The sequence below is a fragment of the Nocardia sp. NPDC051052 genome, assembly GCF_044456045.1.
In the GTDB taxonomy this organism is placed as follows: domain Bacteria; phylum Actinomycetota; class Actinomycetes; order Mycobacteriales; family Mycobacteriaceae; genus Nocardia.
On sequence record NZ_JBITFL010000008.1, the window covers coordinates 1 to 54,858 of the forward strand.

The window sequence follows — 54,858 nt, forward strand, 5'->3', positions numbered from 1 at the left end:
GGGCGTTTCGGTTGCGATCACCCCGGGACAAGCCTCTACCGTTACTCATGAACGTCCTCCTGCCGCGATGGGACAACAAGCCCGACTAGCGCATCGGGAGGACGTTCGCTCGTCCAGACCGAGACGCAGAACGTCTTTCTATGCCGCTGCGCGGGCGTCCAATGCGGACGGTCTGTGGCCAACAGCCGATCTCGCGAACGTCTGCTACTGCCGAATTGAGGGCGTTCGTCCGACGGTCTCAGTCTGTGCTGGAGACTTCGGCGGAACGGGTGGCCTGGCGGACCAACGGGTGCAGGTGCCCCCACCGCCTGCTGGCTGGCGCTCCCGGGTCGCTCACAACCCCGAGCAGCACGGTCTCAGCTTGGTCCAGATTATCGATCTGAAATCGAGACGCATCCGCTGGTGCCTGGTGAGCAGGACACTGCCGACGGACCTCGACGTGGCCCAAACTGGCTCACGGCTGCTGCCCGGCGAACGCCCGGTCCCGAACGAACTGGTGACGTTGCGTCGCCGAAACCTGGTTCGCGTTCCCGTAACTGCACTCGCCTGGATATAACTGGTCTACTCCGATTTTCCTCGGAGAAGGGCGATCTAGCCTCTCGTGGCCCTTCTGAATCTACCCGACTGCCCAGTTTGAACGGGACATATTCGGCGAATCAAGCCTCCGAATCCACTGTTGCCCAACGCGCTAGCGTTGTAGCGTCCTGCTATGGACGCGTTAGGCGTCGCGGAATACGCGGCTTTAGGTGGGGTCGCAGCGCTCGCGGCAGCAGTATTCGAGCTGTTCGACTACTCCCGCAGGGTGGGACGGTGGCCTTGGCGGAGCAACGACGACACTACCGCAGCCCAGAGCTCGCATCCCACGCTTACATTCTGGCTGTGCAGCAACGTCATTCTGCGAATAACGGCTGCGATGATGGTCGTCGGACTCCAGGCCGGTGTTGGCTGGCTGTCCGGCCTGGGCGCTGCGGTCGTTATTGGGGCGGGGAGTACCTTCGCCCTCAGCGGCGTATCGGGCACAAAGAATTTGGGTCACGTCGAGGTCGACGTACCCGAGCAGAACACGCCACAACAGGCAGTTCCTACGCCGCGGATAGCTTCCGACCCAGCTCTCCCTGCTCTAGCCGAGGAGGACCGGTGAACTCAATCATCGAGACGTGGCAACGCCCCGCTGGGCGAAGTGTGAACCGACGCGCGACATTTCTGGACCGAGTAGCCGCTGCGATGTCAAACAGGAGCCTGCCTGTCGCCGAAACCAGCTTCGACGACAAACCGATGGTTGGGCCGGTAGTGACAGACATCGAGAGTCCTTCTCCGCCAGCCTCGCCCGAACCGCCGGAGTCCAATTTCGACTCAAGCTGCGCAACAAGGCCAAACACTGAGGAGCCGGGTCAGCCGCTCTTGATCAAGGACGTCATCCCGCCTCCTCGGCAAGGGCCCGGATTTGCCGCCAAACAGCCCCGCAGAGCACGTCAAAACACCCGGTCCTTGCCTCGGATACCACTGCCAGACCCCACGGAACTGTTGTCACGATCGATGCTTTCCCTCGTGCCTGCGGTGGTTCGTATAGTGATGCGCATGATCCGAAACATCACTCGTTGATGCGAATTCATGCCGCACCGAACAACCCGGTCTGATCCCGATTCTTCACCGAGGCTGAGATGCCGTATATCAGTCTCAGTTCCGAGCTTGCGCAGATCGCTGACAAACCAGCCTTCCCCATGCCTGGCGCGATGGTCGTGGTGAACGCACTCAATTGCCGCGCGGTGCGCGCGCTGGGTTCCGATCATCGAGTGATCGCGCGCACCGTGGAGGATGGCTACCGACCTACGCCAACGACGGCGGTCATCCCGTCGAGCTGAATGTGCCGCAAAACATGGTGCGCAACAACCGCTTTCAATTCCTGGTGCTCTACACCGCCGGTCCTGACGCCCGTGCCGCGGCGGTCGCGGACGTCGCCGTCGCCGTCCGCGACGGCGCCCTGCCGGTCGGTGAGGAGCACGGCCTGCCCCTGATCCGCTTTCCCTTGCACCGCGTCGCGGATGCCCACCGGGCAGTCGAGGGCGGCGTGGTCGGCAAGGTCTTGGTCGACATCCCGTCGCCACCGCCTCCCGGTCTGCTCGTCACGTAGGTCGGGGCCCCGCACCCAGGCCGACGCTCTGCCGCTGCACGTGGCCGCGCCCGAAGAGAAAGGAGGACCGTCACGAAATCGGCAAGGGGCAGTTCAGCGACCGCCCGCTTGACAAGCAGCGAACTGGCACACCCGCACGCGTGCAGGAAGCCTTCCCGCAGAACGTTTTTGACGAGGAAACCGCACTCGCGTAGCCCCCTGAATCGGGGGCAAGAGGTGGGTCTCGATGAGCGATAGCATCGATGCCTACGCAATACACGAATCAATCGATAGTGCGCCCGGGGGGAGTGCTCGATGCCAGAAAAGATTCAGGGCCCTCGGCTCTGCCGCGGAACCGATTCGCGAATCGCGGATTCGGTCGCCGACGGCAAACCCGGTAGCCGGCACGGACCGTATCGGCGCGTGCAGGGATAGGGGTCACAGACGGTGAGCGGGTTCGAGGTCCAGATCAGTCAGCTACGGGAAGCGGCCAAGGCGGCAGGATCTGCTGCGGGACAGGCTATTACGGTAAACCCCGGTACCGGCTTGGATGCGATCGCGACAGCATTGCCAGGCGGGAATGCGGCAAAGAACGCGCCCACTCTGGCATCGACGTTCAATGAGCGCGCCAAGGGGTGGGCAGGCGAGATCGGCCAGTGGGACGAATCGATCACGTCGGCCGCGAAGATCTACTCCGAGAACGAGGTCGAGGCGAAAAAGGCTTTCGGGAAATGACTATCGGCTACGACGACGTCCGTAAGTGGGACGCTGGGGCGCTCGATACGTCGGCCACCAACCTGCGCGATCGGCGGGACAAACTCATCGGGCTGCAGGACGAGCTCGACGACGCCAGGCGATTGCCCGAATGGCACGGCCCCGCGAGCGAGCGTGCACGCAGTTCGCTGGGAAACACGCGGAACAACGCCGAGATCCTGATCGCGGAGCTGTCCGCCGTCGAACGCGCGCTACAGGATGTGTCGGACGACGTGTCCGCACTGAAAACGCGAGTCGCCAACAACGACGCCCTCGCCGACACCTACCAGTTCGGCATCGCCGCCAACGGCGCGATCGTGGACAACAAACCTCCCGACCCCCCACCGAAGTCGCGCACCGAGGCCGAAGACCGTGGCGAGACCCGGCGGCACCGCGAAACCATCAGGCAGCAGCTCGAGCAGGAAACCAAGGCGATACTCACCACGGCGACCAACATCGACGCCGCTCTCGCCGGGGTGATGCAACTCGCGCAGGACCGCAAGATCAGCGACCACGGAGCGACCACCCTGGACGGCGCCAGGAAGGGCGGGGAGATCGACGCCCAGGTGGCCGAGATGGAGCAGGCGCTGCGCGACGCCGGACTGCTGACCGGGCCGCCGGTGTCCGGCTACTACCGGCAATGGCTGGAAAATGCCGTGCGCCGGGGCGTTTCGCTCGACACCATCAAGCAGATCATCGCCGAACATCACATCACGCCCGAGGACTTCAAGATCCTCGACAGAATGGAAGAGATCCGCGAGGACGAGGACGGCGACGGGATCTTCAAGTCGTACTTCCTGATGCCGACCGACTTCAGCGGGGACGACGCCGCCAAAGCGGTGCGGATGACCTACATCCTGAACGCGGGCACCGACTACGGCACCGATGGCGAAAAGACCGACTTCCCACCGACTCCGTACGGATCCGCGGAACTGCGGCGGATCACCGACCGCCAACGGGAGAATTCCTGGAGCTACGACGACGATGTTGGGTTTGTGCATGGCAACGGTGGGCGGTTGGCGACCACTCCGAACGGCATGATGATGGGCTTGGGCGGGAACTTCATCCAGGACGCGTACAGCCAACACGGCGGAACGACCTGGGGCGACACGTTCATGCTGAACATCGACGACCCGAAAGATCCCGCGCAGCAAATTCGAGAGGTGGCGAGGTCGGGCTACGCGTGGTACGAGAACGACAACGGCCCCTACCGGGGGAATCTGGACATCGACCGGCTGCTGCACCACGAGGAGCGCCACTCCCGGCAATGGGCGGACGAAGGCTACACAGGCTTCCTCGCCTCCTACGCGTGGGAGCAGCTCACCGGCGGCAACGAGACCGAGGAAGACGCGGGACTTTCCGATGGCGGATACTAGGCGGCTGCGCGTCGCCTGCGCCGCACTACTTCTGGCGGTAGTGACCGCGGCGTGCGACACCAAGGCGCAGTTCGCGCCGTCGCTGCCACCGGCGGCCGGGTTCCGCGTCGATGACGGCGTCCTGAAACTGTGGACAGGCACCGTGTGCGATGGGGTCACCGGTCTGACGTTGATCTTCGACTCCGGCACTCAGCAGAGCACGGAGCAGGTGTGGACGGCGCCGCGGCCGGGGGTGCCGGTAGAGCGCATGGATCTGCTGCGGACGACCGGGCGATCCGTCCCCGACACCGGTGGATCTTTGCAGGTCCAGAAACCGCTGCCAGCGGACTACGACTGGACCAAAGCGGGCTCGCTCAACTTCTCCGTCGACGGCCCGAAGGCGTACGGTGCGAGGGTCGACGTCGCCCAGGTCCTGCGCGAGTCGGCCCGGCACCCCTCCGGAAGCTACCTGTTCGGCCAGCGCGGCTGGATGGACGCGTCGGACGTGCAACGCGAGAACCAGAAGTCGTTCCTGACCATCTGCACCCCCGACCCGAAATGATTGCGGCACAACCCAGCCCGCGGAGCCGAACATGGACACACCGGATACCACTACCCGGACAAGCGCCCCGCGGATAGCGCTCCGGTACCTCCTGCTCAGCGCGTTTGCCTGCACCACCGCGCTGATCGTGCTGCTCGTCGGCGAGGCGATGCTCAGTGCCACCGGATTGCTCTTCGATCCGCACGGCTACGGAATGTTCGCCGGAATCCTGTTCGCGGCGATCTTGACCCCGCTCGCCCTGATGCTGTGGCTGCTGTACCGATCACTACGCCGACGCGGCAATTGACCAGCGGCGCAAGGACAGCGCCGTGCGCGTTCTGCGCATTCACCGCGCCCCGATGCGGTGGAGCGCGGAGGCGCGATTTCCGTGCAGTCGACTAACCGCCGGGCCGATTCAGGCACCATCGGGGACCGGTAGGAACAGCGCCTCGAAAGGCGGATCGCCAAGCGCGACGGTGCTGTGCCCGAGCCCGTCGGTATCTGCTGCCAGCACCAGGTCTCCCGGGCCGAACACCCGTTTCTCACCGCTGCCGGTGGTTACCTCGATCGCGCCACGCACCATCACCACCCACTGTCGACGCGGCGCGGGGTGTGGCGCACTGTCGAATCCCTCGCTGCGCACGAAAAGCGCTTCCGCAGTGCTCAATTCGCTGATTGCCATCGGCGGTACGCCCGCCGCGACCGTTCGCGCTGTGAGCGCCAACTCCTCGTCGACGAACTTTGAATTCCCGTCCGGAGTGCTCTCGATTCGGGTGTACCGCACAATCTCTCGTTGACTCACGGCGATAACTCTGCAGCAGCCATGCCGCCCCGGGCGATTCCCTCGGGAGGAATAGACAACCCTGTCGCGCAGCGTCTCCGCGTGGGTCACGCCTGCTGTTCCCCGAGATCGGCCAGAAACGCACCGCCCTCGAAGATGAGCCGACCCGCCCCCGAAGGTCAACTCGCTGAAGGCATCTCAGGCCGCCGGCCAGTCACCGCCCATGCCCTGGGCGATGAGCGGTTAATCCGGTTGCCGACAGGAGGGACACTTCCGGTATGGAGATCCGCACCGAACGCCTGGTACTTCGCCGTGCCGTCCCGAACGACGCCGAGTCGATGTTCTGCTACTTGGGTGATCCGACGCTGACGACCTACTTGGCTCATCCGCCCCTCACTCTGGGGCAGACCCGAAAACGCCTCGCACGGGCGACCGCGCCGGTTGATGGTCCACGATTTGATCTCCTGCTGGCCATGACTCACCCAGACGGCACAGTTATCGGAGAGGTTCACGCGTGGAACGTGACCGAGGACGGGCTGCCCACATCGCAAGAACCGGGTGAGGTGTGGCTCGCATACGCCGTTCATCCCGCTCACCAGGGCAACGGCTATGCCACCGAAGCCGTGCGCGGGCTATTGCCGTATCTCAGATCGCGGGAAATCGCGCGAGTCTTCGCCAACATGTTCGAGGTGAACGCCGCGTCGAGGAACCTGCTGGATCGTCTCGGGTTCGAAGAACACCTGCGGTTCCCGGCCGAATTGGACAGTACCGGCAAGGGTTTGGCATCGATACGGATGGTGTTGGAGCTCGGCCTGGCGAAGTGTTGATGGACAGTTGGTTCCCCCGCCCGCCGGGCCTGCGAACCGATCGCCGCCGTCACGCTGCCGATGCTGGCGCGCTTCGCCATGCGGCCAAGCTGACTCGCGGAAGATCAACGGGCGGAGGTTATCTCGGCCACACGAACGCACGCGCATGCCGATGTCAGCGCGTTGATCAACGAGTCGATGCAGCGGTGGGATGGCTTGATCTGCGTTTGCGCGTTCATGCCATCCGCGTGGCCTGCTGATCAGGTTTGCCTTGCTCGGTCAAGGGGATGCGGTCGACTGCAACGACAGTGACGGCCACGTCGAGGTCGGCCTGCAGTGCGGTCAGCACTGCGGGCGGATCAAACGCGGCGTCGGGCTCGAGGACAACGAGAGCGCGAAATTGGTTGGTATCGGCGAAGGCTGAGGCGAGACGCACGCCGGGTTGCTGGTAGAGCAGATCTTCCACCTGGGCTGGAAAGACGTTGGCGATAATGTCGCGGCGACGGCCCAGGATGTGCAAATCGTCGTTGTCGTCGATAAAGCCGACATCTCCGGTGCTGATCCAGCCATCGGCGATGATCGCGTCGAGGTCGGGCCGCCGCCAATAGCCGCTGGCGATGTGGGGGCCAGTGACCGCGATATCGCAGGGCTCGCCGTGGTCGCCGGGGGTTCCGTCGGGGCGGGTGAACCGTACGCGGGCATCGGGCAATATCGGTCCGGCGGTGTCGAGTCGATCGGGTGTGTATTGCTCGGGGCCGAGCATGGAGACCAGTCCGGTTTCGCTACTGCCGTAGGCGTGGCAGAGGATCGGGCCCAGCCGCTCCAGAGCTACTCGGCGGGCGGTCGCGGGGGCGGCAGCGCCGAGGTGCAGAAGTCGACGCAGGCTCGATATGTCATAGCGGGACAGCTCTGGGTGGGTGGCCAAGGCGAACAGTTGCGGTTCGACCAGGAACATATTGGTGATGTGGTGGCGGGTGATCGCGGTGAGAACGAGGTCGGGATCGAACACCGGGGAAGGGGCCAGCAGGACGACCATTCCGTCGTCGGCCAGCGCGGCGTCTACGAGATTCTGGGCGAGGTAGGCCAGGGGCGTTGCCACGAGCAGCCGTGGTTGCGGATCGCTTGACGCGGCGATGACGGTTTGCTGATCGGTGTAGGTGTGGCAGCTCGCTTTCGGGCGACCGGTGGTCCCGCCGCTGAGTACCACCGAGCACACGTCGTCGCCGGAGGCCGGGCAACCGATGGCGGTGGCGGGCATATTGCGGGCCATGGCGAGCAGATCGACGCATCCGGGTGCCTCGCCGAGCGTGTAAGCGCCGGTTTGTCCCGAATTCGGCGCGCTCACCAGGACATTCGGCGCCAGGCCGGCGATAAGTTCATCGTCCGTGTGAGCTGGCACGATCGCGGCACAACCGCCGATGAGCTGGGTCGCCAACCGGACCGCGAGGACTTCAGGACTGTTCTGCGCCCGGATCACCACCAGGCAACCGAGGTCGACTCCGATCTCCCGTAACGCCGCCCCCAAGCGATAGACCAGCTCAGCCAGTTCGGCCCCAGTCACGCAGCGCTCGCCATGGACCACGACGACGTCGTCTCGACGCCCGGCACACGAATCGACCACACGCTCAACCGCAAACGTCCCTTTGCCCACCGATCGCTCCTGTTCGAGACGATGTCCATCGACAATTCCGACCGCTGGAAACTATTCCGCACTACTCCGGGCGGACCGGGCAGGCGCGCGTTGAGCATGTATTCCTGCTTGGATTCACCGGGTCGCAAGCGCTTTCGTTATGTGACTCGCTGTATGGCGTTGTTGTGCAAATCGGCGATGGTCGGGTAGCCGTCGAGGGCCATGAGCAGATCGGCCTCGGCGAGGATTGCGCGCAGGTGGTGGACGAGGGCGTCCTCGCCGCCGAGGGCCAGGGCGTAGAGGTAGGTGCGGCCGATCCCGACTGCGGTCGCGCCGAGTGCCAGCGCCTTGACGACGTCGGTGCCGCTGCGCACACCGGAGTCGAACAGCACCGGCACATCTCCGGCTGCGGCTACGACGGCGGGCAGCACGTCGAGGGTGGGGACGCCGCCGTTGGCTTGGCGGCCACCGTGATTGGAGCAGTAGATGCCGTCCACACCGAGGTCGATGGCGTGGCGGGCGTCGTCGGGATGGTTGATGCCCTTCACCAGGATCGGCAGGTCGGTGGACTCGCGGATCCAGGTGAAGTCGTCCCAGGTCAGCGAGTGACCGAAGATGCGTTCCCATTCGGCGACCGCGGCGGGTATGTCGTCTTCGGGTGCGGTGGCGAGGCGTTTGCGGAAGTGCTCGTCGGTGAAGAAGTTGGCCATGCAGTAGCCGTGTGCCTGGGGAAAGTTCGCGTGGTTCAGATCGTGGGGCCGCCAGCCGGTAACCCAGGAGTCGAGGGTGACGACGAGGCCTCGGTATCCGGCCTTTTCGGCCCGTTGGATGAAGCTGATCGCCAGGTCACGGTCTTTGGGGGTGTAGAGCTGGAACAGCCCCGGGGTGTCGCCCATCGCGGGGGCGATGTTTTCGAGCGGGTCCTGCGACAGCGTCGACTGGATCACCGGCACTCCAGTGCTGGCGGCGGCGCGGGCCACGGCGAGGTCGCCGTGGAAGTCCTGTGTGCAGATGCCCATGACCCCGACCGGCGGCAGGAAGATCGGTGTCGGCAACCGCATTCCGAACAGGTCGATCGATAGATCGCGTTCGGCGCGGCCGTTGCACATGCGCGGGACGATGCCCCATTTCTCGAATGCCGCGATATTGGCGCGTTGGGTGTGTCCGTTACCGCTGCCACTGGCCACATACGACAGCAACCAGTCCGGCATCGCCTCGGCGCCCTTGCGTTCGATGCTCTCGGCGTCGAGCGGATACCGCGGCAGCGTTCCCTTGGTTCCCGCCTGATAGATCTCGGCGGAGAAATCGGCGAACTGTTTCGTCATCGCTTGCAACCCTTCGTGGTTTGGGGTGGCAATCAGTGGAATACCGTGCTCGGTTCGTCGGTGATCTGCACCTGGATCAGGTGCGGGCCGGGTGTGCCGAAGGCCTGTTCGAGGGCATCGGCGAGATCGCTGGGGGTGCCCACCGTGCGTGCCGGAACGCCGTAACCGGTGGCGATGGCCACGAAGTCGATGCCCGGCAGATCCAGGCCCGGCAGTCGTTGCGCGCCCAGCAAGGTTCCGTAGTCCTTCAAGACTCGGTACGCGCCGTTGTGCACGATCAGGTAGGTGATGTCGAGGTGGTGCTGGGCGGCGCTCCACAGGCCGGAGATGCTGTAGTTGGCCGAGCCGTCCCCGATCATGGCGACCACCGGCCGATCCGGTCGGGCCAAGGCGACCCCGACGGCGGCGGGCAGGCCGTAGCCCAGGGCACTGGCCGCGGCGCAGAAGAAGCTGTCCGGCCGGGTGATCGGCATCGTGTCCCACCACGCCCCCAGCGAGGGTGTCTCGTAGACCCAGGCCGTGTCGTCGGGGTGGTTGTCGGCGAGGACCTGGAGGAACTGGGCCTCGCTGACCGTACCGGTGCCGGTATCCGAAAGGTCTACGCGGGCAGGGCGTTTCATTGGCGCGGGCAGCGGTCGCGTGGTCCTCACCCAGTCGGCGAGCCGGGCCAGCGCCTCGGCGGGGTCGCCGACGATGGCCGATCCGAGCGGTGCGCGTGCCGCCTGATCGGGGTCGGGTGTCACGAGGACGAGGTCGGTTCCCTCGCGCAGATACCGGCCCGGTTCCCACGCGTGATACGGCAGCACCGCGCCGCCCACCCAAACGACAAAATCATAGGGCGCCAACTGATCTCGGACCTGCGCCACCGTCGCACCCAAAGTGCCCTGATAACAGGGGTGGTCGGTGGGGAAGGAGATGCGCGGGTATTCGTAGGTACCGAATTTGACCGGCAGCCCGGCTTTTTCGGCCAGCGCGATCGCGACGTCCCAGCCGCCGTAGGCGTCCACGTCCGGTCCGAGAACCAGCACCGGGTTCTCGGCCTGGTCGAGTCGCTGGGCCAGCTCCCGCAGGGCCGCGCGTTCGGCCACGGGCCATCCGGCGATGTGGCGTCCCAACAGGTACGGCAGGTTGTCGGTGTCGGCCTGCTCGTCCCAATCCGACAGCGGCACAGACACATATACCGGCCCGGTCGGCGCAGTCGTGGCGAGGCCGATCGCGCGTGCCAGCACGGCCGGAACCGCCTGGGGCGAGGGCGCCTCGAAGCTCCACTTGACCAGCGGCCGCGGCAGGGTGGTCGCGTCGTGGTTGGTGAGCATGCCCTGCAGCGTGATCAACGGGCGGAACTGCTGGCCGCTGATCAGGATCAGCGGGGTGCCTGCCTGCCAGGAGTTCACCAGGTTGCCCATCGCCTGGCCCACACCGGCGGCGGAATGGAGACTGACCAGCGCCGGTGTGCCGGTGGCTTGGGCGTATCCGTCGGCCATCGCCAGTCCCGCGCCCTCCTGCAGGGCGAGGATGTAGCGGAAATCCTCCGGAAACCCTTGCAGGAACGGCAGCTCGTTCGAGCCCGGATTACCGAAGAACGTGGTGACACCCAGCGAACGCAGGACCTCGTAGGAGGCGTCTCGTACCGTCGTCATGCCGCATTCCTTCCTCAGCGTATCTGGCGTTCCAGGGCGAAGACGAATGATTCGTAGTGACCGCCGATGCCGTATTCGAGACCGACCTCGCAGGTGCGGTTGTTGCACAGGTAGGCGTCGAATTGCTGGTCGGCCAGTTCGGCGGCCTCATCGTGGGTGGCGGCCTCGGTGAGTTGCATGATCAGAGGCGCTCGGGAGCTCCGACCGTCGCTGCACGCCTGCCACCGGAACTTCTCTCCCTACGCGAGAGGAAGGCATGTGCAGTCCGTCACTATGCGGGGTCAATCGAGCGGGATGCTCAGCTTGTGGTGAAAGACGTTGTCGGGGTCGTACTTTCGCTTGACATCCCGCAGTCTGGGCAGGTGCTGACCGTAGTAGCTGTCGAACAGGTCGCGGCCGTGGTCGGCTTCCTCGAGATCGTCATCACCGATGTAACCACCGCTGGTGTAGGGGTAGAAGATCTCGTACGCCGTATGCATCCACGCGTCGCGGTCCTCGCCGATCTTCACCATGGTGGTGATGTCACCGGCGTCTTCGAGCATGACCCAGCTGGACATGCCCATCAGCCACCGACAGCCGCGATTCTTGACGGCGGTGGCGTCGACCGGGAGACCGGAATTCGGGTCGAGCGCGAGGATCTGAACACGGACACAGTCGACGGGCTGGGCGACGGCGTGCGCAGCCAAGGCGTCGATGAACTCCTCGGTAAACGGTTCGGGTACAAACCCGGCCTTGATCTTCATCCGCCGCAGGTGTTCGCGGCGTTCGCGCCGGATATCGGACAGATCGGGGTAGAACGGCGCCGACGTATCCTCCAGGCCCTGCTGGCGCATGGTCTCCAGGTAGTCCATCGGCTCCATGACGTATTCTGTTGCGGGTGGCAGCTTTTCGCGCATGTCGGCGATGAATGCGTCGCGTTCGGCGGGTGTCTCACTGGCCAGACAGCCGAGAATCTCGAGGTTTCCCCTCCAGATCACGACCATCGGGTTGACCTTCAGCGGCGCGTTGAGGCAGTAGCCCTGCATGGCCGTGAAGATCGGCGCGAATGTGGCGGCTTCGGTCATCCGATATTTGATCGAGAAGTTCGCCGGTGCCGCTGGCGCCTTGCTCAGCCGCAGGGTCAATCGGGTTATCACACCGAACGAGCCGGTGCCGCTGCCGCGGATCGCCCAGAACAAGTCCGAATGCGTGTGCTCGTCGGCGATCACCACGGTGCCGTCGGCGAGGACCATTTCGACCTGCACCAGGCGATCGGTGAGGTTGCCGAAGGTGCGCCCATAATGCCCGTAACCGCCGCACTGGACTTGCCCAGCAACACCCACGGCGACGCAATAACCGCCGGGCACCATGAGACCGGCTTGGTTCCAAGCTTCCCGGGTGAGGTCACCGAACAGCGTGCCACCACCAATCGTCGCGGTCAGTCGATCGGAGTCGATAGTGATGTCCTTCATTTCGACCATGTCGATCACCACCGCACGTCCGCCTTTTCCGCCCAGGCTCCCGCCCTCGAACGAATGCCCACCGGAGCGGATCGCCAACTGCGCGACCCCCGCCTCCCGGGCGCATCGAATGATGCCCTGGACATCCTCGGCGCTGCGCGGGGCGAGAACGCCGACGGGCTGCGGTTGCGCGAGATAATTCCAGGTCGCGGTAGCGTCTCCGAATGTCGGATCGCCGGGGAACGAGGTTTCCAGCGACGGAAGACGATCGTTTACCAAAGCCTTGAAGCCGACCATGCGAGCTTCGCCTCTCGGTTCCCGCTGCACACAATCGCAGCGTCAACAATGTTTGCCAAAGAATAACTCTTGTGTGGTAACGCATTGCGCAAGACGGCCACGACGTCATTCGCCGGATCGACAGTAGGGCTAGCTGCGCGGTCGAACTACCGGGCCTTGATCTGCCCGGCATCGACTTCGCCGAGATCGCCACCGGCTACGGCATCTCGGCGTGCACCGTCGGTACCCCCAGCGACCTCGCCGACGCGCTCGAACAAGCCTTCGGCACAACCGGCCCGCACCTGATCCGGGTCCCGAGTTCGGCCTGTTCGGCGGCCGTGAGTTCGATTCGATTGCCAGGCGGAATTCGACGTATCGGTTGCCCACGGCCTGTCGTACACCGGCTGCATATGTTCTGTCACAACATCTTTCGGAGGGAAGCGCCCAGAAACCCGCAACATCAAAGGGCCTCCCACTCCGACCGTCCAGCCGCGCGGCCCCAGCTGGCTAGCTTCAGGTGAAGTATCCGCTATGCCGCATGGCGCGCGGTTCGACGCAACCACGCGGTGGCCCCGGAAGATCAGCGGGCCGAGATCACCTCGGCGCGCTGCACGCACCATATTGCCGAGTTGAGGGCGTTCAAGGTGGCAGGTTCTTCGGCGTTACGCATGGTTGCCGATGGGGCGCCTGATCGCTGAGACGAGACCTACTGCGAAGCAAGAACATTCGCGACTACGGGGCGGTAGTGCCGAGTGACTTCACTCATAGCGGCAAGCCGTAGCCGCCGCCCCGGGTCAGACCCGCCATGCCGACCTCGTCCATTTTCGACACTACGTCAATTTTATCTATCGGAGTGTAGATTGTGCGGCATGACTGATCGACCCGCATGGTGCACACCGATCTCGCCCAACCCCGGCTAGCGACCGTTGCAGTGCGCAGATTTTTGACCTGTAGTTCAAGATAGGAATCTCATGGATCTCGAATTGACCGGCAAGACCGCCGTCGTTACCGGCGCCGGCCGTGGCATCGGGCTTGCGATTGCGCAGGCACTGACCGACGAGGGCGTCCTCGTAGTCGGAGGTGCTCGAACGATCACACCGGAACTCGAAAAGGCCACCGTCGCAGCGGTGTCCGCCGATCTTGCCACACCGGAGGGCGTGACCGCCCTGATGGACGCGGCGCTCGCCGAACTGGGCGGGATCGACATCCTGATCAACAATGTCGGCAGCGTGGACGCGGACAGAATCGATCTCGGCGGATTTCTCGATATCACCGACGACCTATGGCGGCACACGCTCGACCGCAATCTGTTCAGCGCGATCTGGGCCAGCCGGGCCGCACTGCCGAGCCTGCTGGAGCGACGCGGCGCGATCGTCACCATCTCCTCGATCAACGCCCGCTGGCCGTCGAGCGGGCCGGTCGGCTACAGCGAGGCGAAGGCAGCACTGACCGCGTTCGGCAAGCGACTCAGTGAGGAGTTCGGGCCGCGTGGCGTGCGCGTCAACACCGTCTCCCCGGGTGTGGTCGGCACCCGGGTGTGGCGGGATCCGAAGCATTTGGGCGGCCAGCTCGCCGCGGCCAACGGCGCCACCCACGAGGACTTCCTGGCGGCCCTGCCCCAGCAGATCGCCATGGCCTCCGACCGAATCACCGAGCCCGAGGAGGTGGCCGCCCTGGTCACCTTCCTGGTCTCCGGCAAGGCCACCAACATCATCGGCGCGGACTACATCATCGACGGCGGGACGGTGAAGACCATCTGAGCCGATTCGGCGGATCGCCCGCAGTGAAGTGTGCGGCGATCCGCCCGTCCGGTTTGTCCCGCGCGGCTTCGCCTGGTGCCCGATTGTCAACCGAATTCGAGCACGTAGCCGTTGGCCGCCAACCGCCTCACGAACGTCTTTCCATGCCGCTGGGCGCGCGTTGGTCGGTGGTCCGAACTGGGTTGGCTGGCAGAACTTTCTACGGTGTGCGAATGTCTTGATGGGTCGCGCTGAGCCGCATTTGGATCTGCTCTTCGACGACCTCGTAGCCCAACCGCTGGTAGATGCCGTTGCTCGTGGGATTCGACCTCTCGGTGAACAGGAGGACCTCACGGTTTCCTGCCTCCAACGCGACTTGCGACACGTGGTGCGTCACCGCGGCCGCGTAGCCATGTCCGCGATGTTCCGGTGGGGTTGCCACCAGTCCGACCCGCACGATGCCGGCAACACTGCGCGAGAGCGAGGCGACCGATACCGGCTGTCCGTCGACCTCCCACAACCAGAAGCCGTTGTAGGACAGCCGCTCACCGACCTCATCGAACGGCACCGAGGTGTCCTCATATGCGAATACCTTGGTGAAATCCTCGAGCACCTCCCGGTCGGAATGCTGAGCAAGCCGGGCCCGCCCGGCTGTCGTGCGGGGCGCCACCAGCCCACTCAACCGGTAGAGAAGCTGGTGGTCAACGGCTTCGGATCCGCGCTGCGCGGCCTCGGCGAAGGCCCGCACGACATCGACCGGGCCGTTGACGTAATCGACTTTTCGACCCTCGTTGTTCAGTACCGCGACCAGCTCGGCCGCATCGGCAGCGGCAAGTCCGAACAAGCCCAGTGGGGCCGGCCGGGAATGCAGAATCGCTGCGCCAACCTGACCGTCGCGCGATAACCAGCCGAACAGCGGCGGATTCGGATGCCTTGGCGCATTACCAGCGGCAATGGTCGCGCTCACGGTCAACGCGACATTGTGTTCGGCAGGACGGGACCGCAGAAAATCTCCAGCTGCCCCCAGATACTGCTCAACATCTTCGGTGAATCTCCAGCCCATGCACCTATGCTGCCGAAACGAGCCATGAGGCGCATCCCAATTGATTGCGAGTCTCCCACGCCGGCAACCGATGGCAGCCTCGAGCGAAGCTGGTTCCCAGCTGCGGCGACAAATGAGTGGTATCTGCTTTGGTGTCCGAGATAGTTTGTGACCCATGCGGATTCGCGAACTCACCCCTGCTGACTGGCCGCAGGTCTGGCCCATCGTTCGTGACATCGTAAGGGCTGGTGAGACGTTCGCCTACGACCCGGTGATGACCGAGCAACAGGCCCACGACATGTGGGTGCTGCGACCGCCCGCGATCACTGTCGTAGCCGTAACCGATGATCGGGTGACGGGTACCGCCAACGCGTATGCCAATCGGCCGGGACCCGGCGCACACGTGTCGACCGCCAGCTTCATGGTCTCCGCAGCGGAGCGTGGCAAGGGCGTCGGTACTGCCCTGTGCCGGTTCGTAATGGAGTGGGCCAAGGAACACGACTTCGTCGGCATGCAGTTCAATGCTGTTGCGGAATCCAATCATCGGGCCGTTGACCTCTACATGCGCCTGGGGTTCGAAATCATAGGAACCGTGCCCGGAGCGTTTCACCACTCCACGCTCGGCCGAGTCGGTCTGCACGTCATGTACTGCGAATTCTGAGTCCGCGAAGCGGGCAGCGGACGGGTGCGTCCGGCCAGCCCGGTCCGATCAGATAACAACGCACTGGCATACCGAGGAGGAGGATTAGTAGGGCAAGACAGTGTCCTTGGCCATCGCACCCACCCTTCGCTCCCCGCGTAAACCGGCTCCGCCCGGTCGGCGCCGCGGCGATTCCCGCGTCGCGCGGCAGGCATTGCCATCGCGGCGTTGGTACTCGCCGGAGCGAGCACTGTCGCAATCGACATGATGGGGGCGAGCCCACAGGCATTCGCCGTGGTCCGCAACGACGACGGGTCGGTCACGGTGTCGATCTCGGACATGCGTGCGATCGATGCGACCAACGCGAAGCTGTCCGACATGGGCATTCGGGCGAAGGTCTTGCCCATGGGAAAAGACTGCCCAGAACTGGACGAGAGCACCGTACTGCCCGCCGCACAGCAAATCGCCTCGCATTTCACACTGCCCGAAAGCCATCCCGACGGATCAGTCACGTTGCAGCCCAGCGCCGCCCCGCCGGGGTACCTCATGCTGCTGGGCCTCGCGGGGATGCCGGGCGGGAAAGGCATCGGACTGTCGTTCACCGCTCCAGTACGCGCTCCAGGGCCGCATTGCCTGTATCTGCCAGGAACCTTGGAACCGATCCGCTGATCACCACCACCGCTTTCCTTTGCTATGAACATAGACATTGATGGCTCACCGGGGCCGCCCGATGACCTGGTCTGTTCCGGCGCGGTTGATGTTGGAACGCAATCGATCTCGAGTTTCTAGAGCTTGAGCATGGGACCATAGGTAACGGTCGGCACCCGCCCGGCCAGGAGGAGGCGACGCCCCATGTCCGACGAGCAAATCACCCCTGAGAACACCGAATTGGGCGAGAACCCCGCGACCGAGATCGAGATCAAGCCCGAGGAGCCCGAGGAGGTGGCCATGCTGAGCCTCCGATACGTGGATGGAGTGCCCACGCTCGTCGTCAGCGGTGGAACGGTTGCGCCAGCAGCGATTATCGCCGTGGACAGCTCCGGCACCCCGGTGGCGCTGTACACGGGTGGCCCGGTGGCGGCGACTCAGCGATCAGGCACCCTCCTGATAAAACAAACCATTCCCGTCTGACCATCGCTTACCCGCTGGTGAAGCATGCGCCTGCTTCGCCGGATGACGGTGTCGACTCAACGTCCGCCCTTGCCGCTTCTCGCGTTACACAGGGTGGTCGAGGGGGTTGGTGGAGATGCGGGTGGACATTCCGCTGCGGAGGGCGGCGGCGGGGGAGGTGTGGGGCTTGCGGGCGGCTTGGGACTGGAAGCAGGTGAGGAACTCTTGGGGGAGGTCGAGTCGGGGGTGGTGTTGCAGGACGGTGGTTCGGAATTCTGGTGGGAGTGCGGTGGCGCCCCGGCCCGAGATGTCTACGGCGGTGCCGTGTTCCAGTAGGTGGCCTTCGGGGTCGATTGTCACGTCGACGCTGTCCGCCATGTGGGCGATGATCACCTCGGAGACGCGCTTCCGTCGCGCCACCGGCCAACCGGCGGCGGCGCCGAAGACCCAGGCGAGGTGGCCGCCGGAGATCTCGAACGAGAGGCTGGCGTTGTCGAACTCCTCGACCAGGCCGAGGTCGTGCAATAGTGCCGCGACGTAGAGCAGTTCGGCGTCGAAGGGGATGCCTTGAAGCTCCGCGTGGCCTGCGGACCACAGATACGAGCGGACCGAGTGGTTGAACAGGGCCGGCGTGCAGTAGGCGGCCGCTACCTCGGTGGCCGCGCGGCAGCTCGCGGAGTCCGGGATCACGATGTCTTCGAGCTTCACAGGGTTATTGTGCCAGCAGGGTGGGCCGGAGTCTCTGCACAGGATCTCCACGTTTGATGCCAGGGACCTGCACAAGCGCTGTCTAGGTTTGCCTGCACCGGGGTGTCCGGGACGCTCGCCGCCGCGGCGAGCCGACGAGTGTGGAGGTCGGTATGCAGGGTGTGGACGAATTTTCTAGATGGGCAACCGAATTCGAGGCGAGGAAGGTCGCCCGGGCCGCCGCGGGAGATCCGGAGTGGGGGCGGGGTGCGAAGCTGGACCTGGCGGTGGTTCGTAGTGTGCAGCGGTTCCAGGTCGGGGAGAGCGGGGACGGGGCGAACCTGATCGCCAAGGCCGAGGCCGCGGGGGATCCGACGTACACCGCCGCCGTGCGGCTGTTCGTCGCCGAGGAGATCAATCACGCGCGGATGCTGGGGTTGCTGCTGGAGGCCGGTGGATCAGCGACCATTCGCGCGCACTGGAGTGACACGGTCTTTGTGCGGCTGCGGCGTGCGCTCGGGTTGCGGCTGGAATTGATGGTGCTGATGGTGGCCGAGGTGGTCGCGCTGCGGTATTACCGTGCGCTGCGTGACGGCACCGACGACCCGTTGACCGCCCAGGTCGCCGGGTTGATCCTGAACGACGAATTGCGGCACGTGCCGTTCCACTGTCACCGGCTGCGGGTCGCGTTCGCGAAGAGCTCCGCCCGGGCCCGGCTGATTCCGGTGTTGCTGTGGTGGATTGTGCTGGTCGGGGCCACGATGGTGATCGCAGCGGACCATGGGCCCGCGTTGCGTCGACTGGGTGTCAGCCGGGCCGGGTTCGTCCTCGATGTGATCGCCTTGTTCAAAGGGATCGTCCCGACCGCCGTTTCGGGGCGCCCGCTGGCGCGCACCGACGGTGAGCCGGTGCCGTTGCGGGCGGCACTCGGCCTAGCGAAGCACTAGCCTGCTATACACCCAGCGAGATGCGCCGCCGCGCACCGGTTTTGGTTCGGCGTCCCGGCTTGTTCTGGCAGGGTGTCAGATGTGACCGAGATCAGCGATAGGGGCAAGCTGAGGTACCTGGTCGAAATCTCCGAGTTCGACCGGGGCAGCCCGCTGTGGTGGCAGGTGACCAATACCGGTGGCGCCGCGCAGGTGGCGGCGGCATTGGTCGAGATGGCGGTGCGCTTGGAGCTCGAATTGCCGTACCACCCGAGCGAGGTCCGCTGCTGGTACCGGTACGAAGTGAGCTGGCCCGACGGCGCGATCCTGGAAGGCTTCGAGGGCGCGGTCGAACCCCTCCGCATTCCCGATGATCTCCGCGCGCTGGCCCGATCGGTGATCTCGGTGACCGTTCGCGATCGCCGACGCCGCACCGAGTAGGCGCTCGCGCAGCGACTACGGTGCCGCGGCCGGGGTCAGGCAGCTGGCCGGTGGGTCGACCAGGATGCAGAGGGCCGGGCCGCGGGTGGGGCGGTAGTCGGCGGGGACGCCGCCGTCGTTGATGAGTTGTGCGTAGGTGCCGACGCCGTCGGTGGGGCGGCGGGTGAGGCCGGGGTCGGTGCGCACGTCGACCGTGTAGAGGCCGAATCGTGGTGTGTAGCTGCCCCATTCGTAGTTGTCGGTGAGGCTCCAGTAGTTGTAGCCCATGACGTTCATGCCGTCGGCCTTGGCGCGCTGGATCCAGTAGACGGTGTCGCGCAGATGATCGCTGCGGGAGTAGCCGTCGGCGCGGGGTCGGCCGTTGTCGGTGGGCATGCCGTTCTCGACGATGTAGAGCGGCTTGCCTGGGAATCGGCGCGAATAGTGCTGCAGCGCATAGTAGATGCCCTCGGTGCGCACGGGCAGATCCCAGATGTTCATGCCGGGCAGGTTCGGCGCGGACGATCCGAGGGCCCTGGTGATGGAGCTGAGCACTGACTGCGCCGGATCGTAGGCGAAGTAGTAGTCGATGCCGACGTAATCGAGCCTGCCGCCGATGCGATCGAGGTAGCCCCCGTTGACCTGATCCTCCGAGCCCGCGACGTAACCGACATTGCTGGTCACCTGTGCGCCGGGCTGGGTTTGGTGAATGTAGTCGTAGATGGCGTTGTGCGACTGCGCGATCCGTTCCAGCATGTCGCCGGGATTGGCGCCGGCCAGGCGGACCTCCTGCGAGATATAGGCGGCCGGCTCGTTCACGGTGACCCACAGCGGATTACGCGAGGCATAACGATCGACCACCGTGCGCATGTTGTCCAGCCAGTCGCCGACCATGCCCGGATTGCGCCAGCCGCCGCGGTCGACCGCCCAGCCCGGATACACCCAATGGTCGAGGGTGATCATCGGACGCATCCCCGCCTGCTCGATCTTCGCGATCACGGCATCGTAGAAACGGAAGGCGTTCTCGTCCCACCCGCCCGGCGTCGGCTCCACCCGGGCCCATTCGATCCCGATCCGGAACACGCGCGCGCCGAGTCCGGCGGCCAAATCGATGTCCGAGGCGTAGCGATCGTAGAAGTCGACCGAATCCCGCAGGCCCTCGTAGTCGGGGTGTGCCGGGAGGTAGCGCGTCCAATTGCTGTCGGGCGCATGGCCTTCGGATTGGAACCCGGAGGACGCGACGCCCCAGAGGAAACCCCCGTCCAGCCCTGCGGCGACCGGCTGATTCGGCGGAGCCGCGGTCGCGTTCGTACATAGCAGCATCGTCGACGCAGCGGCGGCGAGCATGGCCAAGGCATAGCTACGGAACCGGAATCGCATCACCTCAGGGTAACTGGACGCGCGCCGCCGACGGAGGGATCGCGCGATAGTCGGAGTTCGGCTCCGCGAGTCGCCGCCCGTGGTGCGCAAATGTGGCAGGGCCGCAGCCGGTTTCGCGTGTCAAAGGTTCTGGTACTTTGGATGGAGATGCCGAAAACCCGCCAGACGTCGCCCGAGTTCGACTTCGATACGACCAAGCGTGGCTGGATGGGCCATGGGACGCACGTTGCCGTGCACCGACATCGGCAGGGACAGTTCCTGTATCCGTCCACCGGTGTGCTCGCCACCACCACCGAACTCGGCACGTGGGTGGCGCCCGCCGACCGCCTCACCTGGACACCTCCCGGTTTCGAGCACAGTCACCGCGCGTACGGGGAAACCGAGGTGCGTGTGCTGGAGGTGCCGCGCGAATTGTGTGACGGCTTGCCGGGCAGGCCGACCGTGTTCGCCGTGACGCCGCTACTGCGAGAGGTGCTGGTAGCGCTCACCACCGATCGCCCGTTCCAGCCCGGGGCCAGGGAGCGGCTGTGCCGGGTGGTGCTCGACGAACTCACCGACATCCCCGAGCAGTTCGTCTATCTTCCTGAGCCGCGCGATGATCGGCTACGTGCCGCCACCGCCCTGTTGCACGCCGACCCGGCCACGTCGGCGACGCTGGCCGAGCTGGGGCGCGCGGTCGGTGCGGGCGAGCGCACGCTCAGCCGGCTGTTCCAAGCCGAACTCGGGATGAGCTTCCATCAGTGGCGGACTTTGTTGCGCGTCCAGCACGCCTTGGTGCATCTGCTCGACGGCCGGCCGGTGACGAGTACGGCGCTGGCGTGTGGCTGGTCCAATCCGACCAGCTTCATCGAAGCCTTCACCGCGATCGTCGGCCAGACGCCCGGCCGCTACCAGAGCGACCTCCGGCGGGCACGCTAGAGCTTGGCGGGTTTCCGGTGTCACGCGGCGGGATGCCGGTGGTAAGCCTAGACGCGCGTGCATACCGTGGTGGTATTCCCGGTTTACGGGAATTGCCACCATCTTTCAGGGAGTCACCCAACAATGTCCGAAGTGCGCGAGAACACCACTGTAGTAATCATCGGCGCGGGCGTCGCCGGACTTACCCTCGGTAATTTCCTGCTGCGCAGTGGAATTGATTGCATCATTGTCGAAAGGCGGGACCGCGAGTATGTCGAGCAGCGGCAGCGCGCCGGGGTAATCGATACCCGGGCGGTACGCATGTTCCGTGAATGGGGTATCGAAGACAGGGTGCTTGGCGGTGACCCTGTCGCGCCAGTACTGAATTTCCGGATCGACGGCGAAACACGCCCGCTGGAGTTCGTCTCCGACGATCAAAACGATGGCCGGTTCTGCCCGCAGCAGGTACTTGTGCGCAACCTCATCGACGTTTTCGTCAGCGATGGCGGAGATCTGCGTTTCGAGGCCGAGGTTTCCCTGGAAAACGTTGTCGGCGATGCACATCCGTTCGTACGGTATCGCGACAGCGCGGGCGCTACGAGGGTGCTCGGCTGCGAGTTCGTCGCAGGCTGTGACGGTGACCGCGGTGTGAGCAGGGCGGCCATCCCCGGCGCGAGTCTTACTCGGTACTCCCACGAGTACGGGTACGCGTGGCTGACCATCCTGGCGGATGTTTCCGCCAACCACCAGTCGATGATGGCGCTACACCCTCGTGGATTTGCCGGGCAGTTCGCTCGCGGGCCGCACGCGAGTCGATTCTATTTGCAGTGCCCGCTCGACACTTCCGCGTCGCAGTGGACGGACGAGCGCATTTGGGAAGAGCTCGAGATTCGTTTCGGTGAACCCGTGGTGAATACGGGCCGGATCGTCAGCACGCAACTGGTGCCGCTGCGGAGTGTACAGCCCGATGAGCTACGGTCGGCTGTACCTGCTCGGGGACGCCGCACACATCGTGCCACCGATGAGTGCGAAAGGAATGCACCTGGCCATGTATGACGCCGAGGTATTCGCGAAGGCCGTAATCCATTATCAGACCGGGGATTCGAGCCTGCTCGACAGTTACTCGGCGACGTGCCTTCGTCATGTATGGAACTACCAGGCATTCGCGGCGTGGTGGACCGAATTGGTGCACAACGCGGGCGACGATTCGTATCAAGGTGCGTTCCGGCGGCAGACCGCCAGGGCGGACATGGAGCGCCTGTTCGAGTCCGGCGAGGCGAACCGCCTGTTCGGCGGGTTCATCACCGGGCTGAATTGAGCGGGGTCACCCGATCGGCGAATCGTATGATTCGCGCCGTGGTGACTATTGATGAGGTGATGGAGTCGTTCTGGGGTGACTCCGACTACGGGGCCTATCTGGTGCGGGAATGGGGGCTGCCCGCGCCGATCGTGTTGCTCGACGGGGACGGGCACTACTGGGTCGGGCTGGATTATCGCGAGTGTGGGCCGGCGGGGGAACCGTCCGTGGCGGTGTTCGATACGGATCGGGAGAGTTCGGTGATTCTGGCTGCGGACTTCGAGACGTTTCTGCGGGGACTTACCGCGGCTGAGCCCTTCGAGTGATGACGCAGCAGACTGGTGGGTAATGAAACTGCCTGAGCTTCCTGATCTGCCGGTTCGCGGCGCGCTCGATCGTATTGTCGAGACGTTGGCGGCGCGTGAGACCGCGGTGCTGGTCGCGCCGCCGGGGACCGGGAAGACGACGTTGGTGCCGTTGGCGTTGGCGGCGGGGACCGCGGGGCGGGTGCTGGTGGCGGAACCTCGGCGGTTGGCGGCTCGCGCGGCGGCGGCGCGGATGGCCGCTCTGCTGGGGGAATCGGTGGGGGAGACCGTCGGATATTCGGTGCGTGGGGATCGGCGGGTCGGGAAGGGAACCCGGATCGAGGTCGTCACTTCGGGGTTGCTGGTGCGACGCCTGCAGGGCGATCCCGAGTTGGCGGGGGTGGATGTGGTGGTGCTCGACGAGTGTCATGAGCGCCATCTCGACGCGGATCTGCTGTTGGCGTTGCTGCTCGATGCCCGGGCCGGGTTGCGGCCCGATCTGCGGGTGCTTGCGATGTCTGCGACTGTGGCGGCGGAACGGCTTGCGGCGCTGTTGGACGACGCGCCGGTGGTGCGGGTGCAGGGGCGGGCGTATCCGGTGGAGACGACGTATCTTCCGTCGCTGCCGAGGGAGCGGGTCGAGGCGCAGGTGGCGCGTGCCACCCGGGCCGCGCTCGCCGGGACCGAGGGTGACGTGCTCGTCTTTCTACCCGGCGCGGCCGAAATTCGCCGGACGGCAACGTTACTGGCCGACATGAACGACGTGGACGTGCTGCCGTTGCATGGCAGGCTCTCCGCGACGGCGCAGGACACAGCGTTGCGGGCCGGGGCGCGACGGCGAGTGGTGTTGTCCACGGCGGTAGCGGAATCCAGTTTGACCGTGCCCGGCGTGCGGGCGGTGGTGGATTCGGGATTGGCGCGGGTGCCGCGCATCGATCGAGGGCGCGGATTGTCCGGGCTTGCGACAGTTCGAGTTTCGGCGGCGGTGGCCGAACAACGCGCCGGGCGTGCGGGGCGGGAAGCTCCCGGGCGGGTGTGGCGCTGCTGGCCGGAGCATGAGAACGGCACGCTGCCCGCTTATCCCGAGCCGGAGATTCGGACGGCGGACTTGACGCGGTTGGCGTTGGAGCTGGCCTGCTGGGGCACGGCTGATGGTCACGGCCTCGCCTGGTGGGACGCCCCGCCGCCCGGTGGGTTGGCAGCGGGCCGGGATGTGTTGCGCGCGTTGGGGGCCGTGGACGGCGACGGTGCGGTGACCGACCGTGGGCGGCGCATCGCGCGGATCGGCCTGCACCCGCGGTTGGCGCGGGCGTTGCTCGACGGGGCCGCGGTCGTGGGCGCGCGGGCGGCCGCGGAAGTGGTCACCGTCCTCGACGACGACACCCTCACGGCCGGAGTCGATCTGGTGGCCGGTCTGCGGGCGCTGCGCCGCGAGCGACCGGGGCGCTGGCAGCGGGAGGTCGAGCGGCTGGCCCGCCTGGTGGACCCGTCGGACGGCGTCGATGATCCGGCTTTCGTTGTCGCACTGGCGCATCCGGAGCGGCTGGCGCGACGGCGCGGTCCGGGCTCGGCGAGCTATCTCATGGTCGGCGGCACCGCGGTGACGTTGCCGCCCGGCTCCGGAATGGGTGACGCGGAGTGGCTGGCGGTTGGCGTGGCGACGCGCGATCCTGGTCGTTCCGACGGCTGGATTCGGTTGGCCGCGGTCGCCGACGAACAGTTGGCCCGCCGTGCCGCGTCGAGCCTGCTGACGACCGTCGACGAGGTCGATTGGATCGACGGCAATGTGGTCGCCCGGCGGGTAACAAGGCTCGGGGCGATCGTGCTGTCGGAGAAGCAGATTCGCGACCCCGATCGCGAATTGCTCGGCGCCGCGGTTCGTCGTGGACTGCGCGCGACCGGTCTCGGCGTGCTGCGCTGGAGCTCCGACGCGATCGCCTTACGTCAGCGCCTCGAATTCCTGCACCGCACCCTCGGAACCCCTTGGCCCGCAGTCGATGACGAATCGCTGCTCGCCGCCGCCGACACCTGGCTCGGTCCTGAATTGGCTACCGCCCGCACCCGCGCCCACCTCGAACGCATCGACGCCGGCCAGGCACTGCGCCGCCTACTGCCCTGGCCGGCGGCCACCCGCCTGGACGAACTCGCGCCCGAACGCCTGGCGGTCCCCTCCGGCAGTCGCCCTCGCCTCGACTACTCGACCGACCCGCCGGTGCTCGCGGTCAAGGTGCAGGAAGTCTTCGGCTGGACCGACACCCCACGCCTGGCCGACGGCCGCGTCCCGATCGTGCTGCACCTGCTCTCACCCGCGCAACGCCCGGTCGCGGTCACCGCGGACCTGACCTCCTTCTGGCGCACCGGCTGGCCTCAGGTTCGCGCGGACCTGCGCGGCCGCTACCCCAAACACGCCTGGCCCGAGGACCCCACCACCGTGCCGGCGCACCGCGGCACCGCGCGCAACGCGGGCCGCGGCTAGCCGGGGTCCACCGCGAGCATCCCGAACCGGCTGACGTTCGCGTGGTTGTGCCCGTCGGGACTGGTGATCACGACCTCGGTCGGATTGGTCAGCGCGATGCAACAGAAGTTGTCCCGGTCGTGCTGAATACTGATCGACAACAGGCGCTGACCAGCAGCCTGCTGCCACTCCTCCATGCACTCGTACAGCCCCCGCATGGACGGATTTTCGAAGTAGACGAGATTGCGCTTGTTCGCGTCCGACATGAGTCCGGTCTCCATTCGTGCGTGGGGGAGTCCGCAACGCCCCGTGCCTCCATCGTAGAACGCGGCGAATATCGCTCTAGCGCAATATATTCCGGGCGCGGTAGGACTGCGACGGCAGCGAACATGCCCACCCCGGCAGCGCGCCGACGGACTGATGAACCAATGAGATTTAGGCCACGTTCGACCGAATTCGGCTTGCAACTCTCCCCCTGACCGGAGAGTACGGTTACGACGCCGCCAACTGGCCTACGCCGAAGAGTTCACCCAGCTGTTGGCGCGGACTCAGCCGCCTACCTTGCCGGACATGTCGTACTCCTGATAGATCTGCGCGGCGTTCTCCGGCGTCACTCGCGTGGTCGACAGCACCTGCTTTTTCTCCACCGACTGGTTGTGCAGCAGCTTCACCAGGGTGTCGACCGCCTGCTCGGCGCCGGTCGGATACACGAAAGTGGTCAGCAGCTGGCCGTTTTGCACGGCGCGGATGCCGCCGGTGGGGATGGCCAGACCGTCGATGCCGATGATCTGGATGGCCCCGGCCTTGCCCGCACCCTGGATGGCGAGTTGGGCGCCGAGCGCCATGTCGTCGTTGTGCGCGTAGACGAGGTCGACCTTGTCACCCTTGGACAGCCATTGCTGCATGACCGTGGTGGCGTTGGCCTTCAGCCATTTGGCTTCCTGCTCGTCGATGATGGTGAGGTTGTGGCCGGCGATCGCGTCCCGGAAACCCTTGTCGCGGTCGACCTGTGGCTGGTCGGACAGGATGCCGCGCAGTTCGACGACATTGCCGCCGTTGGGTAGCGCGGCCACTGCGGCCTCCCCGGCGAGCTTGCCGATGACGTAGTTGTCGCCGCCGATGAACGCGCTGTAGCAGTCGGTGCTGACGGTGCGATCCAGGATGATCACCGGGATCTTGGCGTCGCAGGCCTGCTGCACGGCGGCGGTGAGCGGAGCTGGTTCGTTGGGCGAGACGATGAGCGCGTTGACCTTCTGCTGAATGAAGTTCTGCACCTGGCTCACCTGTGTCGCGCTGTCCTGGTGCGCGTCGGTGATGGGCAGCAGTTTGAGGTCGGAATGCTGCTTGGCGAAGTACTGCAGCTGCAGGTTGAGCTGCGCCCGGTAGGGCTCGGCGTTGTTCGACTGCGAGTAGCCGACGACGAACTGGCCGCCGTCGGAGGGGCTCGGCGGGCTGGACGCGCAGGCGGTGGCGGCAACGGCCGTCGTGCACAACGCGATCGCCATGAGAACCGAGCGACGAGTGGGTGGCATTTTCACTCCTGGAACAGAGGTGGGTGGTGGGGTTCCGGCTCGATGGGCCTCGGGTCGGGAAACGGCATCGGGTGCCGTCGCTTACTCGCGGGTGACGATCTCCGGTCGACGGGGTAGCCACCGCGCCAGTGGTCCGCTGAGGCCGCGGAAGAAGCCGGGCCGCTGCAGCACCACGGCGATCACGACGATCAAGCCCTTGATGATCAGCTGGAGGTTGTCGCTGACCGCGTTCAAACCGAGCACATTGTCGAGCAGGGTGAGGATGAGCGCTCCGACGAAAGTGCCGGTGATGGTGCCCTTTCCGCCCGCCAGGCTGGCACCGCCGATGACCGCGGCGGCGATGGCGTCCAGCTCGTATCCGGCGCCCGCCAGTGGGTCGCCCGATGCGCGGTAGGCGGCATCGATCGGTCCGGCGAATCCGGCGAGCATGCCGGACAGGGTGAACACCGCGATCACGACCAGTGTCACGTTGACGCCGGAAAGCCGTGCGGCAGTTGGATTTCCGCCGACCGCGTAGATGTGGCGGCCGAAGGTTGTCTTGGACAGCACGAGCTGGGCAATGACGCAGACGCCGACCAAAGCCAGTACCGGATAAGGGATTCCGGACGTGCCGAACAATGGCAGCCAGGTTCCTTTGAACAGCGTGTGGCCTGGCGTCCCGAGCAGCGCGAAATCGGACGAGGTGGGGGTGAGGTGCCCGTTCTCGTCGTACACGGCGGTGCCGACGGCGACATTGCCGGAGATCTGCCGATCGATCCCGCGGACTATCGACAGCATCGCCAGCGTCATGACGAACGACTGGATCCGAAGCACGGTGGTGCCCAACCCATTACACAATCCGAAGAACGCGCCGACCAGCGCACAGGCCGGGATGATCAGCCACGGGTCGAGGTTGTGATCGACCAGCAGCATCGCGGCGGTCATCGAGCCGATGCCGAGGATCGATCCTACCGACAGGTCGATGCCCGCGGTGATGATCACGAGGGTGACCCCGACCGCGAGGATGCCGCGCGAGGAGAACGCGGTGATGGCGTTGGTGATGTTGGTCTGGTTCCAGAAGTACTGACCCTTGGTGCTGATCCCGATGACGATGACCAGCAGCAAGCCGATATATCCCTGGGCCGCACCGAGATACGGCGTCAGCCGGGTCAGCCGTAACCATCCTCGCGACGCGAGGGAACCCTGATTATCGGAGGGGAGTGGGTCGGTCATGCTCGGTCCTCTCGCCGGGTGCGGATGGCGGGCGCCCTGGCCATCGCCGCCGCGAGAATCGCTTCCTGGTCGAACGGTGCGCTCCGCGCGGGATCCCGGTGGAACTCCCCGGTGAGGCGTCCCTCGCAGAGCACCAGGATGCGGTCGCACATGCCGATCAGCTCGAGCAGTTCGGAGGACACCGCGAGGATCGCCGTGCCCTGCCGGGCGAGCTGGTCCATCAGGGCGTGCACCTCGGCCTTCGCGCCGACGTCGATGCCGCGGGTCGGCTCGTCCATGAGCAGCACCGACGGGTGGGTGAGCAGGCATTTGGCCAGCACGACCTTCTGCTGGTTGCCGCCGGACAGGGTGGCGACGGTGGTGGCCAGCGACGGCGTCTTCACCTTCAACTCAGCCACTTTCGCCGCGACCGCGGCGCGCTCGCGTTTGCCGTCGACCGTGCGCCACGGGCGCAGGTAGCGGTTCAGCGCGGCCAGCGACGCGTTGAAGCGCACGCTGTTGGCGAGCATCAGGCTCTGCGCCTTGCGGTCCTCGGCGACGAGGGCGATGCCGTTGGCGATGGCGCGGCGCGGACCGCGCGGCCGGTAGCGGCGACCCGCCAGTTCGATCGTCGCGTCGACGCCGGTGCCCGCGCCGTAGATGGCTTCGAGGACCTCGCTGCGACCGGCCCCCATAAGGCCTGCCAGCCCGACGATCTCGCCCTCGGCCACGTCGAACGAGACGTCGTGCAGTGGCACGGCATCGCTGCCCGCCGTCGGCGTGGTCGTCAGATTTCGCACGGTCAGGCGCACCTGTCCGCCGACGCGCTGGCCGGCCTCGCGCGGGAACAGCTCGCCGAGCGGGCGGCCGACCATCAGCTGAATGAGCTCGGCCCGGTGCGTGGCGTGCATCGATCGCTGCCCGACGTAGGCGCCGTCGCGCAAAACCGTGACCGTGTCGGCGATTTCCTCCAGCTCCTCGAGCCGGTGCGAGATGTAGACGACGCCGACATCGTGTTCGGTCAGGGTGCGGATGACGGTGAACAGCCGCGCCACCTCCGATTCGGTGAGCGCGGAGGTCGGCTCGTCCATGACCAGCACCTTCAGGTCATGGTTGAGCGCCTTGGCGACCTCGATGAGCTGTTGCTCGGCGAGGCGGCACTGCCGAACCAGCCTGCGCGGCTTCAACTCCAGGCCGACCCGGGCGAGCAGGCGGCGGGTCTGCGCGTCCATTTCGGTGCGGTCCAGCGTGCCGCGCATCGTGCGTCGTTCCTGGCCGAGGAAGACGTTGTCGGCGATGGACAGCTCGGGCACCAGGTTGAGCTCCTGGTGGATCATCGCGATGCCGTGCCGGGTGGCGTCTTTGGGGGAGCGCAAATGCACCGGGCTGCCGTCGATTTCGATGCTGCCCGCGTCGGGGGCGAAGACCCCCGCGAGGACGTTCATCAGGGTCGACTTACCCGCGCCGTTCTCGCCGAGCAGCGCGAGCACCTCGCCGCCGCGCAGCGTCAGTTGCACACCGCGCAGTGCCTTCACGCCGGGGAATTCCTTGACGATGCCGCGCATCGCGAGGAGCGGCGGGCGAGCGTCGGTGCTGGTCATGGGATTCCGCGTCGTCCGATGCGTGTCAACTGACCCCTCCCCCTCATCGACCGGTGGGTGTCGCCGCGAACGGTGACCGCTCCACTCAGTGTGACATCGGTCTCAGAAATCGATCTCTGCTACCGTAATTTTCGACGCGGCGAGCCGTCAAGGTCATTGGCTGCCAGCAAAATCCGGGGGGACGGTCGAGCGTCCCTGGGGCTGACCGTGCCGGCCGTAACCGGACTGTCACCGGTGTGTCATACCTGGGCGAGAGCGCCGCTGGGGGAGTGGTAAAGGGAGTATTCTGAGAACTCTAACGTGAGTGTGGCAGTTAGGAATTCATCGAAGGGGGGATCGAAGTCTTGTCATGTTTTGGTGAGATGACAATTCGGCCGGGTGTGTTGTCCTATCGCGGCGGAGTGTCCGCGGCGGCGATGCATGCACACCATTCGGTTCAGGTGCTGGTTGCCCGGCGCGGTGAGTTCATCGTGTCCGATACCGCCGGTGCGGAAGTCGCGTGCCGATCGGTGGTGATTCCGGCTGATGTCGACCATGCCGTGCTGCAGGGTGTGGAGGAAGGCGAAATGGTCCATCTCGCCGCCGAATCCGAGGACGGCATCGAGGTGAGCCGGACGGTGCTGCGGCCGAGATCTGCCGGGGCGTGGGCGGAGGCGGGGGATGCGCTGATGTCCGGGCTCGGCGACGGCGAGTGGTGGGCGGACGGATTGCCGTATGTGTGTTCGACCGTCCGGCCGATGCGACATCCCGCCCTCTCTTCGGCCTTGTGCCTGTTGCCCGAGCTCATCGTGGCGGGCCCGGTTCGGTTGCGGGAGGTTGCCTGCGCCGTCGGACTTTCCGAGAGCAGGCTTTCTCATCTGTTCTCGGAGGAGATAGGGCTGGCGTTCCGGCCGTATGTGCGGTGGTTGCGGATGAGTCGAGCGATCGACGAAATCGCGCTCGGGCGCAACCTCGCCGACTCCGCGCATGCGGCAGGGTTCTTCGATGGGGCGCACTTCACTCGCGTGTGCAACAAGACATTCGGCATGTCTCCGGCCGTTTTGATCAAAGAGATGGCATTCACGGTCGATTCGTAGCCGGTTTGTCCAAGCAGCAGCGGGAACAACGCCGGATCATGAGGGTGCGGCGTGATCCAGTGATTTCGGCTTCGACGCCAAGTCGCGGTCCCAGTGTTTATTTTGTTGATTCTGCTGACGGAGCCGCCGAATTTCGCGGCTGTCGAGGCGTGGTCCGGTGATCGGTACTCATGAGGAGATCATCGAGCCCGCAGGGGAGGACGAATGACCGACGGTTACACCGCAAACGAACTACGCGACCTGCTCGAGGGTGGCGCTTTGGTATCCGGCTCGATCAGCGATCGCGCCGCGATTCATGTGCTGCATGGTGTCGGCTTGATCGGACAGCGATTCCTCAACCGCTACATCAGCATCGAGTCCGTCGACTTCGGTGGCGAGCAAGTGGACGCCGCGTTCATCCGCGATTGGTCCGCCCTGGCGCACCCGGCGGACGACTTTCCCTTCCTCAGTGTCAGCGAACAACGCGGTCTCGAACTGGCCGCCTGCATCGCGATGAGCGCGATGTGCCGATCCACCGCCGATGATGTCGACGTCGAAGCCCCGCTGAAGATCCACGTGTGCAACCGGTGGCTGGGATAGTGCTCAGGCGGTCGCGGCGTCGAGCAAGGCCGCCGCGGCGGTCCGGCCGTGCGCGGCGCAGGCGGGGTCGTTGAACACCATCGAGCGGCTGGCGACCCCGTCGGCGAGAATCGCGAGTTGCTCGCCGAGCACGACGGGGTGTACCGCACCGAGTTGCCGCACCTGGTCGATGACGCGCTCGGTGAACCGCTGTTTCTGCTGACGCGTGTAGGCGTGGACCGCGCTGTCCGGATCGGGGAACTCGGCGGCGGCATCGATGAACGGGCAACCGCGCAGGGGTCCATCGCCGGAGTCCGGCACGGTGAACAACTCCAGCAGTCGCTGTCTGGGCGACAGATCCTGCCGATCGAGCACGCCCTCCATCGTGCGTCCGGTCTCGACGAGGTGGCGAAGGTACGCGACCACCAGCTGATCTTTGGTTGGAAAGTGCAGGTAGAGAGTGCGTTTGGAGACCGGGGCCCGCGAGGCCACCTGTTCCATGCCGGTGGCGGTGATGCCCTGCGCCTCGAACAACGAGGTGGCCGCCGCCAGGATGCGCTCCGGTGCCCCGCGCCCGCGACGACGGGCGATCTCTCGTTCCTCGATCACGGCTTAAGTATACGGCACCGTTTACCTCTCGCTGGTTCTCGGCTATGGTTCCTCAGGTAAACACAACCGTTTACTTAACGAGACTGCATGGACGTGAGGCGATGATCACCGACTACCAGCCCGAATACGCCGAACACCTGATCCGCGGACGACGTGCTACCCGCGCGTTTCGTCCCGACCCGGTGCCCGAAGACACGCTGCGGGCCGTCTTTTCTCTGGCCGGCGCGGCTCCGTCCAACTCCAATACCCAGCCCTGGCACGTCGAAGTGGTCAGCGGCGCGGCCCGCGATCGCCTCGGCGAGGCGCTGGTGGCCGCCCACACCCAGCACCACCTCTCCCTCGACTTCCCCTACAGCGACGATCTCTATCGCGGCACCTACCAGCGACGACGTGAACACGCGGGCGAACGGCTGTACTCGGCCGTCGGGATCGCTCGCGACGACCACGCCGCACGGGACGCCTACAACGCCGAGAGCCTGCGCTTCTACGGCGCCCCGCACGTCGCGCTGCTGTTCACCGCAGCCAACGCGGAGGTACGGATGGCCGCCGACGTGGGCATCTACGCGCAAACGCTGATGCTGGCGCTGACCGCGTACGGCATCGCCAGCTGCCCGCAGGGACTGCTGAGCTTCTACGCCGACACCATCCGCGCCGAACTGGGCATTCAGGACCGAAAGATCCTGCTCGGCATCTCTTTCGGCTACGCGGACCACTCCGCCGCGGCCAATACCGTCACGGTGCCGCGTGCCGACCTCGGCGAGACCACTCGATTCCACTCATAACCGCCCCGGCTTCGCGGTAGTCGCTGTGCGCGCCGGGTCCCTCGTCGTCTCGGTGCTGTGCGCCGCACCGAGACGACGTCATGTCAGGGCGTGTCAGTTCGGTGACAGAGCGGTGTAAGCCGAGATGGCGACAGTAGTCCCGTGAACAGCACAGCATTCGCCGGTTCCGGTCTACGGAACGCATACGGAGACGAGACGCTCTTCGATGGCATCGATCTCGGTGCCTACCCGATGCTGCGCGCGGAATGGCTCGACCGATTCGCCCGCGTGCGGCGGTATCTGCGCGGCGATCACGCCTTCGCCCAGCTGATCCGCTTCGCTCTGGTCGGCGGCGCCAGCAATATCGCCTACGTGCTGCTGTTCATGGCGATGAGCGGGGTCGGCTCGCTCGTCGCCAACGCCGCGGGCTCGATCGTCAGCACGGTGATCGCGAACGAACTGCATCGCCAGCTCACCTTCCGCGCGGCCGGCCGGGTCGGTTGGTTCACCGCGCAATGGGAAGGCGGCGGGCTCGCCTTGATCGGCCTGTTGATCAGCACGGCAGCGCTGGGCGGTCTCGCGTTCTGGGCGCCCGGACTCGGCGAGATCGCCCAGGCGGGCGCCGTGCTCGCCATCATGGCGGCGGTCGGCGGTATGCGCTTCGTGGCACTGCGCGGCTTCGTCTTCTGAAAAGATCATCGAGACACTCGACTGGGAGGTTTTGATGGCCAGTAAATTCACCGAGCTCGCGATCGACTGCGCCGATCCCGTCGGCCTCGCCCAATTCTGGTGCGCGGTCCTCGATTACGAGGTGCGAGACGAAGAAGAAGGACTCGTCACCATCGGCTCCCCATCCATGCCGGAAGGCAGTGACCGCCCCGGCCCGGTGCCGCCCCTCTTGACCTTCGCCCGCGTGCCCGAAGGCAAAACCGTCAAGAACAGAGTCCACCTGGACATCAACCCGACCGACCGAGAGCAAGACGAAGAAGTCCGCCGCCTCCTCGAACTCGGTGCCCGACATACCGATATCGGCCAAGGTGAACATAGCTGGGTCGTCCTCGCCGACCCAGAAGGCAACGAATTCTGCGTCCTCGCAACCCGCCGCCCCTGATCCGGCCACCTTCGAATTCGGTTACCCGCGTTGAATGTTCGGCAATATCCGGCTTGTAGCATCGTCGAGATCGAAGTATCTCCGGGTTTGCTATAGAGGATGTATGACCCGCACTACGCCGCCGCGCCCGGTCGATCCCGTGGCCGTCTTCCCCGAGCTGGCAGCTCTGGCCCGCACCGCGACTCGCCTGCACCCGCGTCCGGGAACGCCGTCACCGCACGACAGTTCGATCGGCGGGCCACTGCTGTGGCCGGCGGACGAGCCGTGGCCGCATTGTTCCGGTGACGACCACGACCCATTGATGTTCCCTGCGGTGTCGTTGCTGGACGCAACGCTGCAGCGGCGGATACGCGTGGCAAGTAAGCACAGGGCGTACACGGATGAGGAGCGCGCGATCCTCGCCGGAATCGAGGAGCTCGACGAGCCCGAAGAGCCGATCGCGATGCTGCCGGTCGCCCAGTTGTACCTCCGCGACGTGCCTGGTTTGCGACCGCCCGAAGGGGCGGACCTGCTGCAAGTGTTGTGGTGCCCCTTCGAACACGATGATGTGATGCCGAAGACCGCACTGTTCTGGCGGTCCGCCGCGGCGGTCACCGACCCGCTGCTCGACCCGCCGGAACCGGCGTCGGTGGCCAGCTCGGATTACGTACCCGCACCGTGCGTGCTCGACCCGGAGCAGGTGATCGAATATCCGAGCTCGCTGGAGGTCGAGGACATGCTGCGCCAACGACTGCACCAGTGGACCATGGCCCAGCTGCCCAGCTGCCCGGCGTCGAGTTCGGCGGTCTCGGTGACGACGATCAGCCGTACCGCTCCCTGAGTATCGCGCCAGGCTGGAAGGTCGGCGGCTGGATCAACTGGGGTTTGCACGATCCGTTCCCGAACCCCTGCCCCACCTGCGGCACCCCAACCGAGCCTCTACTGACAATCGCCAGCACCGAGTGGCACCCCGACATCACCCATTGGATCCCAGTCGAAGACCAGCCCACCCTCTCGAACACCCCAACCCAGATCCGTATCGCCGACTTGAACCGCCAGATCATCCGAGTCTGCCCCGCATCCCCCAACCACCCCCACATACAGATGATGCAGTGAACCCACGGTGTGTCGCGTTGGCTAACTCTGCGGGGGAGTGAGGGCGATTCGGCCGAAAACCTCGCCGGCTTCTATTTTTTGGTGGGCGAGGACGGCCTGGTCGAGGGGAAGTACCTCGTGTACAACCGCTTTCAGGTCGCCGTGGTCGGCGGCGGTGAAGAGGGCGGTGGTTGCGGCGGCTCGGTCGGGTAGGGAGATGGTGTCGGCGCTGAAGGTGGCGAAGGACATGGACTTCTGGAAGGCCGCGATCATCGGGGTGGCGAAGTCGGCGGGTGGGACGCCTGCCATTACGCCGACGGCCACCATGCGACCGTTCGGCGCGAGTTTGGTGAAGAACGACGGCAGGTCCGCGCCTGCGACGATATCGATGATGACGTCGTAGCTAGCGGGAGCGTCCATGTCGCCTTGGCCTAGCCGGTCGAGTACGTGCGTCGCGCCGAGTGTGCGGAGGCGATCGCCACGTTCGGCCGACGAGGTGGTGACCGCGACGGCGCCGGCACCGTCGCGGGCGGCGAGTTGGACTGCCATGACGCCGATGCCGCCGGCCGCGCCGCGCACCAGCACCGACTCGCCGGGAGCGAAATGGGCGTGGCGCAAAGCGAAGTGGGCCACCATGGCGGAACTGCCGAGGGTTACCGCGTCGACGGACGACAGGCCCGCTGGCACGGGGACGAGCGTCGCGGCCGTGGCGATGGCGTGCTCCGCGTAGCCGCCGTGCTCGCCGGTGAACCCCCACACGCGCTGGCCGACCCACGCGGCGTCGACATCGTCGCCTACCGCGGCGACCGTGCCGGCCACCTCGCTGCCGAGGATGCGCCCGGCCGTGGATCCGTAGGCGGCCAGTGCGCCGCTTCGGATCAGGGCGTCGAGGCCGCCGACGCCGATCGCCTCGGTCGTGATCAGCACCTCTCCGGCGCCCGGCCGTGGGACGGGCAGGTCGACGATCGTGAGGGCCTCTGGACCGCCGAACGTGTGAACCATTACTGCTTTCACTGGTGTCTCCGTGTTCTTTTCGATCGGAACCAACCAGCGGACCGTAACGGACGCCTCCGTCCGTTTAGCTAAAGTGAGAGTGGTGACCGCCCATTTGTCTCACCCCCTGCGTTCGGACGCCCGGGACAACCGCGAACGCATCCTCGACGCGGCCCGCGCGGTGTTCGTCGCCGAGGGCCTCGACGTGCCGATCCGGGAGATCGCTCGTCGCGCCGGCGTCGGGCCCGCCACCCTCTACCGTCATTTCCCGACCAAGGAGTCGCTGGTCGCCGAGGCGTTCACCGATCAGATGATGGCCTGCCGGTCCATCGTGGACGAAGGGCTCGCCGATCCGGATGCCTGGCACGGCTTCTGCCGCGCGGTCGAGAATCTGTGTGAGCTGCTGGCCCGCGACCACGGCTTCAGCGCGGCCTTCATGTCCGCTTTCCCGCACGCGATGGACTTCGCCGCGATCCGCACCTCCTCGCTGACCGGCGCCGCCGAACTCATCCGCCGCGCCAAGGACGCCGGCCGCCTGCGCCCCGAGATCGTCCTGGACGACCTCCTCTTGATGATCATGGCCAACAACGGCATTCAGGCGAGCACACCGGCGGCGCGCATCGCGGCGTCCCGGCGTTTCGCCGCGCTCATGATCCAAGCGTTCCAAGCCTCGCCGGAGTCCGCGCCGCTGCCGCCGGTACCACGATTGCTTCCGTTACCGCCCCGGTGATCGCGTCGCGTCGGCGAGTTCCGGGTATTCGGGCAGCGCCCACGCACCGCCACGGTCCTCTTTCGACCGCCGCGCGACGAGCTCGGGGATGTGCAGCGAGCAGGCCAAGGTCGTGAGGGTGTGGAAGGCGTCGATGCCGAGTTGGTGCGTCGGCATGCCGAGCCGCAGCAGGCGCGGTTTCACGGTGGCCTGGATCTCGTCGACGAACGGCCGCAGCGTGCTGTCGTAGTTCGTCAGGGCGCCGGACAGGTCATGCGGGCGCCGGTTGATCTCACCCGCCAGGACGTACGCGCCGGCCAGCGCGCCGGAAACGCCCATGCCGCTGTAGGGGGATGCGCAGTGCGCGGCATCGCCGACCAGGACAACGCGGTCCTTGGACCAGGTGTCCGTGCGTACTTGCAGCACCTCCTGGGAGTAGAAGCTCTTGGTCGTTGCCATGCCGTCGAGGAACCGATCGGTCTGCCAGCCCGCGTCGCGGAACTTGTCGGTCCAGAACTGCTTCTGGCGTTCGACCGGCTCGCGGTGGATGGCCGAGGCCTCCTCGGAGGTTTCCCGCAGCACGAAATACACCTGGGTCTCGGCCGGATTGTGGCTGCGGCGCATGATCATTCGGCCGCGCGGGGCGTGGTAGGTGTCGCGGATGTTGCCGTCGGAGGCGATGCGCGGAATGAACCAGTAGGCCATGTGGATGCCCACCGGCCAGTACGGGTCGAGGGAACCGTACGGCAGGATGGCTCGACGGATTCGCGAACCTTGCCCGTCCGCGCCGACCAGCAGGTCGAATTCGCCGGAGGTGCCGTCGGAGAAGTGGGTGAGAACTCGGTCGGCGTCCTGCTGGAAGCTGTCCACGCTCGTGCCGAAGACGTAGTTCACGTCGCTGCTCGCCGCGTCGTGCAGGAGGCGCACCAGGTCGCCGCGCATGATCTCGTACTCCGAGGTCAGCGTCTGCCGTCCTTGGCCGGAGGTGTTGGCCATGATCGTCCCGCGCGCCTTGCCGCGCGCATCCACGAATGAGACGCCCGCCTCGTCGACGAGGTTGCTCCGGACGACCTCGAGCAGGCCCATCCGCTCGATGGCGTCGACGCCCTGGCCGCGCAGGTCGACCTGCGCGCCGGTGGCGCGGAGCGCGGGAAAACGTTCGACGACGGTGACCTGGTGACCGCCTCTGGCGAGCCAGAACGCCAGCGCCTGTCCGGCGATCCCGCCGCCGCAGATGAGGACTCTCAACGATGCTGTTGAGTCGATTGCCATGTCTTCCACCTTTTCTATCGGTGATAGGTTCGTCTTTTACATGATTGCCTATCGCTGATAGATTGTCAATGTGGCCAAGCTGAACCGGGACAATGTGATCGCCGAGGCGCTCGATCTGCTGGACGAGGTCGGCCTGGATGCCGTCAGCACGCGGCAGCTGGCGAGGCGACTGAACGTCGAGCAGCCGTCGCTCTACTACCACTTCCGCAAGAAGGAGGATCTGCTCGCCGCGATGGCCGAGGCGGCGATGATTCCCCATGCGACCGAACCACTACCGACGCCCGCCGATGACTGGCGTGAGTGGTTCCTGGAGAACATGCGCAGTTTCCGGCGAACGCTGCTGATGCGTCGCGACGGGGCACGGCTGCACGCCGGGACTCGGCCCAGGTCGGCCGACCTGGATCGGATCGCGCAGAAGATGGCGTTTCTGATCGCATCCGGTGTGCCGGAGCGGGACGCGCAGATGGCGATGCTGGCTGCGGGGCGCTACACGGTCGGCGCCGTGCTCGAGGAACAGGCGGACGCGGAACTCGGTCACGGCGCGGACGACCTGCCGGAGCTGGATCCTGAGTCGGCGTTCGAGGCGGGGCTGGCGCTCATCGTGGCCGGTTTGGCCCGAAAGGTGTAGCGCGCGTGGTCAGTTGGTGAACGCGCCGGAGCGTGCGGCGAGCGCGGCGCCGGCGGCCGCTTGATCGGGGAGTCGCGGGTCGGGTGGGGTGCGCAGCAGAACCAGCTGGTGATAGATCGGTGCGGTAGCGGCGATCAGCAGGGCACGCGCGTCGACGCCGGGCGGGAGCTCGCCGCGCTGGATCGCTCGCTGAATGACGATCTCGCTCTGCGTATATCGGTCTTCCCATAATCGCCGCAGCGCCCGGGCGGCCTCCTCGGAGCGGAACGAGACCGCGATCAGCGCCGCGGCGAAGGACGGTTCCTCGGTCAGCGAATCCTGGATCTCCTGGTTGAGCGCGGCCAGATCGCCGCGCAGGGAACCGGTGTCGCGGGGGTGCCAGTCGATATCGCTCGCCGCGTCGAAGACGTCGGTGATCAGGCCGCCGACATCGTGCCAGCGGCGATACACCGTGGTGCGGTGCACGCCCGCGCGGGCGGCGACCGTATCGACGGTGAGTGCGTCGTACCCGTGCTCGGTCAGCTCCGCGCGGACCGCGTCCAGGACTTGGTCGCGGATGCGGGCGGTTCGGCCACCGGGGCGGGGCGTCGGGCCAGGTGAAACGGGTGAGGAACTCATTCTCGGCATTCCGGTTGCTCGAAGGGGGCAAGCTGTGACACTATGCTAATGCAACAACCGTCGCACTAGTGAGGTAGGTCGATGCTCAACCGAAGTGTTCACCCGGTCCTGTGGTCCCCGATGACCATGTCCTCCTCGAATGCTTCGGAGTGTGCATATGCCAACCCAGATCACCGCGCTCGCGGTCAGCAAGTCCTACAACGGCAGGCGTGTGCTCGATGAGGTGACGTGTTCGCTCGCCGCGGGCGAGCGCACCGGCATCGTCGGCGAAAACGGATCCGGCAAGACCACCCTGCTCCGGCTGCTCGCCGGGCGGGAACAGCCCGATCACGGCGAGATCGTCGTCCAGGCCGACGGCGGCGTCGGCTACCTCACTCAGGACGAACAACTCCCGCCGCACATGACCGTCCAGCAGGTCATCGACCGGGCGCTGCGCGAACTACGCGCGATCGAACTGCGGCTGCGCCGCCTCGAGGACGCGATGGCCGCGGGCGATGAGTCGGGCCTGGCCGAATACGGCGAGCTGACAACCACTTTCGAGTTTCGTGGTGGCTACGACGCCGACGCTCGGGTGGAACGGGCGCTGCACGGCCTCGGCTTGGGTCTGGTGGACCGCGACCGCACGGTCGACGGGCTGTCCGGCGGCGAGCAGGTCCGGCTGCGCCTGGCCGCGGTGCTGGCGGCGGGCACCGAGGTGCTGTTGCTGGACGAGCCGACCAACCATCTCGACGACGACGCCCTGACCTGGTTGGAAGACCACCTGCGTGCCCGTCGCGGCACGACGGTGACGGTCTCGCACGACCGGGTTTTCCTCGAGCGGGTCGCGACCAGTCTGCTCGAGGTCGACGCGGACCGGCAGCGAGTTATCCGCTACGGCAACGGTTATGCGGGATTCCTGACCGAGAAGGCGGCGGCGCGGCAGCGGTGGGCGCAGGCGCACGCGCAATGGCAAGCCGACGCCGATCGGCTGCGCGAGGTCGCCGCCACCACCGCCCGCGATGTCGCGCCGGGCCGGGCGATGAAGGACAACAACAAGATGGCCTACGACCGGGCCGGGGGACGGGTGCAGCAGTCGCTGGCCAGCCGGGTCCGCAATGCCGAGGAACGGCTGCGTCGGCTGCTCGCCGACCCGGTGCCACCGCCGCCGGAACCGCTGCGGTTCGCTGCTACGATGCGGGCCGGGCGGGCGCGGGGCAGCGTGCTCGACGCCACCGACATCGCGGTCGAGGGCAGGCTCGATCGGACGAGTGTCACGCTCAATACGGGCGACCGCTTGCTGATCACCGGCCAGAACGGTGCGGGTAAATCGACGTTGCTGCGCGTGCTGGCAGGCACGCTCGCTCTGGACAGCGGCTACGTAACACGCAGTGGCACAGTCGGTTACCTCGCGCAGGAGCCGCGGCCGGCCGGCCAAGGCGAGACGTTGCTTGCCGCCTTCGCCCGCGGTCGCGGGGGAGCAGCCGCCGAGCACGCCGAACGATTGTCCGCGCTCGGCCTGTTCAGCCGTGCCCAGTTCACGACGCGCGTCGAGAACCTGTCCACCGGGCAGCGGCAGCGACTTGCCTTGGCGCGGTTGGTTACCGAGCCCGTCGATGTGCTGTTGCTCGACGAGCCCACCAACCACCTGTCGCCCGGTCTGGTCGAAGAGCTGGAAACCGCGCTGGCCGAATACCGCGGCGCTCTCGTCATTGTCAGCCATGATCGCCGGCTGCGTGCCCGCTGGCGGGGCGCTCGCCTCGACCTGCGCGCGTCGGCGACCGTCTGATACCCGAAAAACCAACGCAACGAAGGAGATTCGCTGTGCCCAAGGATTCCGTTCCCGCCGACCCGACCGTGCTGCACCCCATGGCCGGCCAGCCGCGCGTAGTGCAGTTGAAGCCGCTGATCACCTCGCCCCTGATCGAGGTGGGGGAGTACTCCTACTACGACGACCCGGACGACCCGACCGCGTTCGAAACCCGAAACGTGCTGTACCACTATGGCCCCGAGAAGCTGGTCATCGGAAAGTTCTGCGCGCTCGGCACCGGAACGCGGTTCATCATGAACGGCGCCAACCATCGCATGGACGGCCCGTCGACCTTCCCGTTCCCCACCATGGGCGGCTCGTGGTCGAACCACTTCGACCTGCTCACCGGCCTGCCCAGCCGGGGCGACACCGTCGTCGGCAACGACGTCTGGTTCGGCAACGGTGTGACGGTGATGCCCGGCGTGCGGATTGGTCACGGCGCGATCATCAGCACCGGTTCCGTCGTCACCGGCGACGTGCCCGATTACGGCATCGTCGGCGGTAATCCGGCCCGTCTGATCCGAACCCGCTACGACGACAAGGACATTGCCCGGCTACTGGCAGTGGCCTGGTGGGACTGGCCCGTCGAACACCTCACCGAACACATACGGACGATCATGTCGGGCACCATCGCCGACCTCGAAGCCGCCGCCGACCTGAAATGAGCGACACCGCAATGCCTTTACGTCGTACCCACATCGCGATGGCCGGCATTCCCATCGTCAGCCACGTCCTGCCGAGTCTCGCGCTCATCCGTGAACTGGTGGCGCGTGGCCATCGCGTGACCTACGCCAACGACCCGGTGGTCGGCGACCTGATCACCGCGGCCGGCGCGGAATTGGTTCCGTGTACCGCCATTTTGCCGGTGGCCGACAACAACTGGCCCGCCGATCCTGTCGAGACCATGAATCTATTCCTGGACAACGCGATTCAATCACTCCCGCAGCTGCGCGCCGCCTACGATCACGACCCCGCCGACCTCTATCTCTACGACGTCGGCGCTTATGCCGGGCGGGCACTCGCCGAGGCGCAGAGCCGCCCGATCGTCCAGCTGTCGCCAACCTTCGTGGCCTGGAAGGGCTATGACCAGGAGGTGGCAGCGCAGATTCGGCAGCTGCCCGGGGCTGACGCCTACCGGGAGAAGTTCGCGCGGTGGCTCATCGAGAGCAACGCGGCCACCCGGGAGGTGGACGCGTTCTCCGGCATGCCCGACCGTGCTCTGGCCTTGATACCCAAGGCGATGCAACCGCACGCCGACCAAACCGACTCCGGCACAGTGACATTCGTCGGTCCGTGCTTCGGCACTCGCGAATCAGAGGAAGGATGGACGCGCCCGGCGGATGCGGAGAACGTCTTGCTGATCTCCCTCGGCTCGGCCTACACCCGCCAGCTGGAGTTCTACCGCCAGTGCCTGCGCGCCTTCGGTGATCTGCCCGGCTGGCACGTCGTGCTGCAGATCGGAAAGTACACCGACCCAACCGAACTCGGCGACATCCCGGCCAATGTCGAAGTGCACTCCTGGGTTCCGCAGCGGGCGATTCTGGAGCAGGCGGACGCCTTCGTCACCCACGCGGGCATGGGCGGCTGCGGCGAAGGGCTGCTGGCAGGCGTCCCGATGATCGCGGTGCCGCAGGGCGCCGAGCAGTTCATGAACGCGGACCGGCTCGTCGAGTTGGGTGTGGCTCGCCGCATCGACACTCAGAACGCGACAGCTCAGAACCTGAGAAAGGCCCTGCAGGAATTGATCGCGGATCCAGCGGTGGCCCGCTGCTCGGCACAACTGTGCGCGGACACAGCGGCCGAGGGCGGCACCACGCGAGCCGCCGACCTGATCGAGAACATGCTGAGCTGAGCATTACCGGGTCCGGCAATCGCGACCTAAATCGATATCTGCCGTTGAATATCGAGCAGCTGCCAGCATCCACCCGTCCGCCGTTCCGCAGCACGAGTATCGAATACTCGAAGTTTCCGGAACGGACTACCTGGTTGCCGGCCGTTACTGGGGGCTGTCGTGATGGTCGACGAGCTGAGTGAGCAACTCGGCCAGCTGTTTGCGTTGCGTCGCGGTGAGCGGGGACAGCAATTCGCGTTGCAGGCCGGCCAATACGGTATCGAGTTCGCGCAGCCGCGCGGTGCCGGATGTGGTCAGTGTGATGACGTTGCGCCGATGGTCGTCGAGGTCGGGCACTCGGTGGGCATAGCCGTCGCGCTCGAGCTCGTTGAGTACCGCGACCATGTCGCTGCGGTAAATGCCGGTGCGCCTGCTCATTTCGGCCTGGCTGGCCGGTCCCGCGTCGGCCAGCGTGGCCAGGACCGCGTAGTGCCACTTGCGCGCGCCGATCCGCGCCAGACCTTCGGACACCAGTCGATCGCCATGAGTCGCCGCCTGACTCAACAACCGGCTGGGCAGTGCGCGCAATCGCGGTGACGTCGTGGTCATGCGGGAAGCATACCTACTTGCGTTAGTGCGACTAACGATCTACCGTCGTTTGTGTCATAACTGTTTATCTCACTAACGATGTGACATCAGCCCAAGGAAGGAAGACCCACTATTTCCACCGACACCAGGACACTGCAGATTCCCACCGCGGACGGCCAGGCCGACGCTTTCGCCGCCTGCCCCGACGACGGCGAGCGGCACCCGGGAGTGCTGCTGTACATGGACGTCTTCGGCGTGCGACCCGTGCTCGAGCAACGGGCCCGCGAACTGGCCGAGCACGGCTACTACGTGCTCGTCCCCAACCTCCTCTACCGGGACGGCCCGGCACCTCTGGTCGAGCTTCCCGAGCACATCACCCACGAGATTCGGCCCGCGGTCGCGGCCCAGTTGATCCCGCTGGTCATGGCGCACACCGCCGAACGCGTCCTGCGCGATGCCGACGCCTACCTCGAATTCCTCGCGGCTCAGCCCGAGGTCGGCACCGGACCGGTCGCCGTGATCGGCTACTGCCTCGGCGGCGTCTTGGCGATGCGCACCGCGGCCGCCTACCCCGACCGCGTGGCCGCCGTCGCCGGATTCCACCCCGGCGCCCTGGTCACCGACGCACCCGACAGCCCACACCACCTCATCCCCGAACTTCCCGCGCACACCCACCTCGGCCTCGCCGAAAACGACATGCCGTCCGAGTCGGTCGACGAGCTCAACCGAGCCCTTGATGCTGCGGGATTCGACAACGCCGCCGAGATCTACCCCGACACCGTGCACGGCTTCACCATGTCCGATACCGACGCCTTCGATCCCGCGGCGCTGCAACGTCACTGGGACCGCCTGCTTCCCCTTCTCGGCCGAGCCCTGGTGAACCGCTGAGCCCTGGGTACGCTTGCCCACTGTGACCTGGACTGTTGCGGATCGAGAGCTGGTTTCGTGGCTCGGCACGCCCGACACCGATGTCGGGTGGTGCGGGTACGAGATCGACGCGCGGCCCGACGCGGCGTGGCTGTTGCACGCGATGTACGAGCACGAGTCGGGCGCAACGGAACTCACCTACGACGAGCGGTGGCAGCGGCGACTGGCGGCCGGACTCGCGCAACCGACGGCCATCAACGGCGTCAACCTCGACGCCAAGGCGTCAGTGCCCGGCAACGACCTGGGCCGATCCGAGCATCCCGGTCCGGGCTGGCGGAGGTTGCGCTGGACCGAACTCGCGGCTCGGGTGGGTGAGCCGGTCGTCGAAGAGGGGAAGTATCCCAGCTTCAGCAGCCTGTCCGGCGCACGCCCGGGCGGGAGCTGGCGGGTGAGCATTCGCCCGCCCGCCGAGGGTTCCCTCGACCGGGAGTCGTGGCTGGCGATGATCGAGGTGCTGACCGCGTGGTCTCCTGGCGGCGTGGACACGCCATGCATCGCCTATTTCGGCCCTGGCGCCAGCGGCGAGTTCGACTCCGGCGTCACCGTCTCGGGCCCGCTAGGCGACGCCGCGGACCTGTACGACCACCCGAGCGGCCACGGCTCGCCCTCCAACATGTGGGCCGCCGACCGATCCTGGATCACCTGGTCCGATTGGGACCTCTGCGGAACGAAGGTGGCAGGCCCCACCGAGCTGACCGAGGCACTGCGAGCCGCACCAGACCTCGAAGCGGTGCGTCTGCCCTGGTGCTGACACCGTCATCGGATTTTCGCGAATCCCCCACGCCGAGTCGGATCCGCGGTGTATCTTGGCTGTTCGAGGCCCCCGAACTGTTTTGGTTCGGGGGCCATCGCCATTTGAGCGGTCAGTCCCACGCGTAGAAGACGATCCGCCGGGTGCTGGTGCCGGCCAGGATGCCGGTGGGGTCGCGGAGTTCGGCGACCCCCGCGTTCTGCTCGGTGTGGCTGGCGAAGAACGGTGCGTTGTCGGGGCGGACGGTGAGTGGGTGCTGTCGCCACCGCGTTTCACCGTCGCAGGTCACCGGCGAGTTGATCACCGACCCGGTGGCCGTCGGCTGGCCGGGCTTGACCGCGGTGAGATGAATGGTCAGGGTCCATCCCTTTTGTCCCTTTGGGCATTGCACATCGATGTAGGCGTTGGCTTGTCCGGCGGACACATAACTGTCGTCGTGGAGCCAGACCGCGCCGGTCGGCGCGGCGGGCATCGGCATTGCCCCGAGGAAGCCGGCTACCAATAGCGCGGTCACAAAAGTCATCGAGCCCTCCAGCGTCACCGTGCGACAAGCGCCGCGTCGCGCCTCAATTGTCAGGCAAGACAACCAATTTCATGACGACGCCCGTTTCCCCAGTTGGCCCTTCCTTGTTGGGACCGTCGCGGTGCCGGGTCCTGGTGGCGGCCGAGACGTTTCCCCAGTCCGTCGGGCGGGTGCGCCGGATCGTGGACCGAGTCACCCGTCAACCTTCCCGGACCGGGTTTCGAAACTGCCGATCTGCGTGCAACACTAGGTTTGCCTTGCCGAACTGTGGTTAGGCTGGGTTTGGTTCGACTGGGAGTGGATGTGAGAGAACAGGCGTTTGCTTCCGGCGCACCTTCGGTCGCCGCTCAATTGTTCGGCAGCGGCTTGATCGGGGTGCGTGAGGGGCTCGAAACCGGAATCGTGGTCATGATTTTGGTGGCCTTTCTGGTGAAGTCGCAGCGCCGCGAGTCGTTGAAGTGGGTCGCGGTGGGGGTGGGTGCTGCCGTCGCCATGGTCGTCGCGATCTTCGTCGGCATCCGCTACGGCACCTCCACGGTCACCGGCATCGCCGCGGAGCTGATCGCCGGGCTCGCGTCGCTGGCCGCGGTGGTGATCGTGACGTGGATGGTGTTGTGGATGCGGACGGCGTCCCGGTCCATCTCCGGAGATCTGAAGGTGGGCCTGTCGCACGCGCTCGATGTCGGTCCGGTCGCGGTGGTGTCGCTGGCCTTTCTCGCGGTCGGCCGGGAGGGCGTGGAGACCGCGCTGTTGATGGTCGGATACGCCGAGAACACCGCGGGCAGTCAATGGCCCTTGATCGGTTTGCTGCTAGGGATTGCCGTCGCCGCCGTGCTGACCGTGCTGATGTACCTGGGCGCCGTCCGGATCAATTTCGCCACCTTCTTCAAATACACCGGTGTGCTGTTGATCGTGGTCGCCGCCGGGATTCTCGCCTACGGCATCCGGGCGTTGCAGACCGCGGACTGGCTGCCGGGATTGGCCCGCAACGCCTTCGACATTTCGTCGTGGTTCTCGATGTCGAGTTGGTACGGCACGGTCGCGCAGGGCATCTTCAACTTCCGCGCCGACCCGACCGTGCTCCAGGTACTCGCCTGGCTCCTCTACGTCGTCGTGGTGTTGTTCCTGTTCCTGCGCCCGGTGTCCGCCGCGAGAGCGCACCAGCCGACTCGTTCCACGACAGATACCGCGGCCAAGCCGTGACAACGAAAGGTCCACTCTCCGTGCGTTTCTCCATATTCCCGATCGCGGTCGCGGTGGCAGTTCCCGCGTTGTTGGTGTCGTGCACCAGCAAGACCGACACCGCGGCGGCAGGCGATATCGCGGTCACCGCCGACGACTCCACCTGCGCGGTGGCCAAGGATTCGGCCGACACCGGCACCGTGACCTTCCGGATCGCCAACAACGGGACCAAGGTCACCGAGTTCTACGTCTACGGCACCGGCGAACGCGTCATCGGTGAGATCGAGAACATCGGCCCCGGCCTCACTCGTCAATTGATCGTGTCGGTACCCGAGCCGGGCAAGTACCAGACCGCGTGCAAGCCGGGCATGGTCGGCGACGGAATCCGGCACGATTTCACCGTGACCGGCGAGGCGCAAAAGCGTGACGAGACCGGCAAACTCGCCGACGCGGCCGACGGCTACAAGCGCTACCTGCAGAGTCAGCTGACCGCGCTGCAGGAGACCACGAAATCGTTTGTCGCCGCGATCAAAGCCGGCGATATCGAGTCGGCCAAGAAGCAGTACCCGGTGACCCGCACCTATTACGAGCGCATCGAACCGGTCGCCGAGAGCTTCCCCAACGATCTGGACCCGCGTTTGGATCTGCGTGAAGCCGATGTCGCCGCGGGCGACAAATGGACCGGATTCCACCGGCTGGAGAAGGATCTGTGGAGGCAGGGTCTGCAGCCCGACACCAACCAGCTTGCCGACCAGCTTCTTTCCGATATCGGCGAACTCGTCGCCGGGGTGAACGCGGCGGGCTACGCCGTCGATCCGGTCCAGGTCGCCGGCGGTGCGCAGGGTCTGCTCGACGAAATCGCGCGCACGAAGATCACCGGCGAGGAAGACACGTTCTCGCACACCGATCTCTGGGATTTCCAGGCCAACGTCGACGGTTCGCAGGCGGCGATCGCGAGCCTGCGCCCGATCCTCGACGAGCGCAACCCCGAGCTCGGCGCCCAGATCGACCGGCGCTTCGCCGAACTCGACAGCGAGCTGGCCAAGTACCGGCAGGGCGACGGGCATGTCAGTTACGAGACGGTCAACAACGATCAGCGCGCCGCACTCGCGCGCCAGATCGACGCGCTGTCCGCGGTCGTGAGTCAGGTGCAGGGCGTTGTCGCGGGATCGTGAGACCGCGGGTCGCGGCGGCATCTCGCGCCGCGGCCTGATCGGATCAGCGGGTATCGGCGTCGCGGCGGCCGGGGCCGGGGTGCTGGCCGGGCGGATGTCGAGTCCGGCCTCGGCGGCCACCGCCTCCGGCTCGGTGCCGTTCCGCGGTACCAACCAGGCAGGCATCGTCACCGCCGCGCAGGACCGGCTGCATTTCGCGGTGTTCGACGTGCACACGCAATCGCGCGCCGAGCTGATCGATCTGCTGAAGACCTGGACGCTGATGGCGGAGCGGATGACCTCCGGGCGCGAGGCCGCGCACAACGGCGCCATCGGTGCCGGCGCGTACAAACCGCCGACCGATACCGGTGAGGCGCTCGATCTGTCGCCCTCGCGGCTCACGCTGACGATCGGGTTCGGTCCGTCGCTGTTCACCACCGCCGACGGCGTCGACCGGTTCGGGATCGCGGCGCGTAAACCGAAGGCGCTCACCGATCTGCCGAAGTTCACCGGCGACGCCCTCGAACCGGCGCGCAGTGGCGGCGAGATCGCCATCCAGGCCTGCGCGGATGACCCGCAGGTCGCGGTGCACGCGATCCGCAACCTCGCGCGCGTCGGTTTCGGCGCGGTGTCGGTGCGCTGGTCGCAGCTCGGTTTCGGTCGTACCTCCTCGACCTCCACCAGTCAGACGACGGCGCGAAACCTGCTGGGGTTCAAGGACGGAACGCGAAACATCAAGGCCGAGGATCACGACACCGTCAACAAATTCGTCTGGGTCGATCGCGGCGACGACCAAGCATGGATGGCAGGCGGCTCGTATCTGGTGACCCGCCGGATCCGCATGCTGATCGAGCCATGGGATCGCACCACCTTGCACGAGCAGGAACGGGTGATCGGCCGCACCAAGGGCACCGGGGCGCCCATGGGCGGCGCGGACGAGTTCGATGAACTCGATCTGCAGTCGGCGGGACCGTCCGGGCCGCTCGTCGATGCCAACGCCCACGTTCGCTTGGCCTCGGCCGAAGAACTCGGCGGCATCCAAATCCTGCGCCGCGGCTACAACTTCACCGACGGCTCCGACGGTTTCGGCCACCTCGACGCCGGACTGTTCTTCATTGCCTACTGCCGCAACCCGCAAACCCAGTTCGTGCCGATGCAGGAAAAGCTCGCCCGCAACGACGCCCTCAACGAATACATCAAGCACGTCGGTTCAGCGGTGTTCGCGGTCCCGCCGGGGCTCGGCGCCGACGACTACTGGGGATCGACGTTGTTCACAGCCTGACCTCCAGCCCCGGCCCTTGACGTTGTTGTCAGGTGATAGGGCAGAGGGCGGTGTCGACGAGCTGGTTGATGTGCTGGGTGGGTTCGGGGGTGTTGGGGACCTGGTTGGTGATGATGGTGACGGAGCGGCCGTCGGTGGTTGCGCCGCCGCGGGTTTCGAAGCCGTCGATGTCGCCGCCGTGGCCCCAGCTGTCTTTGCCGCACGGGAGTCGGTGGTAGAGCAGGCCTAGGCCGTAGGCCGCGTCGGAGTCTGGAACGCCAAGGGGGACCGTGGTTTTCATCGCTGCCAGCTCGGCGGGTGGCAGCAGGGTTCCGTCCAGGAGAGCGGTGAAGAAACGATTGAGGTCCGCGCCGCTCGAGACCATCGCTCCCGCCGCGCCTGCCGAGGTGACGTTCTGGCTGGTGTAGTCGATCAGTTTGCCGTCGATCTCGCTGTAGCCGAGGGGATGCGGGCCGCGGATGTCGGTTTCGTCGGGGTTCGGGTAGTAGGTGTCGGATAGGCCGAGGGGCTCGATGATGCGGTGGGTGATCTCCGCGCCGAGCGAGCTCGCGGTGATCTTTTCGATGATCATTCCCGCGAGTGCGTAATTGGTGTTGGAATAGGCCCACTGTGCGCCCGGTGCGAAATCGGCGGGCGCGGTGAGGGCGTTGCGCACGACCTCCGTCATATCTGTTATCCCCCAACGCACTTGTTCGTCGTGGGTCTCGATCTGTCCCGGCTTGGGAGGCACGCCGAACTCGGCCGCGTACTCCGGGATTCCGCTGGTGTGCTGCAACAGGTTTCGGATCGTGATCTGATTCCCGTCGATGCCTGGCCCGTGCACAACGCCCGGCAGATAGCGTGCTACCGGCGCATCCAGCTCAGCCTTGCCTTCGGCCACCAGCTGTAGCATGACCGTTGCCACGAATGTTTTTGTGTTGCTGGCAATCCGGACCCGCGCCTGGTCCGGGAAGGGTGTGCCCTGTTCGACGTTGCCCGCACCGGCGGTCGCGGTCCACGCCCGGCCGCCATCGGTGATCACGATCTGGGCGCCGGGCAGATGGTCGACCGAGATCAAATTGTTCAGGGCCGCAGTGATTTTCGCCCGTCCGGTATCGGCGGCGGGCTCGGCGCGATCGGTTCCTGTCGAACTGCAAGATGTGGCCAAGAGGCCGGCCAGTACTCCCGTAGCCACGGTGGCGGCCAACGATCGATCACATACCCTGATGTGCAAGGTGATTCCCTTCTGCTGCGGACTCGATCACGTTATGGGTCGTCGGGGCATCCCTGCTATCCGGCAGACACCCTTCTTTCCGGTAGTGCTGGCCCCACCCTGGCGTCCTCTGTCGCAAGGTCTGTTCCGCTAGATTCGAGCTCATGAGCGAGACCCCTCGACTACCCGGACTGACCTTGGCCGATGCCGACTGGCTGGTGGCGTCCGCGCTGGAGGTCGCCGCAGAGCGCGGTTTCCCGCCGTTGGCCGTGGCCGTCCTCGACGTGAGTGGTGCGGCGATCGTCTTACGCCGCGCCGACGGTGGCATGCCGATGACCAGCCGGATCGCTGTTGCCAAGGCCCGCACCGCATTATTGGCATTGCAGCCATCGGGGCAAATCGCTTTGCCGGGCGCGATCGTCGACAGCATCCAACACCTCAACGGCGGCGACTTCATCCCCTTCGCCGGCGGCATCCTGATCACCGATGACGGCGTGGTGCTCGGCGCCGCGGGCGCTTCCGGCGCTCACGCCACCGAAGACGAGGGCGCCGTGCAAACCGCAGTGCATCGGTGGCACGAATACCGCTCTCGCACACAGTAATCCGTGCCTTTCAATGGCGCGTGCGGTGCCTGGGCCGCGGACGCCTGGTCTCGTCGCCGGTCGCCGCCGCCATCGACCAAGCCGAATTCGAGTTCGGCTCGGTCGATTCGCCGACCTTTGTCCCCGAAGGATCGGGAGACACACCGCTGCGGGCTGGTAATACGTCACGGCGAGCGCGCCCACCGGGAGACTTGTCTGCGCGATTGCATCCGCTGATCGCCCGGCGACACCAATGACCGGCAAGGGGTTCGTGGTTTTCGAGAGAGGCGGGAATGATGAAACGTGTACTGGCAGTCCTGATCGGGATGGTCGCCATTTGCGGTGCGGCAGCCTGTTCGGACGATTCGACACCGGCACCGAGCACCACCACACCGAAGGCGACGACCACCACCTCGGCGGCACCGACCACCCCCATCACCACGACGGTGGCGCCACCACCGCCCACCAGCCAGCAACAGCGCGGTGCCGACGGCTCCACCAACAACAACCTGAGCCCGGAATACTGTGCCAAGAACCAGGATCCGGGTTGCCCGCAGGGCAGCTACATCGGTCCCGATGCCATCCAGAACCCCAACGGTGACGGCACCTGGGTGCCCTGCGAAGGCACAATCTGCACCAATCCCAATCATGGCGCCGGCCCCGAAACCACCCCGCCGCCGGTCGAGACCCCCTCGACGACCCCGCAAAACTCGACACCGGTCGAAGGTGCCCCCTGTGAAGGCGACGGCCGCTGGGTTCACCTCACCGGTGGCGACGCCGCCCACTACGGCACCGAATGGCTCTGCAGGCACTGACCTTTACCTCGCACCAACTCGGCCGGACCCCGAGGCGCAATGGTGGCGGGCGCACCGCGAACCGCCACCATCCGCCGACCTTTCAAGCCGGGATGAGCCGGTAGGCACCCTCGTCGCTGACGACGAAACCTGTGGTGGGCGGCGGGAAGTGCGTGCCGAGCAGGAGAGTGCTTGTGCCGGTGAGGGATTGGAGCAGGGCGCGGCGGGAGGTCTCGGCGCGGCGTGGGTCGATGTCGACGCAGCTGCCGATGGTGGGGTCGGCGAATTGGACGGGATGGTGGATGCAGTCGCCGGTGATCAGCGCGGCGCTGCCGAGTTGGACGGCGAGGTGTCCGGGTGTGTGGCCGGGAGTGGGGAGTAGGCGCAGGCCTGGTGCTACCTCCAGGCCCGAGTCGGGAACGTCGAGGATGTCGAGGAGCCCGGCGTCGTTGATCGGGTGGATGGAATCGTCGAACATCTGCCGGCGGGGCTCGTCCATGTCGTAGTCGGCCCAGAACTGCCATTCGGTGCGCGAGGTGAGATATCGGGCGTTGGGGAAGGTCGGAATCCAGCTGTCGTTGTGCCACTGGGTGTTCCAGCCGACGTGGTCGGTGTGCAGGTGGGTGAGTACGACGAGATCGATGGACTCCGGTGCGTATCCTGCCGAGTCGAGACGCTGAAGGTAGTCGGTGTCGAGCTTGTTCCAGGCAGGGTTCGCGCGCGCCTTGCCGTTGCCGATGCCGGTGTCGACGAGAACCCGCAACCCGCCGATCGTCACGGCGAAGGTGTGACTGTTCATGTTCAAAATGCCGTCTTTGTCGGCGAAATCTGGTTGCAGCCAAGGGTTTTCGGCTACCAGCTCGGGGGTGGCGGCGGGGAGTAGCCAGGCGCCGGTGGGTCGTGGCAGCGCGACCTCATCGATGCGGTGGATGGTGAGGTCGCCAATTGTCCAGGAGGGGGATGCGGTCATCGGCGTTCCTTTTCGACGGTAAAAGCAATTGATTTGCGTTAAGTGACGGTAGCTCCTACTGTGGCGTTAACGCAAACCATTCGCGTTTAACGACACGTCCAACCGCTGAGGGGTTCCATGTCCACACGTCCACTCACCGCGCCCGAGGCGGCGCACTGGGCAGCCCGCGCCGGGCTGGAGCTACCGGTCGAGCGACACGCCGGTCTGGCGGCCGCCGTCGAGCACGTCCACTCCGTCGTTGCCCTCCTGCGGGAGCTCGACCTGACCGACATCGCGCCCGCTGCCGTCTACCGCGCGCGGGAGGACCACGATGAAACCGTATGAGCTGACGGCAACCGCGGCCTCGGCGGCGATCCGAGCCGGGGAGATCTCGCCCGTCGAATTGGTCGATTCGGTGCTCGACCGCATCGAGCAGGTGGAACCACGGTTGGGCGCCTACGTCGCGGTGACCGCGGACCAGGCCAGGAACGCGGCGCGCGCGGCCGAACACGAGATCGCCGCCGGACGTTCGCGAGGTCCGCTGCACGGAATACCCATGGGGCTCAAGGACCTGATCGATGTCGCCGGTCTCGCCACCACGGCCAGTTCGCGAGTCCGCGCCACCCACCGCGCGGAAGCCGACAGCGCTGTTGCCGCCCGTTTGGACGCCGCCGGAGCCATCCTGCTCGGCAAAACTCACACCCACGAATTCGCCTACGGCCTGATCACTCCGCAGACCCGCAACGCCACGGATCCGACTCGGGTCGCGGGTGGATCGAGCGGCGGTTCCGCCGTCGCCGTCGCGTCCGGCGCCGCGACCTTCGCGGTGGGCACCGACACCGGCGGGTCGATCCGGGTACCCGCGGCACTCAACGGCGTCGTCGGCATCAAGCCGACCTATGGCCGGGTGTCCCGGCACGGGGTGGTCCCGCTGTCGTGGTCGCTGGACCACGTCGGCCCGATCACCCGCACCGTCGCCGATGCGGGCTTGGTGCTGAACGCGTTGTCCGGGTACGACTCTCGCGATCCGGCCTCGGTTCCGACGCCCGCCGAGGACCGCCAGGAATCCGATCTGACCCGATTGCGGGTCGGCGTGCCGACCAACTACTACTTCGATCACGTCGATGCCGAGACCACGGCAGCGGTGCGGCGAGGCATCGAGCAGTTGCGAGATCTCGGCGCGCAGCTCGTCGACGTCGAAATCCCCATGACCCGCTACATCAAGGCCATCCAGTGGGGTCTGATGGTTCCGGAGGCCAGTTCCTATCACGAGCAAACCCTGCGTACGGCGGGCGAGCATTACGGCGACGACGTCCGCCTGTTCTTGGAAGCCGGTGAACTGCTGTCCGCGGGCGATTACCTGCGCGCCCAACGCGCGCGAACCATGATGCGCCGGGCCTGGGCCGACATGCTGGCCGAGGTGGATGTGCTTGCGGCACCGGCGGTTCCGATGACTGCGGTTCCGGCCGGGCAAGAAACAGTGACCTGGCCCGACGGCACCTCGGAAGCGGTCGCCGATGCCTACGTCCGGCTCGCCGCTCCGGCCAACATCACCGGCATCCCCGCGCTGTCGCTGCCGGTCGGCCAGGACCGCATGGGGCTGCCGATCGGCATGCAACTGCTGGGTCACCCGTTCGGCGAGGCCGCAGTGTTGCAAGCCGGGCGCGCCTACGAACAAGCTGCGGCCGTAGTCCCTGCTTGAGGCAACATATTTGCTTTAAGGTGAGAAGATGAGCCGCAAACCGATGGTCCGCCCTGGAGGACGCAGCACCCGCGTCCAACAGGCGGTCCATACGGCCACGCACGCGCTGATGGCGGAAGTCGGTCGCGACGCGCTCACCGTTCCGTCGATCGCTACCCGCGCCGGAGTCACCCCGTCGACCATCTACCGCCGGTGGGGCGATCTGCGCGAGTTACTTTCCGACGTCGCCGTCGAACGACTCCGCCCGGAAACCGAACCGGAAGACCACGGCACCTTGGCCGCGGACCTGACCGCCTGGGCCGAACAATTCCTGGACGAGATGAATTCGC

Annotated in this window: 59 protein-coding genes and 1 pseudogene (1 of these 60 only partly in view); 39 read left to right on the plus strand and 21 right to left on the minus strand. The window is 66.1% G+C overall.

Going from position 1 to position 54,858, the window contains the following annotated elements:
• Positions 1-1,876 precede the first annotated feature (1,876 nt).
• The 5 genes from ACIBCN_RS26655 (at position 1,877) to ACIBCN_RS26675 (ending at position 5,066) form a co-directional block, all read left to right on the plus strand.
• The gene (locus ACIBCN_RS26655; RefSeq protein WP_396994403.1) at positions 1,877-2,131 is read left to right on the plus strand and encodes a hypothetical protein; all 255 of its coding nucleotides are present in this window, start codon (positions 1,877-1,879) and stop codon (positions 2,129-2,131) included.
• A 426-nt stretch (positions 2,132-2,557) separates the two neighbouring features.
• On the plus strand, positions 2,558-2,845 hold the full coding sequence (locus tag ACIBCN_RS26660; RefSeq protein WP_396994404.1) for a hypothetical protein: 288 nt from the start codon (positions 2,558-2,560) through the stop codon (positions 2,843-2,845).
• Entirely contained in the window at positions 2,842-4,239 is a 1,398-nt protein-coding gene (locus ACIBCN_RS26665; RefSeq protein WP_396994405.1) for a hypothetical protein, read from the plus strand. Before ACIBCN_RS26660 ends, ACIBCN_RS26665 begins: the two co-directional genes overlap by 4 nt.
• Positions 4,226-4,780 carry a hypothetical protein gene (locus ACIBCN_RS26670; protein WP_396994406.1) on the plus strand — a complete coding sequence of 185 codons (555 nt, stop codon included), beginning with the start codon at positions 4,226-4,228 and terminating at the stop codon, positions 4,778-4,780. Before ACIBCN_RS26665 ends, ACIBCN_RS26670 begins: the two co-directional genes overlap by 14 nt.
• A 31-nt stretch (positions 4,781-4,811) precedes the next feature.
• Positions 4,812-5,066, plus strand: a complete 255-nt coding sequence (locus tag ACIBCN_RS26675; protein WP_396994407.1) for a hypothetical protein — start codon at positions 4,812-4,814, stop codon at positions 5,064-5,066.
• 108 nt (positions 5,067-5,174) lie between these two features.
• Here ACIBCN_RS26675 and ACIBCN_RS26680 read toward each other — a convergent pair whose 3' ends face one another.
• Positions 5,175-5,561, minus strand: coding sequence for a hypothetical protein (locus tag ACIBCN_RS26680; RefSeq protein WP_396994408.1), 387 nt, complete (start codon positions 5,559-5,561; stop codon positions 5,175-5,177).
• 257 nt (positions 5,562-5,818) lie between these two features.
• Between ACIBCN_RS26680 and ACIBCN_RS26685 the strand changes: the two genes are divergently transcribed.
• Entirely contained in the window at positions 5,819-6,367 is a 549-nt protein-coding gene (locus tag ACIBCN_RS26685) for a GNAT family N-acetyltransferase (protein WP_396994409.1), read from the plus strand.
• 214 nt (positions 6,368-6,581) lie between these two features.
• Here ACIBCN_RS26685 and ACIBCN_RS26690 read toward each other — a convergent pair whose 3' ends face one another.
• From ACIBCN_RS26690 to ACIBCN_RS26710, 5 genes are all read right to left on the minus strand, one after another.
• Positions 6,582-7,997, minus strand: coding sequence for a class I adenylate-forming enzyme family protein (locus ACIBCN_RS26690; RefSeq protein WP_396994410.1), 1,416 nt, complete (start codon positions 7,995-7,997; stop codon positions 6,582-6,584).
• Positions 7,998-8,134: 137 nt separating this feature from the next.
• On the minus strand, positions 8,135-9,301 hold the full coding sequence (locus ACIBCN_RS26695) for an alpha-hydroxy-acid oxidizing protein (protein ID WP_396994411.1): 1,167 nt from the start codon (positions 9,299-9,301) through the stop codon (positions 8,135-8,137).
• 32 nt (positions 9,302-9,333) lie between these two features.
• Positions 9,334-10,941: a benzoylformate decarboxylase gene (mdlC, locus tag ACIBCN_RS26700; protein ID WP_396994412.1), complete on the minus strand. Its 1,608-nt coding sequence runs from the start codon at positions 10,939-10,941 to the stop codon at positions 9,334-9,336.
• Positions 10,942-10,955: 14 nt separating this feature from the next.
• Entirely contained in the window at positions 10,956-11,120 is a 165-nt protein-coding gene (locus ACIBCN_RS26705) for a hypothetical protein (protein ID WP_396994413.1), read from the minus strand.
• Between the two features lie 102 nt (positions 11,121-11,222).
• Positions 11,223-12,677, minus strand: coding sequence for an FAD-binding oxidoreductase (locus tag ACIBCN_RS26710; RefSeq protein ID WP_396994414.1), 1,455 nt, complete (start codon positions 12,675-12,677; stop codon positions 11,223-11,225).
• A 170-nt stretch (positions 12,678-12,847) separates the two neighbouring features.
• On the opposite strand from ACIBCN_RS26710, the gene ACIBCN_RS26715 reads away from it, so the two are divergent.
• Positions 12,848-13,177 carry a thiamine pyrophosphate-dependent enzyme gene (locus tag ACIBCN_RS26715; RefSeq protein WP_396994790.1) on the plus strand — a complete coding sequence of 110 codons (330 nt, stop codon included), beginning with the start codon at positions 12,848-12,850 and terminating at the stop codon, positions 13,175-13,177.
• Positions 13,178-13,627: 450 nt separating this feature from the next.
• Positions 13,628-14,416 carry an SDR family oxidoreductase gene (locus ACIBCN_RS26720; RefSeq protein WP_396994415.1) on the plus strand — a complete coding sequence of 263 codons (789 nt, stop codon included), beginning with the start codon at positions 13,628-13,630 and terminating at the stop codon, positions 14,414-14,416.
• A 199-nt stretch (positions 14,417-14,615) separates the two neighbouring features.
• Here the strand turns inward: ACIBCN_RS26720 and ACIBCN_RS26725 are convergent, their stop codons facing one another.
• Positions 14,616-15,362, minus strand: a complete 747-nt coding sequence (locus tag ACIBCN_RS26725; RefSeq protein WP_396994791.1) for a GNAT family N-acetyltransferase — start codon at positions 15,360-15,362, stop codon at positions 14,616-14,618.
• A gap of 250 nt (positions 15,363-15,612) precedes the next feature.
• Here ACIBCN_RS26725 and ACIBCN_RS26730 point away from each other — a divergent pair, with 250 nt between their 5' ends.
• The 3 genes from ACIBCN_RS26730 to ACIBCN_RS26740 all read left to right on the plus strand — a co-directional run bounded on the left by ACIBCN_RS26730 (position 15,613) and on the right by ACIBCN_RS26740 (position 17,208).
• Complete coding sequence (locus ACIBCN_RS26730) at positions 15,613-16,098, plus strand: GNAT family N-acetyltransferase (RefSeq protein WP_396994416.1); 486 nt, start codon at positions 15,613-15,615, stop codon at positions 16,096-16,098.
• 273 nt (positions 16,099-16,371) lie between these two features.
• Complete coding sequence (locus tag ACIBCN_RS26735) at positions 16,372-16,746, plus strand: hypothetical protein (RefSeq protein WP_396994417.1); 375 nt, start codon at positions 16,372-16,374, stop codon at positions 16,744-16,746.
• Between the two features lie 183 nt (positions 16,747-16,929).
• Positions 16,930-17,208, plus strand: a complete 279-nt coding sequence (locus ACIBCN_RS26740) for a hypothetical protein (RefSeq protein ID WP_396994418.1) — start codon at positions 16,930-16,932, stop codon at positions 17,206-17,208.
• Positions 17,209-17,292: 84 nt separating this feature from the next.
• On the opposite strand, the gene ACIBCN_RS26745 is transcribed toward ACIBCN_RS26740, so the two are convergent.
• Entirely contained in the window at positions 17,293-17,895 is a 603-nt protein-coding gene (locus ACIBCN_RS26745) for an HD domain-containing protein (RefSeq protein WP_396994419.1), read from the minus strand.
• A 152-nt stretch (positions 17,896-18,047) separates the two neighbouring features.
• On the opposite strand from ACIBCN_RS26745, the gene ACIBCN_RS26750 reads away from it, so the two are divergent.
• Positions 18,048-18,821 (plus strand): ferritin-like domain-containing protein, encoded by a 774-nt coding sequence (locus ACIBCN_RS26750; RefSeq protein ID WP_396994420.1) that lies wholly within the window; start codon positions 18,048-18,050, stop codon positions 18,819-18,821.
• Positions 18,822-18,902: 81 nt separating this feature from the next.
• Complete coding sequence (locus ACIBCN_RS26755) at positions 18,903-19,241, plus strand: hypothetical protein (protein ID WP_396994421.1); 339 nt, start codon at positions 18,903-18,905, stop codon at positions 19,239-19,241.
• A gap of 15 nt (positions 19,242-19,256) precedes the next feature.
• Here ACIBCN_RS26755 and ACIBCN_RS26760 read toward each other — a convergent pair whose 3' ends face one another.
• Complete coding sequence (locus ACIBCN_RS26760; protein ID WP_396994422.1) at positions 19,257-20,600, minus strand: family 1 glycosylhydrolase; 1,344 nt, start codon at positions 20,598-20,600, stop codon at positions 19,257-19,259.
• Between the two features lie 141 nt (positions 20,601-20,741).
• Between ACIBCN_RS26760 and ACIBCN_RS26765 the strand changes: the two genes are divergently transcribed.
• The 5 genes from ACIBCN_RS26765 to hrpB all read left to right on the plus strand — a co-directional run bounded on the left by ACIBCN_RS26765 (position 20,742) and on the right by hrpB (position 25,575).
• Positions 20,742-21,518 (plus strand): AraC family transcriptional regulator, encoded by a 777-nt coding sequence (locus ACIBCN_RS26765; RefSeq protein WP_396994423.1) that lies wholly within the window; start codon positions 20,742-20,744, stop codon positions 21,516-21,518.
• A 123-nt stretch (positions 21,519-21,641) separates the two neighbouring features.
• Positions 21,642-22,553, plus strand: a complete 912-nt coding sequence (locus tag ACIBCN_RS26770) for an FAD-dependent monooxygenase (protein ID WP_396994424.1) — start codon at positions 21,642-21,644, stop codon at positions 22,551-22,553.
• Positions 22,465-22,815: an FAD-dependent monooxygenase gene (locus ACIBCN_RS26775; protein WP_396994425.1), complete on the plus strand. Its 351-nt coding sequence runs from the start codon at positions 22,465-22,467 to the stop codon at positions 22,813-22,815. The genes ACIBCN_RS26770 and ACIBCN_RS26775 overlap by 89 nt, the downstream gene beginning before the upstream one ends.
• Before the next feature lie 38 nt (positions 22,816-22,853).
• Complete coding sequence (locus ACIBCN_RS26780; RefSeq protein WP_396994427.1) at positions 22,854-23,120, plus strand: SMI1/KNR4 family protein; 267 nt, start codon at positions 22,854-22,856, stop codon at positions 23,118-23,120.
• 22 nt (positions 23,121-23,142) lie between these two features.
• Positions 23,143-25,575, plus strand: a complete 2,433-nt coding sequence (hrpB, locus tag ACIBCN_RS26785) for an ATP-dependent helicase HrpB (RefSeq protein WP_396994428.1) — start codon at positions 23,143-23,145, stop codon at positions 25,573-25,575.
• On the opposite strand, the gene ACIBCN_RS26790 is transcribed toward hrpB, so the two are convergent.
• The 4 genes from ACIBCN_RS26790 to ACIBCN_RS26805 all read right to left on the minus strand — a co-directional run bounded on the left by ACIBCN_RS26790 (position 25,572) and on the right by ACIBCN_RS26805 (position 29,878).
• Positions 25,572-25,820, minus strand: a complete 249-nt coding sequence (locus tag ACIBCN_RS26790) for a hypothetical protein (protein ID WP_396994429.1) — start codon at positions 25,818-25,820, stop codon at positions 25,572-25,574. The genes hrpB and ACIBCN_RS26790 overlap by 4 nt on opposite strands.
• Before the next feature lie 282 nt (positions 25,821-26,102).
• Complete coding sequence (locus ACIBCN_RS26795) at positions 26,103-27,086, minus strand: substrate-binding domain-containing protein (protein ID WP_396994430.1); 984 nt, start codon at positions 27,084-27,086, stop codon at positions 26,103-26,105.
• Between the two features lie 81 nt (positions 27,087-27,167).
• A complete protein-coding gene (locus ACIBCN_RS26800) occupies positions 27,168-28,298 on the minus strand; it encodes an ABC transporter permease (protein ID WP_396994431.1) in 1,131 nt (376 codons plus the stop codon).
• Positions 28,295-29,878 carry a sugar ABC transporter ATP-binding protein gene (locus ACIBCN_RS26805; RefSeq protein WP_396994432.1) on the minus strand — a complete coding sequence of 528 codons (1,584 nt, stop codon included), beginning with the start codon at positions 29,876-29,878 and terminating at the stop codon, positions 28,295-28,297. The genes ACIBCN_RS26800 and ACIBCN_RS26805 overlap by 4 nt, the downstream gene beginning before the upstream one ends.
• Positions 29,879-30,240: 362 nt before the next feature.
• Between ACIBCN_RS26805 and ACIBCN_RS26810 the strand changes: the two genes are divergently transcribed.
• Together ACIBCN_RS26810 and ACIBCN_RS26815 are read left to right on the plus strand one after the other, a co-directional pair.
• Complete coding sequence (locus ACIBCN_RS26810) at positions 30,241-30,954, plus strand: helix-turn-helix transcriptional regulator (RefSeq protein ID WP_396994433.1); 714 nt, start codon at positions 30,241-30,243, stop codon at positions 30,952-30,954.
• Between the two features lie 204 nt (positions 30,955-31,158).
• On the plus strand, positions 31,159-31,533 hold the full coding sequence (locus ACIBCN_RS26815; protein WP_396994434.1) for a hypothetical protein: 375 nt from the start codon (positions 31,159-31,161) through the stop codon (positions 31,531-31,533).
• A gap of 3 nt (positions 31,534-31,536) precedes the next feature.
• On the opposite strand, the gene ACIBCN_RS26820 is transcribed toward ACIBCN_RS26815, so the two are convergent.
• Entirely contained in the window at positions 31,537-32,121 is a 585-nt protein-coding gene (locus tag ACIBCN_RS26820) for a TetR/AcrR family transcriptional regulator (RefSeq protein WP_396994435.1), read from the minus strand.
• A 101-nt stretch (positions 32,122-32,222) separates the two neighbouring features.
• Here ACIBCN_RS26820 and ACIBCN_RS26825 point away from each other — a divergent pair, with 101 nt between their 5' ends.
• The 4 genes from ACIBCN_RS26825 to ACIBCN_RS26840 all read left to right on the plus strand — a co-directional run bounded on the left by ACIBCN_RS26825 (position 32,223) and on the right by ACIBCN_RS26840 (position 34,813).
• Positions 32,223-32,903: a nitroreductase gene (locus ACIBCN_RS26825; RefSeq protein WP_396994436.1), complete on the plus strand. Its 681-nt coding sequence runs from the start codon at positions 32,223-32,225 to the stop codon at positions 32,901-32,903.
• 231 nt (positions 32,904-33,134) lie between these two features.
• Complete coding sequence (locus ACIBCN_RS26830) at positions 33,135-33,572, plus strand: GtrA family protein (protein ID WP_396994792.1); 438 nt, start codon at positions 33,135-33,137, stop codon at positions 33,570-33,572.
• A 34-nt stretch (positions 33,573-33,606) separates the two neighbouring features.
• Positions 33,607-33,993 carry a VOC family protein gene (locus ACIBCN_RS26835; RefSeq protein ID WP_396994437.1) on the plus strand — a complete coding sequence of 129 codons (387 nt, stop codon included), beginning with the start codon at positions 33,607-33,609 and terminating at the stop codon, positions 33,991-33,993.
• A gap of 103 nt (positions 33,994-34,096) precedes the next feature.
• Entirely contained in the window at positions 34,097-34,813 is a 717-nt protein-coding gene (locus tag ACIBCN_RS26840; protein WP_396994438.1) for a hypothetical protein, read from the plus strand.
• Between the two features lie 296 nt (positions 34,814-35,109).
• Here the strand turns inward: ACIBCN_RS26840 and ACIBCN_RS26845 are convergent, their stop codons facing one another.
• Complete coding sequence (locus ACIBCN_RS26845; protein WP_396994439.1) at positions 35,110-36,069, minus strand: zinc-binding dehydrogenase; 960 nt, start codon at positions 36,067-36,069, stop codon at positions 35,110-35,112.
• Between the two features lie 94 nt (positions 36,070-36,163).
• Between ACIBCN_RS26845 and ACIBCN_RS26850 the strand changes: the two genes are divergently transcribed.
• Positions 36,164-36,790, plus strand: coding sequence for a TetR/AcrR family transcriptional regulator (locus tag ACIBCN_RS26850; RefSeq protein WP_396994440.1), 627 nt, complete (start codon positions 36,164-36,166; stop codon positions 36,788-36,790).
• Here the strand turns inward: ACIBCN_RS26850 and ACIBCN_RS26855 are convergent.
• Complete coding sequence (locus tag ACIBCN_RS26855; RefSeq protein WP_396994441.1) at positions 36,776-38,041, minus strand: FAD-dependent oxidoreductase; 1,266 nt, start codon at positions 38,039-38,041, stop codon at positions 36,776-36,778. The genes ACIBCN_RS26850 and ACIBCN_RS26855 overlap by 15 nt on opposite strands.
• A 70-nt stretch (positions 38,042-38,111) precedes the next feature.
• Here ACIBCN_RS26855 and ACIBCN_RS26860 point away from each other — a divergent pair, with 70 nt between their 5' ends.
• Positions 38,112-38,669 (plus strand): TetR/AcrR family transcriptional regulator C-terminal domain-containing protein, encoded by a 558-nt coding sequence (locus ACIBCN_RS26860; RefSeq protein WP_396994442.1) that lies wholly within the window; start codon positions 38,112-38,114, stop codon positions 38,667-38,669.
• Positions 38,670-38,678: 9 nt separating this feature from the next.
• Here the strand turns inward: ACIBCN_RS26860 and ACIBCN_RS26865 are convergent, their stop codons facing one another.
• A complete protein-coding gene (locus ACIBCN_RS26865) occupies positions 38,679-39,287 on the minus strand; it encodes a TetR/AcrR family transcriptional regulator (RefSeq protein WP_396994443.1) in 609 nt (202 codons plus the stop codon).
• Positions 39,288-39,444: 157 nt separating this feature from the next.
• Between ACIBCN_RS26865 and abc-f the strand changes: the two genes are divergently transcribed.
• The 3 genes from abc-f to ACIBCN_RS26880 all read left to right on the plus strand — a co-directional run bounded on the left by abc-f (position 39,445) and on the right by ACIBCN_RS26880 (position 42,925).
• Positions 39,445-41,052 (plus strand): ribosomal protection-like ABC-F family protein, encoded by a 1,608-nt coding sequence (gene abc-f, locus ACIBCN_RS26870; protein ID WP_396994444.1) that lies wholly within the window; start codon positions 39,445-39,447, stop codon positions 41,050-41,052.
• Positions 41,053-41,132: 80 nt separating this feature from the next.
• Positions 41,133-41,738: a CatB-related O-acetyltransferase gene (locus tag ACIBCN_RS26875; RefSeq protein ID WP_396994793.1), complete on the plus strand. Its 606-nt coding sequence runs from the start codon at positions 41,133-41,135 to the stop codon at positions 41,736-41,738.
• Entirely contained in the window at positions 41,735-42,925 is a 1,191-nt protein-coding gene (locus tag ACIBCN_RS26880) for a macrolide family glycosyltransferase (protein WP_396994445.1), read from the plus strand. The genes ACIBCN_RS26875 and ACIBCN_RS26880 overlap by 4 nt, the downstream gene beginning before the upstream one ends.
• Before the next feature lie 144 nt (positions 42,926-43,069).
• Here ACIBCN_RS26880 and ACIBCN_RS26885 read toward each other — a convergent pair whose 3' ends face one another.
• Entirely contained in the window at positions 43,070-43,513 is a 444-nt protein-coding gene (locus tag ACIBCN_RS26885; RefSeq protein WP_396994446.1) for a MarR family winged helix-turn-helix transcriptional regulator, read from the minus strand.
• 138 nt (positions 43,514-43,651) lie between these two features.
• Between ACIBCN_RS26885 and ACIBCN_RS26890 the strand changes: the two genes are divergently transcribed.
• On the plus strand, positions 43,652-44,380 hold the full coding sequence (locus ACIBCN_RS26890; protein ID WP_396994794.1) for a dienelactone hydrolase family protein: 729 nt from the start codon (positions 43,652-43,654) through the stop codon (positions 44,378-44,380).
• Positions 44,381-44,402: 22 nt separating this feature from the next.
• A complete protein-coding gene (locus ACIBCN_RS26895) occupies positions 44,403-45,170 on the plus strand; it encodes a hypothetical protein (RefSeq protein ID WP_396994447.1) in 768 nt (255 codons plus the stop codon).
• Between the two features lie 112 nt (positions 45,171-45,282).
• Here ACIBCN_RS26895 and ACIBCN_RS26900 read toward each other — a convergent pair whose 3' ends face one another.
• Complete coding sequence (locus ACIBCN_RS26900) at positions 45,283-45,693, minus strand: hypothetical protein (RefSeq protein WP_396994449.1); 411 nt, start codon at positions 45,691-45,693, stop codon at positions 45,283-45,285.
• Between the two features lie 303 nt (positions 45,694-45,996).
• On the opposite strand from ACIBCN_RS26900, the gene efeU reads away from it, so the two are divergent.
• The 3 genes from efeU to efeB are packed head-to-tail and all read left to right on the plus strand — an operon-like array spanning position 45,997 to position 49,311.
• The gene (efeU, locus tag ACIBCN_RS26905; RefSeq protein WP_396994450.1) at positions 45,997-46,896 is read left to right on the plus strand and encodes an iron uptake transporter permease EfeU; all 900 of its coding nucleotides are present in this window, start codon (positions 45,997-45,999) and stop codon (positions 46,894-46,896) included.
• Between the two features lie 20 nt (positions 46,897-46,916).
• A complete protein-coding gene (gene efeO, locus ACIBCN_RS26910; RefSeq protein WP_396994451.1) occupies positions 46,917-48,050 on the plus strand; it encodes an iron uptake system protein EfeO in 1,134 nt (377 codons plus the stop codon).
• Positions 48,034-49,311, plus strand: coding sequence for an iron uptake transporter deferrochelatase/peroxidase subunit (efeB, locus tag ACIBCN_RS26915; RefSeq protein WP_396994452.1), 1,278 nt, complete (start codon positions 48,034-48,036; stop codon positions 49,309-49,311). Before efeO ends, efeB begins: the two co-directional genes overlap by 17 nt.
• A gap of 28 nt (positions 49,312-49,339) precedes the next feature.
• Here efeB and ACIBCN_RS26920 read toward each other — a convergent pair whose 3' ends face one another.
• Positions 49,340-50,368 (minus strand): serine hydrolase domain-containing protein, encoded by a 1,029-nt coding sequence (locus tag ACIBCN_RS26920; RefSeq protein ID WP_396994453.1) that lies wholly within the window; start codon positions 50,366-50,368, stop codon positions 49,340-49,342.
• A gap of 299 nt (positions 50,369-50,667) precedes the next feature.
• On the opposite strand from ACIBCN_RS26920, the gene ACIBCN_RS26925 reads away from it, so the two are divergent.
• Both ACIBCN_RS26925 and ACIBCN_RS26930 read left to right on the plus strand, forming a co-directional pair.
• Positions 50,668-51,105 carry a heme-binding protein gene (locus tag ACIBCN_RS26925; protein WP_396994454.1) on the plus strand — a complete coding sequence of 146 codons (438 nt, stop codon included), beginning with the start codon at positions 50,668-50,670 and terminating at the stop codon, positions 51,103-51,105.
• A 440-nt stretch (positions 51,106-51,545) separates the two neighbouring features.
• A pseudogene (locus tag ACIBCN_RS26930) lies at positions 51,546-51,899 on the plus strand (hypothetical protein); the annotation flags it as partial.
• Between the two features lie 82 nt (positions 51,900-51,981).
• On the opposite strand, the gene ACIBCN_RS26935 reads toward ACIBCN_RS26930, so the two are convergent.
• Positions 51,982-52,848: an MBL fold metallo-hydrolase gene (locus tag ACIBCN_RS26935; protein ID WP_396994455.1), complete on the minus strand. Its 867-nt coding sequence runs from the start codon at positions 52,846-52,848 to the stop codon at positions 51,982-51,984.
• 117 nt (positions 52,849-52,965) lie between these two features.
• Here ACIBCN_RS26935 and ACIBCN_RS26940 point away from each other — a divergent pair, with 117 nt between their 5' ends.
• The 3 genes in view from ACIBCN_RS26940 to ACIBCN_RS26950 are tightly spaced (at most 28 nt apart) and all read left to right on the plus strand, a layout consistent with a single transcriptional unit that may run on beyond the window.
• Positions 52,966-53,172, plus strand: coding sequence for a hypothetical protein (locus ACIBCN_RS26940; RefSeq protein ID WP_396994456.1), 207 nt, complete (start codon positions 52,966-52,968; stop codon positions 53,170-53,172).
• Complete coding sequence (locus ACIBCN_RS26945; RefSeq protein WP_396994457.1) at positions 53,159-54,529, plus strand: amidase; 1,371 nt, start codon at positions 53,159-53,161, stop codon at positions 54,527-54,529. The genes ACIBCN_RS26940 and ACIBCN_RS26945 overlap by 14 nt, the downstream gene beginning before the upstream one ends.
• Before the next feature lie 28 nt (positions 54,530-54,557).
• Positions 54,558-54,858 carry the 5' portion of a TetR/AcrR family transcriptional regulator gene (locus ACIBCN_RS26950; protein WP_396994458.1) on the plus strand. 260 nt of this gene lie beyond the right edge of the window, so the window shows 301 of its 561 coding nt (coding positions 1-301); the start codon lies at positions 54,558-54,560; its stop codon lies off the right edge, out of view.

What these genes read in the sequence shown, in the direction of transcription:
- ACIBCN_RS26795 (WP_396994430.1), bottom strand. Translation starts at nt 27,086, where the DNA reads ATGCCACCCACTCGTCGCTCGGTTCTCATGGCGATCGCGTTGTGCACG.
- ACIBCN_RS26720 (WP_396994415.1), top strand. Translation starts at nt 13,628, where the DNA reads ATGGATCTCGAATTGACCGGCAAGACCGCCGTCGTTACCGGCGCCGGC.
- ACIBCN_RS26790 (WP_396994429.1), bottom strand. Translation starts at nt 25,820, where the DNA reads ATGTCGGACGCGAACAAGCGCAATCTCGTCTACTTCGAAAATCCGTCC.
- ACIBCN_RS26730 (WP_396994416.1), top strand. Translation starts at nt 15,613, where the DNA reads ATGCGGATTCGCGAACTCACCCCTGCTGACTGGCCGCAGGTCTGGCCC.
- ACIBCN_RS26940 (WP_396994456.1), top strand. Translation starts at nt 52,966, where the DNA reads ATGTCCACACGTCCACTCACCGCGCCCGAGGCGGCGCACTGGGCAGCC.
- ACIBCN_RS26765 (WP_396994423.1), top strand. Translation starts at nt 20,742, where the DNA reads ATGGAGATGCCGAAAACCCGCCAGACGTCGCCCGAGTTCGACTTCGAT.
- ACIBCN_RS26655 (WP_396994403.1), top strand. Translation starts at nt 1,877, where the DNA reads ATGGTGCGCAACAACCGCTTTCAATTCCTGGTGCTCTACACCGCCGGT.
- ACIBCN_RS26670 (WP_396994406.1), top strand. Translation starts at nt 4,226, where the DNA reads ATGGCGGATACTAGGCGGCTGCGCGTCGCCTGCGCCGCACTACTTCTG.
- hrpB (WP_396994428.1), top strand. Translation starts at nt 23,143, where the DNA reads ATGAAACTGCCTGAGCTTCCTGATCTGCCGGTTCGCGGCGCGCTCGAT.
- ACIBCN_RS26885 (WP_396994446.1), bottom strand. Translation starts at nt 43,513, where the DNA reads ATGACCACGACGTCACCGCGATTGCGCGCACTGCCCAGCCGGTTGTTG.
- ACIBCN_RS26875 (WP_396994793.1), top strand. Translation starts at nt 41,133, where the DNA reads ATGGCCGGCCAGCCGCGCGTAGTGCAGTTGAAGCCGCTGATCACCTCG.
- ACIBCN_RS26770 (WP_396994424.1), top strand. Translation starts at nt 21,642, where the DNA reads ATGTCCGAAGTGCGCGAGAACACCACTGTAGTAATCATCGGCGCGGGC.
- ACIBCN_RS26815 (WP_396994434.1), top strand. Translation starts at nt 31,159, where the DNA reads ATGACCGACGGTTACACCGCAAACGAACTACGCGACCTGCTCGAGGGT.
- ACIBCN_RS26880 (WP_396994445.1), top strand. Translation starts at nt 41,735, where the DNA reads ATGAGCGACACCGCAATGCCTTTACGTCGTACCCACATCGCGATGGCC.
- ACIBCN_RS26810 (WP_396994433.1), top strand. Translation starts at nt 30,241, where the DNA reads ATGACAATTCGGCCGGGTGTGTTGTCCTATCGCGGCGGAGTGTCCGCG.
- ACIBCN_RS26945 (WP_396994457.1), top strand. Translation starts at nt 53,159, where the DNA reads ATGAAACCGTATGAGCTGACGGCAACCGCGGCCTCGGCGGCGATCCGA.
- ACIBCN_RS26740 (WP_396994418.1), top strand. Translation starts at nt 16,930, where the DNA reads ATGTCCGACGAGCAAATCACCCCTGAGAACACCGAATTGGGCGAGAAC.
- ACIBCN_RS26825 (WP_396994436.1), top strand. Translation starts at nt 32,223, where the DNA reads ATGATCACCGACTACCAGCCCGAATACGCCGAACACCTGATCCGCGGA.
- ACIBCN_RS26865 (WP_396994443.1), bottom strand. Translation starts at nt 39,287, where the DNA reads ATGAGTTCCTCACCCGTTTCACCTGGCCCGACGCCCCGCCCCGGTGGC.
- ACIBCN_RS26675 (WP_396994407.1), top strand. Translation starts at nt 4,812, where the DNA reads ATGGACACACCGGATACCACTACCCGGACAAGCGCCCCGCGGATAGCG.
- ACIBCN_RS26800 (WP_396994431.1), bottom strand. Translation starts at nt 28,298, where the DNA reads ATGACCGACCCACTCCCCTCCGATAATCAGGGTTCCCTCGCGTCGCGA.
- ACIBCN_RS26750 (WP_396994420.1), top strand. Translation starts at nt 18,048, where the DNA reads ATGCAGGGTGTGGACGAATTTTCTAGATGGGCAACCGAATTCGAGGCG.
- ACIBCN_RS26805 (WP_396994432.1), bottom strand. Translation starts at nt 29,878, where the DNA reads ATGACCAGCACCGACGCTCGCCCGCCGCTCCTCGCGATGCGCGGCATC.
- ACIBCN_RS26900 (WP_396994449.1), bottom strand. Translation starts at nt 45,693, where the DNA reads ATGACTTTTGTGACCGCGCTATTGGTAGCCGGCTTCCTCGGGGCAATG.
- ACIBCN_RS26935 (WP_396994455.1), bottom strand. Translation starts at nt 52,848, where the DNA reads ATGACCGCATCCCCCTCCTGGACAATTGGCGACCTCACCATCCACCGC.
- ACIBCN_RS26845 (WP_396994439.1), bottom strand. Translation starts at nt 36,069, where the DNA reads ATGGTTCACACGTTCGGCGGTCCAGAGGCCCTCACGATCGTCGACCTG.
- ACIBCN_RS26840 (WP_396994438.1), top strand. Translation starts at nt 34,097, where the DNA reads ATGACCCGCACTACGCCGCCGCGCCCGGTCGATCCCGTGGCCGTCTTC.
- ACIBCN_RS26710 (WP_396994414.1), bottom strand. Translation starts at nt 12,677, where the DNA reads ATGGTCGGCTTCAAGGCTTTGGTAAACGATCGTCTTCCGTCGCTGGAA.
- mdlC (WP_396994412.1), bottom strand. Translation starts at nt 10,941, where the DNA reads ATGACGACGGTACGAGACGCCTCCTACGAGGTCCTGCGTTCGCTGGGT.
- abc-f (WP_396994444.1), top strand. Translation starts at nt 39,445, where the DNA reads ATGCCAACCCAGATCACCGCGCTCGCGGTCAGCAAGTCCTACAACGGC.
- ACIBCN_RS26665 (WP_396994405.1), top strand. Translation starts at nt 2,842, where the DNA reads ATGACTATCGGCTACGACGACGTCCGTAAGTGGGACGCTGGGGCGCTC.
- ACIBCN_RS26835 (WP_396994437.1), top strand. Translation starts at nt 33,607, where the DNA reads ATGGCCAGTAAATTCACCGAGCTCGCGATCGACTGCGCCGATCCCGTC.
- ACIBCN_RS26695 (WP_396994411.1), bottom strand. Translation starts at nt 9,301, where the DNA reads ATGACGAAACAGTTCGCCGATTTCTCCGCCGAGATCTATCAGGCGGGA.
- ACIBCN_RS26855 (WP_396994441.1), bottom strand. Translation starts at nt 38,041, where the DNA reads ATGGCAATCGACTCAACAGCATCGTTGAGAGTCCTCATCTGCGGCGGC.
- ACIBCN_RS26705 (WP_396994413.1), bottom strand. Translation starts at nt 11,120, where the DNA reads ATGCAACTCACCGAGGCCGCCACCCACGATGAGGCCGCCGAACTGGCC.
- ACIBCN_RS26760 (WP_396994422.1), bottom strand. Translation starts at nt 20,600, where the DNA reads ATGCGATTCCGGTTCCGTAGCTATGCCTTGGCCATGCTCGCCGCCGCT.
- ACIBCN_RS26775 (WP_396994425.1), top strand. Translation starts at nt 22,465, where the DNA reads ATGAGCTACGGTCGGCTGTACCTGCTCGGGGACGCCGCACACATCGTG.
- ACIBCN_RS26925 (WP_396994454.1), top strand. Translation starts at nt 50,668, where the DNA reads ATGAGCGAGACCCCTCGACTACCCGGACTGACCTTGGCCGATGCCGAC.
- ACIBCN_RS26685 (WP_396994409.1), top strand. Translation starts at nt 5,819, where the DNA reads ATGGAGATCCGCACCGAACGCCTGGTACTTCGCCGTGCCGTCCCGAAC.
- ACIBCN_RS26830 (WP_396994792.1), top strand. Translation starts at nt 33,135, where the DNA reads ATGCTGCGCGCGGAATGGCTCGACCGATTCGCCCGCGTGCGGCGGTAT.